Here is a 48,052-nt window from a genome sequence, read left to right as displayed (position 1 = left end):
CTCATCTTAGCAAAACCTCTCGATATTTGCGGTTGCAAAGGTAATACTTACTTTCTTAACTAACAAAATTTATTTTGATAAATTTTAAAGTTTTTATTTCAATAAGTCAATTCTTACTTTCACTCTCAAACTCCTTTCGGAATCGGATGGCAAAGGTAATACTTATTTCCAAACTCGCAAATTTATTTTTAAATAAATTTTAGCGATATATAAGTTCCTATGTCAACTACAATACTACTCGTCTTTCGTATTGAGGTTGCAAATATACGTACCCTTTTTCCGCTTTTCCAAACATACTTTACATTTATTTTACATTCTTTCCTTAAGTCACTGGTACAATGGAAAATATTTTTTGAAATGTTTAGATATGAGAACTGAGATATTAGATTTTTGACGAGAAAAGCTCTTTTTATAGCACAAAATTATAACGAGATAGATTTCTCGACAAGCTCGAAAGGACAGGAAAATTAAACTTGTTAATTACTCAAGAATACCTTTTAAACTCATAAAATGATTAGACGTTTTGCTTTTCTTTTGTTCAAGAAAAGCAAAATGGATACTTTTGAAGGAACTATTCGGGAGGAATTGTCTCAAAGCGAAAATGGTTTATTCAAAAAAATAAATAAATTTTTAATTTTGTTTAACATGTAAAATAGATTTACATTCATACTATATATAATATGCGCGATGATTTCGAAAGAAAAAGAATATTTTGAGATAATAAATAACATTTACCTAAAAGTAATTGAAGAAGAGAATTTGGGAGAAACAGCTAACTATATACCTGAATTATCTAAAATAGACGGTGAGAAATTTGGAGTTTCTTTATTGTTTACGGATCAACTTCAGTTTGGATTTGGTGATTGTGAAGAAAAATTCTCGATTCAAAGTATTTCAAAAGTGTTGCTTTTGGCTTTAGTTTATAGAGAAATTGGCGAGAAAATTTGGGAGAGAGTTGATTTAGAACCTTCGGGAACGCCTTTTAATTCATTGTTGCAATTAGAAACTGACAAAGGAATTCCTAGAAATCCATTTATTAATTCGGGCGCTTTAGTGGTTTGCGACATCTTAATTGATATTTGCGATAATCCGAAAGCATATTTTTTAAATTTTATCAAAAAGGTTTCTGGTAATTATTCTATTCAATATTCTGATAAAATTGCAAAAAGTGAGTTTTCTACCGCTTATCGTAATACAGCTTTGACAAATTTTATAAAATCGTTGGGCAACATTCATAATTCTCCAGAAGATGTTCTGGATTTGTATGTTTATATCTGCTCGATTGAAATGTCGTGTATGGAGTTGAGTAAAACTTTTTCTTTTTTGGCTAATAAAGGAAAAAACTTATTTGATGATTATCAAGTTTTAAACATTAGTCAAACAAAACGAATCAACGCTATTATGCAAACTTGCGGTTTCTATGATGAATCTGGTGAATTTGCTTTTCGTGTTGGATTACCTGGAAAAAGTGGTGTTGGCGGAGGAATTGTTGCAATTATGCCCAAATATTACATTGTTTCAGTTTGGAGTCCTAAATTAAACTTAAAAGGAAACTCCTACCGAGGAATGAAATTTCTGGAAGAATTTACAACCGCAACAGAGGATTCTATTTTTTAGAATTGATAATCTCCATCACTTTATTCACCGTTTCTTCTAAATTCATGTTCGAATTATCAACTTCTATTGCATCATCTGCTTTACGAAGTGGTGAATATTCGCGATGAGAATCGATATAATCTCTTTCGTTCACATTTTTTAGAACCTCATCTAATGGAATATTTTTCCCTTGTTGTTGATATTCTAAAAAGCGACGTTGCGCACGAACTTCTGGTGAAGCTGTAACAAAAATTTTGATATCTGCATTTGGAAAAACTGTTGTCCCAATATCGCGACCATCCATCACAATACCTCCTTTTTCTCCCATTTGCTGTTGAAGCGCTACACAATAATCGCGAACAGCAGGAATCTCAGAAATTGGACTAACCATTTTAGAAACTTCCATCGTACGAATATCAGCTTCTACATTTTCACCATTCAAAAAGGTAAGATTCTTTTGAGTTATAAGATCTTGTTTAAATTCTATCTTAATGTCAGATAAATTGATTATTAATGCTTGCTCATCAATTTTATTATCGACAATATACTGATGTTGAAATGCATACAAAGTCACAGCGCGATACATTGCGCCACTGTCAATATGTGTATAACCAAGATTTCTTGCAATAATTTTTGACATCGAACTTTTTCCTGTAGAAGAATATCCGTCGATTGCAATAATTAAATTTTCTTTCATCTATATAGAATTGAAGACAAAGATAAGATTTTATAGTTGTTTGAAAAGTTTTTATAACCAAGGATTACTTCTCCAATAATCTCGACCTTGAATAATTCGGTCTAAATTGAGAATCAAACCAAAGTGATTAGAACCTCCAGATTTGTGGTAATTCGCATGACTAAACTCGAATCGAAAAGCATTTATACGGATTCCAAAACCATACGTTAAACCAGATAAAGAGCGAATTCCTTCGGCTGCTAATTCATTTCCACGTTTGAAATTATAACCTAAACGCATATTAAAATCTGATTCTGGAAATAATTCTGCTCCAACCGAAAGGTGATCAATCATTTTTCTTCCAGCAGAAACTTCTTGTCCGTTTTTATTATAAGGTTGGGAAATATCAAACTTCTGTAAATCGTGCAAAGAAAACGTAAATTCTAACGGAACATGTTCTAATCGATGAGAAATTCCCAAATTAACTTGCGTTGGCATGTCTTCTTTTTTGCCATTATACGTTTGAATTTGTTGACCGATATTGCGCACAACCAACGAAACATTGATATTTTTATCGAAATCGTGGTACGAAAGACCTATATCTCCAGCAATTGCCGAGGATTTATATGATTCTATTGTAGAATTAATGTATTTTAAATTTGCTCCTACTGTCCAATAATCGCCCAAAACACGTGCATAACCAACTGTAATTGCGGCATCATTTGCTTTGAAATTCCCTGTCACATTTCCATTTTCGTCAGTTCCAATTAATTTTCCGTAATCAACATATTGACCATGAACAGAAACAAAATTTTCTTGATCGATTTCATAAACCGTCGAAAATGTTCCGAAATCTACATCCGCAATATAATTGACGTAATTGATTCCAAATTGACCATGCATTTCTCGGTTCATCAAGGCCGGATTCCATAAAGCAGAATTGGGGTCAGCATCCCAAGAAGTTGCTGCATTTCCTCCCAAAGCCGCTTGACGTGGAGAAGTTGTAATGTTCAAAAACTCGTAAACACGCGTTCCATCTTGCGCAAAAATCGAAGTCGATAGCGCGATAAACAATAATGTACTTAGCTTTTTAAACATTTAGCAAAAATAAAGATTTTGTAGAATAACGAAAACAGAATGATTTTGGTATATGCAAAACAAAATTTTAGGCTTTCTGAAAAAAAGCTTAACTTCAATTTACCTAAAAAACACTTTATGGAATTTTTAATTGCCATTATTATATTCGTATTGATTGTTATTTTGTTTAATAAAGTTTCGAAACTAAAAAAACAAATTGATTATCAAGAAACTAAGCTAAAGCATTTGCAAGAGCAATTGGATGCAAAAGAAATTAAAACTGAATCAAAACCAATTATTGAGCAACCTAAAATAGTTGAAGAGAAAAAAATTGAACCTCAACCAGAAGTTGTTTCCTATCATAAAATCGAAACGCCAAAACGTATTTTTGACGAAATTCCACCAAGACAAACAACTGAAAGCAGTTTTGATAAAAATCTCAACAATGCAATTGCATTTATCAAAGACAATTTCTTGACGATTTTCGGAATTGTAACCTTAGTTCTGGGAATTGCTTATTTCGTAAAATATGCAATTGATCAAAATTGGATCAACGAAACTTTCCGAGTAATGATTGGAATTGGAGTTGGTTTAGGAATTATTGGAATTGCTCATTTTATTCGGAAAAATTTTGAAATCTTTTCTTCCATCTTAATCGGTGGCGGATTAACCGTTTTATATTTCACCTTAACCATCGCCTTCCGAGAATATCATTTACTTTCTCAGAATACCACTTTTGGATTATTAACAATTGTAACGATTTTCTCTATCGTGATGGCAATGTTATATAATCGACAAGTTTTAGCCATTTTTTCGATTATTGGTGGTTTTACCGCTCCATTGATGATTAGTACAGGCGAAAGCAATTTTGTATTTCTGTTTGGTTATTTAACGATTCTAAACTTGAGTATGCTGTACATGGCTTGGCGAAAAGATTGGCAAGTTATTTCGTTTATCGCATTTGGCTTTACCTTTATATATAGTATCGCTTGGATCGACAATTCTAAAACCTCAACGCAATATCTTTTCTTTGGCTTGCTTTACGTTATTTTCACTATTACAAGTTTAATTAACTACATCAAAAAAGGAGAATTTTCGGTTTGGAATTGCCTTTTACTAATTTTCAATACCATTTTATCAACCATCTTAATTTCTTCGGTTTATTATTTTATTGTTGGAAATAACAATGGTTTAATAGCATTCTTATTTGGATTAGCAAACGCTTTCGGTGCATTTTACATCTACAAAACATCTAAAAATAATTTATTACAAAATACCTTAATCGGTTTGAGCATTACGCTTATCACAACTGCAATTGCATTACAATTTAAAGCAAATGTCGTTTCGATTTGTTTCGCGATTGAATCAACCTTGTTACTGTTTCTTTGGAAAAAAAGTAAAGAAAACATTTTAAAAATCTTTTTCATCGCCATGTTTCCATTTTTATTGATTGCTTTATGCGTCAATTGGTTTGATTATATTGATACTAAAAAACATTTAGTGGTAATTTTCAATCACGTTTTCATTACAAGTTTTATTGCATTAATTTGTTCTGTTGTCAATATTTATTTGATGAAAGATTTCGAAACCGAAGAACAATTTTTAGGTTTCAAGCTCAATCATTCCAAATTTATTTTCATCTCAATATCTCTTTTATTGATGTACACAGGAATTTTATTCGAATTAATTAACCAAATCGAACCGTATTTCAACTTTATGATGATTATAAGTTATGTATTGATTTATACATTATTCTTTATTGCTTTTATTTTAACGCTACGCGAAAAACTAAATTTAGGAAATACCTTGCAACTTGTTTTACAAATTTCAGCAACTTTCTGCATTGTATTTTTACCAATGATTGCCGAAATTCCATTATTACTAAACAAAACAAATTATAACATCGGTAGTTATTTTCTTTATTTGAGTTATCTCATTCCGACAGCTTACATTATTTATTTTGTTGTAAAAAGTAGCGATTTCCAAAGCTCCAAAGCAAAACAAATCATCAGTATGCTTGTCTTAGTTTATGTGATTAGTTTCGAGAAATACAATGGTTTTATGTTGATAACACTTGACGAAAACTCTTCTAATTTCTCACATCAAGCCGATATTTTCCGAATGATATTATTACCAATTATTTGGGCAGTTTTAGGATTTGTATTGATTTATTTCGGATTAAGAAAGCAACTGAAAGGTTTTCCTATTGTTGGAATTATATTATTTGGATTGATTATTCTAAAATTATATTTCGTGGATGTTTGGGAAATGAGCAATATTTTCAGAATAATATCTTTTATTGTTTTAGGAATTTTAATCTTATTAACTTCTTTTATGTATCAAAAACTAAAAAATTTGATGGTTAATTTGATGGAAAAACCGAGCGAAAACAAAGAAGCTGAACAGTAATGTTCAACTTCTTTGTTAATTATTTCTTCTCAATGCTTCAGCAATGACACGCATATCATCCGAAGAAGGTAACTCGAAAATTTCTAAATGGAAATATGGAACAACCGCAATAATATGATCGAAAATATCAGCCATAATCACTTCATATTCGTTCCAAACCGTTGTATTTGTAAACATAAATAACTCAATTGGCAAACCGTGTTCGGTTGGTTGAAGTTGTCGAACCTCGAACATCAAATCTGTTCTAATTTTTGGACTATTATAGGTATATGTCTTGATATATTGTCGAAAAAGACCAATATTTGTCATTCGTCTTCCATTCGCCAAAATCGTTGGATCAACTTTATTCGATACATTATATTGATTGATTTCATTCGTTCTATCCACAATAAAATCGTGTAACATGCGGATTTTTTTTAATTCTTCAATTTCTTCTTCTGTCAAAAATCGAATCGAATTCATTTTAATATTTATCGAACGTTTAATGCGGCGTCCACCAGCATTTTGCATACCGCGATAATTACGAAACGAATCTGAAACCAAGGCATACGTCGGAATTGTTGTAATTGTTTTATCAAAATTCTGAACTTTTACCGTTCCTAAATTAATCTCGGTAACATTTCCGTCTGCGCCATATTTTGTCATTTCAATCCAATCTCCAACGCGCACCATATCATTCATCGAAACCTGAATACTCGCCACAAAACCTAATATTGAATCTTTAAAAACCAACATCAAAACCGCCGAAGCCGCTCCCAAAGAAACCAAAAATGTAATAGGCGATTTTCCTGTCGCAATCGAAAAAATTAGAATTCCGCAAACAAAGAAAACTAAAATATTCATCACTTGCAGATAACTATCAATTGGTTTATCCGAAAAAGATTTATTACCTCGAAGAAAATCCCTGAACGTTTTAAAAATTGCATTAAACAACAATCCAACAGCAATTACCAATGCAATATCTGTAATTTGCATCGCAATTTTGATCCAATTAGGAAATCCTTTGAAGATAAGTGGGATCGCTTCTTTGGCGACAATTACAGGAACAATATGTGTTGCGAATTGTAAAACCCTGTTCTTGATTAATAAATCGTCAATCTTTGTTTTACTTTTTGCAATAAAGTTTGTTAAAACAAGTAATAGCACTTTTCGCAATAAAAAATCGATCGCATACAATATAATAACTAACAAAATTGATAGAACAATTGTTGTCATTATTGTGGTAGAATAACTCGAAAGTCCCAATTTGGCAATCATTTCGAGCATTGAGCGATACACATCGCTTTGAATATTTTCGTCTAAAAGTTCCATCTGAATAAAAACTAATACAACAAAAATAAGTTTATCCTTTTCATAATTTACAACAACTGATAAATTACATTGAAATTTGTTGGTTTCTTAATTTATCTTGGTTCAAAACAATGAAAAGATTATATTTGTTAGATTAATCTAACTTAATTATTAAAATTAATGTTTTCAAATCCGTTAATATTTGCTTTTAGTTTAACCTTTCTTGCCGGAATTAGCACTGGAATAGGAAGTATTTTATGTTTATTATACAAAAAATTCAATCCAAAATTCTTAGGCGTAATGTTGGGAATTTCTGCTGGTGTAATGCTTTATGTCTCTTTTGTAGAAATTTTAACAAAAGCTAAATTATCATTATCAAGTGTTTTTGGAGAAAAATTAGGTTACACTTATACATTATTGGGATTTTTTGCAGGAATTTTAATCATTATTTTAATCGATAAAATATTGCCTCATCATCATTGCGATGAAAATAAAACAGAGACAAACGATCAGAAATTATTGCGTTTGGGTTTGTTTTCTGCTTTAGCTTTATCAATTCATAATTTCCCTGAAGGATTAGCAACTTTTTTGTCAGCATTAGAAAATCCAACTTACGGAATTTCTATAGCTTCAGCTATTGCTATTCATAATATTCCAGAAGGAATCGCCGTTGCTATACCAATCTATTACGCTACAAAGAATAGAAAAAAAGCATTTCTATATTCCTTTTTATCAGGATTAACAGAACCTATTGGCGCATTAATTGGCTATTTTGTATTGTTACAATTTTTTGATGAATCAATTTTCGGAGCAATCTTCGCAAGTGTCGCAGGTATGATGGTTTATATTTCGATTAATGAATTAATTCCGACCGCAAACGAATACGCTGGAAAAAAATTATCAACTTACGGAATTGTAATCGGAATGTTTGTAATGGCTGTTAGTCTTTTACTTTTTATGTAAAAACAAAAAAACTTCCCAATGAGAGAAGTTTTTGTATGAATTAATATTTAAAATTTTAAGTTGCCTGAGGTAATTCTCTCGTTAACCAACCACTTCTTCCTGCTGTTACAATGGCATAAGGCGTAATCCAAAAAAGCGTGAACATATAGAAAATACTGTAAACGTATGCTAATAAAGCTTCTTTAAAATTGTATTTTTTTGCATAAAAAATCATCTGAATACTTGAAAAAACTAAAACGCCAGACAATGTACTTGTGATGAATAAAATTGGATGTGTTGCGACAAAAAAGATTAAAATTAAAAATAATGGAATTGCCATGATTAATTTTATCCATTGCATCATCAGAATTATACGAGTTCCTACTGTAGAACCTTCTCTAAAGTTGGTGAAAGCAAATTTTGTCATCATAATATTCTCACGAACATTACTTCTCTCCCAACGAATAAACATTTTGTATAAATTCTTATAACGCTCTGGAGTATTGGTATAAACCATTGCATTTTTCTGAAAATAGACATGTTTACCTTGTTTCAAAATCATATTTGTCAAAGCTCTATCCTCCCCGATTGTACTTGGTTGCCCTAAAAAAGATTGATTTATCCATTCTTCCAAACAATTATGTACAACATCTTTTCTGTAAGCTGCTAAAGCTCCAGGTGTACAAAACACAGAACCTAACACACTTTGAGCAGATCGCACAAACTCGAAACTAAATGTAAAACTAACACTCAACATTTTTGGAATCAAACCTTTTTCTTTATTCAATACACGAACATTGCCAGCGACAGCACCACAATTTTCATTCACTACAAAAGGGCTTAACAAGTTTCTAAGCGTAGATTCATCTACAATAGAATCACTATCAACCGTCACAAAAACTTCCCCTTTTCCAATTTTGAATCCTTTATATAATGCATGACGTTTTCCCATATTTTTTGGCTGTTGAAAAAGTGTAACGCGATCTCCTAATACTTTCTTCGCTTCAAGAAGCCATTTCCATGTATCATCTTTACTCCCATCGTCAACGGCTAAGATCTGTAATTTTTCGGATGGATAATTACTATCAGCTAAACTTAACAAAGTATCATATACTAATTTTCCTTCATTATACGCCGGAACAATAATGGTACAAGTTGGTAAATCTACATCAGCAACATTTTTGACCGGTTTATATTTTATGAATAAATAGCCTAAATAAAAAAGAAAAGAAGTTTTAAGAATAAGAAGTGCCAATCCAAGGCTATAAATAATAACACCCCACCAGGTAGATAATTTAGTGCTATGCCATTGTAGAAATTCACTTTTATAAATAAACAAAAAAAGAATAGAAGTTAGCATAATCACAAAAGTTGTAGCAATTACTAGATAATCTTTCTTTGTAAGACAGTTTTTAGAAATTCTCTCTATGAATTTATTTCTTAAAGACTTTTTTTCATGTTCATCCGATCGAATAACCTTTAACACTGTTTTAGGCTCCGTGGTGGATAACAAAATCGTGTTTGCCAGATTTTTTTTTGAATCTATATTAGTCATCTGAGTAATTTTAAGTTTTAATTAAAAAGTGAATAAAATGACAACTACTATGCCACCTAACGTTAATATAAAACTCAAGAAGTTAAATCTTTATTAAAAATAAAACACTTATAAACGACTGATTATTAATAAAATTTCAATATGTATTATACTTAAAAATTAGGCGTATAGTACGTTACATTTTAATCTGATTTCTTAATAAAAACAAAAAAACTTCCCGAAAAGAGAAGTAATTTTGAGAAATGATATAAATTAACACATGAGGATTTTGTTACTGCAAATGTATGCAGCAAATTAAATTCAAAGCTTAACAGAATATCAATAGATTGTTAAGCGAAGATTAAATAAAAAGATGATGAAAAATATACTTTTACTTTTTTGCTTTACTATTATTTATAGTTGTTCCTCATCTTCAGATTTTCATAATATAAATGATCACATTGAAGATGGAAAATATTGCGCAAATGTCAAGGTTAAAACGAATAAGTCAACAAAGACATATCGAGTAACTATAACAACGAAAAATAATTATCTGCATAAAATTGATTGGCCAAATGGTGGTTGGCTGGATAATACGCATTACAAACTTCCTGAATTTTATGAAAACGAAGTTACTTTTATAGATGATAGAGCCCGAAAATTTGAAGTAAAAATTATACAAAAAGGAGAATGTAAATAAAAAAAGCTCGAAACTAATGTTTCGAGCTTTTGCTTAGTACTCGGAGTGGGAATCGAACCCACACTCTCACCCATTAATCTAAGTATTTCGACAAACATTCTAAAAACTTAAAAAATTCACGATTAATAGACACTTTCAAAGGTTTTAAACCTTCTTTACAAATATAATAAAGTACAATGAAATACAATAATATTTAAAAACGGTTGTCAAACGGTTGTCAAAAATAGTAAAATGACATATATTTGAATTGTTCAATTTTAATATTAAAGGTATGGCTACGTTAAAATTTGTTTTGCTAAATAAAACAGACAACGCACAGATATATTTAAGGTTTTCAGTAAACCGACAAATCAACTTAAGAAGAAAAGTAGGTTTATCAATAAATGCGAAAGACTGGAGTACTACAACCAATCTACCTAAACCAAATAACGAAACGAATAAACTTTTAAAAAACAAACTCGAAAAACTTTCATTATTTGTTAACGATCAATTCAATGAAGATAGCACAAAGGGTACTGTAATAAATAACAACTGGCTAACCTCTGTTATTGATAAATGTTTTAATAGAGTTGAGAAAACGGATCTCTCAATATTCGCAAACTATATTCAGCACATTATAGACAATGCAGCAACAAGAGAACAGCGTAACGGTAAAATTGGAATATCAGTAGGTACTGTAAAAAATTACAGAATGTTTAAAAACATTATTACTGAATATGAAAAGACAATTAAAAAGACAATTCTATTTAGTGATTTAGAAAAGTCATTTACAGATCGTTTTAAAATATGGTTATTGAATGAAAAGAAATACACTATAAATTATACTGGAAAACAATTCGAGCACATCAAAAGTGTATGCGTATCAGCGTCAAAAGACAATATAACAGTTACTAATAATTCAATTACTTTAAAAGGATTTAGACAGAACGACAAAGAGAGATATATTCATACCTTATCATTTGATGATTTAGATAAAATTTACAAGACTGAAATGCCGACACCTCATCTGAAAGAGGTAAAAAAATGGTTGTTAATTGGTTGTTACATTGGTCAACGTGGAGGCGATTTATTAAACCTAACATCAAACAATATTAGATTAAAAGATAATGCAGTATATATCGATTTAGTTCAACAGAAAACAGAAAAGTTTGTTACTATTCCAGTACTAAAAGATTATGTAATAGATATTGTATTAAATGATTTTCCTAAAAAAATATCTTTAAATAAAATCAATACTCATATTCAAAAAGTTTGTGAATTAGCCGAAATAGATGAGGTTGTAAAAGGTTACATAAGTGATGAGAACAATAGAAAAAAACTTCTCACATCTTTGCCGAAACATAAATTCATTACTTCTCATTCTTTTAGAAGATCCTTTGCAACAAATTTTTATAGAAAAATGCCTACACCAGTTTTAATTGGTATTACTGGACATAGCGAAGAAAAAATGTTTTTAAAGTATATTAATCAAAAAGCAGATAAAGATGCGAATGCAGATGCCTTTGCTATGTATTACGCTCAAATGATGAAAAAGGAAGAGCCAGTATTAAGAGTTATTAAATCGAATAATCAATAGTATTGCTACACCCTTGTAAACTTTACAACACACCCGTAAACAAAAACAGAAATTTCACTCAAAAAACACGTTTTTTTATTAGAATTACTTTTTTTAATAAAACCTCAAACATACATTTGAGTAATAAATATTAAAAAAGGGTAACAAATTAGAAAATTCATCACCCCAAAAACAAATAATTATGTCGACTGTCGCCAAACAAAAACGACATAATTAAAGTAAAATTAACTATATGTTCATTAATTGCAAAACATTTGATTGTGTTTGTGAATATTTTAGGTTTTGAATTCTTCTAATTAGTTACTCATAATTATTCAAAATTATGAGTGCAGAAACTAAGAAAAACAATTTAAGCACGATTGGTGCAGAGTCATTCGAACAGCTAAAAACTACTTTAATAGCTGAGATTATCCCCCATTTAGAAAACATTAAACCTAATAACGATTTAGGCTTATTAACACGTGATGATGTATTGAATATTTTTAAAATCAATAAATCAACTTTAATTAGATGGCAAAGAGAAAAAACACTTCCTTTTATTAAGATTGGAGGGCGTGTATATTTTAAACGCGCTGAAATAGAAACAATGTTAAATATTAAATCTAATTAATATGAAACAAGAGTTTTTTATTTTGACAAAAGAACAATTGCAAGAAGAAATTCAAAACGGATTAAAGGCGCAATTAGCTGATTTTGCAAAGAACTTTCAACCGAAAGAACCTAATCAATATATGACAAGGTCGGAGGTTATCGATATGCTACAAATAACATACGGGACATTAAATAACTGGTGTAAGAATGGTAAGCTAAAACCATTGGGAATAGGCGGGCGTATTTACTTCCTACGTGCTGAGGTCGAGCAAAGTTTAAAACCAATAACGCTTTGATTTATAAACAAAAAAAAGAGGCTCGATAAAACGCGCCTCAATTGTTCAATTTAAAATATTGCAGGAATGCAAATATTTTAATCAAAGTTAATGATTATGGTTGACTTATTAAAACTAAGAACCTCGAATCATCAAATAATCAATAGTTTATTATTACACCCCGATTTTTTAGAATGTAAACCGATCAACAATTATTATACATCACTCAGGCAAATAGAAGGTTTTAAAATTGGCTTACATTTTAGAAAAACAATCGAGAAAGGTTTTAAAATCGGGTACGGCTATGTAGATATTTTAGTGAGTCCACATTATCACAAAAATAACTATTTACATAACGGAGATGATTTTACGCCTTTGGAATGCATTAAATCTATCAATGAAATATTAGATTATTTACAGATTAAAGAAATAAATCGAAATGATTTACAAGTAGTAAACATTGAGTTTGGTTTAAATATTATTCCTAACTCAGATGCTCGATTGATCTTTGATGGTTTGTTCCTTTATAAGCGTTCAAAGTTCAGTATTAAGTATGAAGATATTGAGACGTTTAAATTATCCGAAGCAACTAAATACAAAGAGATCAAAGCTTATTTGAAAGGAATACAATTTTTAAACTTTCCCTCTTATAATATTGATCTAAATACTATTCGATTTGAAGTTAGAAGCAAAAAAAGAGAATTTATAAAAACGTTAGGAATTTACACCGTTTGCGATTTGATGGAAATTAAGACATACGAGAATCTATTTAAAGAATTATTAACCGAATGGGACTTAGTGTTGTTAGTTAACCAGCAATATGATAAAACTCAAATTAAAGCAAAGGATTTAGCATTTTTAGAAGATTGTAATATTCTTGAATATTGGATTGATTTAATAGCTTCAAAACATCGAAATACATTTCTAAAAACTAAAATTAAATACTATAAAATCTTAACAGCAAAAAACAACTTGCACACCGAAATTAAGGCTAAAATAATCGACAAAATCGACATTTTTTTTAGTGTGCAAATTGTCCACAGAAAACCCGCATAAAAAGGGGATTTTAAAAAAAGTTCCATTGATAAAGGGACAATATGCACACCAAACCATTAAAAAAAAGAAAAAAAGTAGTGTTAAAAATGAGAAGATAGAAGATAATAAAATACACCCGAAAAAATATGTTTTAATGACAAAATAAAGAACAATCAAAATCAACCAATTTTAAATAAAAATAATCATGGAAAAAAATACAACAGAAAGATTTGAATTAATTAAAATCAATCAATCAGAAAACGGGAATAAAACAGTATTAGCAAGCGAGCTGTACAATCTTCTACAACCAAAGACAAAGTTTATAGATTGGATTAAAAGAATGCTAAACTATGGATTTGTTGAAAATGTAGATTATTCGATAATTGCCAGTGATAATATTTTGCTTCTCAAAAATGAGAAGCAAACAAGAACAGAATCTTTGCACGTCAAAAAAGACGAGCAAACACAACGAACAAAAGTTAGAAAAAGTTCAAGAGGTGGTCACAATATGAAAGATTATCTTCTAACAATTGAAAGCGCTAAATCTATTGCAATGGTTCAGCGTTCCGAAATGGGCAAACGTATTCGTAATTACTTTATCGAAGTAGAAAAGCATTATCAAGAGATTGCAACACCTAAGCAAATCGCAGAATTAAACAATCGCCTTAAATCGGTAGAAGAAAAGCAAATTAATTTTATCAATGATTGGTCGGTAGATAGATTTTTGAGAGCAAACGGAGTATTTAAAAAGCATACAATAATCGAAAGGCAACAGCTTGGTAAATTATGCACAAAGGAATATAAAAAAATAACTGGTAATCCACCAAAGAAAGTACAGCACCCCTCTTATGTAAACGGTCAAAACGTTTATCCTTATGAGTTGATCAGCAAAGTGTATTCGTCAAAATTCTAAACTAACACTATGACAAAGCAAGAAATCAAACAATACATTTCAGAATTAAACGAAACCGAGAAACTGGACTTATACAATTCAATTGCGTGTCGTTTTGGTTCGGCTGATGACATAATCTTTATTCACGATTCAAAATTTTACGAAACCCAGTTTTTAAATTCATTAGATGCCGAACAATCAAAAGTCGATAACACGATTAACGAGTCGGATAAATACGTCAAGATGTTGGAGTACAAAAAACTTGAAACATCAAACGACATTCTGGAGTTAATGGAGGTTGAAATCCTAATCAATTTAATTTTTGATAATCTGGATGAGGTTGTCGAAATGGGATTAATTGAAAATAAGACGATTTAACGAACTTAAATTATAAATCTATATAAATATACCAAACTATGAGTGAAAGTTTAAAAAGTGTCGATACGCGAAGTTTAAAACGAAAGTTTGAAGGCAAAGGAGAAATGAAAGATTTTACATTTACTCAAATTGCAAGAAATGATTTTGCGGTAATTTATGAGAAAGTTTATAAAAACCATATCAAGAAAACTTATGAAGTGTTTGAAATAAAAATCAATTCGAGATTTAATTTAGAATCCTATCCAACATCTAAGGCGTTCGGGATTTGGGCGTGGGATATTGAAACACTTGAAAAGGCAGTTATTAAGTTTCAAGAAATATCTAAGAAAGTAAAAGAGAGAAAAGGGAACGAGGCGAGCAATACGCATGCGCGCGCGAGGGAAAAGTAAAACAATACGCCCGCGGGCGTGTAGGCGTTATATAGGTCGATAAAAAACCCTACTATGATGTAGGATTTTTTATTAAATCTTGATCGTTCCAATTGGAATATATGAACCGTCTTTAAAAATATAAAGTGTTTCTTGCTCTCCAGGTTCTTTAGTTGAATTAAATAACTCTTTGATGTCAACATCTAAAACCTCAGCAATTTTTAATAGATTTTCTGGTTTAGGAAATGTACTTCCTTTAACGATATTTGATATTGTCATTTCAGAAACGTCAATTTTTTCAGCAAGTTCTTTACCGGTTAATCCTTTTTCTTTTAGAACTTCTTTTATTCTTAATATACTCATAAACCTTATTTACTTGTAAAAGTAACAAATATAAACGTTACATATATAATAATCGAATAAATATACTTAAAAGTTTGTTTATATAAATCTAATACATATATTTGCAGTCGAAAAATATATGTATCAATTATACTTTAATAAAAAAAACACATGAATACATCAACAAAAACAGATTGGGAAGTGATTCAAGATATGGATCAATACGAGAAAAACTTATTCATTGATAAGATTATTAGTTTGTTTACTAATAATCATATGTTAGAACATACTAGAGGAGGTTTTGCAGAGTTATTTAGTGTTTACATTCAAAGTCCAGAGTTTAAAAGATTGGACGACGATAGAAAAACAGATTTCCTGCAAGTTCAATTCGAGATTTACGATATGTTTAATTTCATTGAATATACTTCAATGAATTACAGCATCGGTAAATATTCTAAACCTTAACTAATACAAATCTTATGGCTCAAAGTAAAATATCAGATGATGAAATCTTAAACGAAATGAATAGCGAGATTAGAAATGATTTTATTCATCATTCATTTCATTTATTTAATTCAATGGATTTAATTGATCGTGCTAATGGAAACATTGTTGAAGTGTTAAACGTCTTTATTCTTAGCGATAACTTTAAGAATATGAATAATTCAGAGCAGACTACTTTTTTATATGCTCAACATGATTTAATAAACTTACTCAAATTGTTTGATGAGTTTCAGTTTAAAAATAAATTATTTGAATATAATTATCTCAACAACAAGTAATATTTTCGGATAAAACAACAAACCTCATCTAACAGATGAGGTTTTGTTTATTTTACTAATAATTCAGTTGAATTCTTAAGTATATCTTCACACTCAAAAGTTAATTCAAGTGATTTTAATAAACATACCAGCTGTTCAAATTTTTTAAAATTATTAAATTCTAAATTTTCTAAAAGTGTCTTTTTGTTATCATCTTTTTCAAGTTCGATTTCTTTTTTGTCAACTTTTGGTAATGTAATTTCAAAAAAACAATGTTCTTTATTTATTCCTACAAAAAATGTATTATTTCTAATCGGAAAGTGATCTAAAACAATATAAGGAGCATTCTTTTTTAAGAATAATTGAAAGTTTTCATACTTAATACCATTGTGAGTTAAATTATAATCTTTAACAATTAAGGGGCCTAAACCTAAATTGCTAATAACAAATTTGTATGAATAATTATTATAGTCAATTTTACGAGTAGATATACCTAATGGTTTAATAGAGTCGATTTTGTTTTGTTTATTTCGTTTATCATCTAAATGATTAATTGAGTATGCAACTTTAATTAAAAAATAAAGGTTTGCAGCACTAAAAATCAAAGTACCATAACCACCTATAAAACTTCCAAATTCAGACCAGTTTGTGGACTTAAAAGAAAAACCATTTTCACCAAAGTTTAAAAGATAAAATATAATCGGAATTGAAATAAATATTATAATCCAAGTTGAATATATGTTTAATTTTTTTTTATGTTTCTTTTTCATTTAAGGGTATTTGTATTTATTCAAATGTAAACAAATTAACAAAACAATACCTCATCTTTTTGATGAGGTATTTATTATTATAGTGGAACAATTTCCTTAATTACTTTAGTCCATAGGCGCGCACGTACGCGTATTTTTATAGTTCGTTAATTTTACATTTGGCAAAAATTGGCATATTTTGGCGCTAAATTTATACTACAATATAGTACAGTAATAAGAATTTTTTCAGTCCTAAAAAGACATTAAAAACCGTATGCACGTCCCGCATTATCTATTCTGTTAATTAATTTTTCTAAAAGTGGTAAAACACTTCTCGTGTTGTAGTCTATGTTGGCCAATCTATCCAAACTATTTAGGAGTATTTTGTTCGAATCAATATTAATGGTTACAAGTTCCTTTTGAAGAATACGAATAGCGTTAAATTGACCTAATAAAGCATTGCCTGTTTCTTCCGACATCCCTTTTATCGCTCCAGCCATTGCTGTTTCGTTTGGATCAATAATATCCTTAAACAAGTCGGAATACTGATCTAACATTCCTGTAAAGTTTTGGGATATTTCTTTGATTTTATCCTTGAACGCCTGCTGTTCTTCTGGAGATAATCCATTGAAATTAAAAGTACCATCTTTAGAACCTCCCATATCTTCATATAGCTTGTCGAGCGCGGCTTGTAATTGTTTTTCAAGGAATTGTTTTTTAAGTTGATTTAAAACAGCATTCTTTAAAACATTGTTTGCAACCTCAGCGAATGCCTTTGCCGCATCTTCACCTTTTCCAAATGCTTCGACAAGAGCATCACCTAATTCAGTGGCTAAATCCTTTGCATTTGTTTGTACAACATCTTCTGCGATTTCCTCAAGTAAATCTTGAATAGTTTTTTTAGAATCTCGTAGAGCATCTTCCCATTCTTTGATTTTTCCGTTATCCTTTTTCTTTTTACCTTTTTCAAGCTCAATCATTTTCTGATATTCAATCTGCTGTTGTTTCAGATTTTCAATCATTTGTTTTTGACCTGAATAAACATCGGAACCAAGTGCTCGTTTAGCAGCGTCTTCTAAATCTTTATAAGAATTAGTTAAATCATCAACTGCTTTTTGGTGATTTTTAATTTGTTTTTCTTTCTTCTTATCTTTTGAGAAGATGTTTGAAAGAAATCTTGCGATAGCTTGTGCGGCTTGAAGTGCAGCAGATATAATTGCAAGAATTACTGACGCTTTTTCAAGTGCTGAAATCCCTTCTTTTGCAGATTTGACAGTCGCTTTAATTGCAAGAGCAGAAGATATTGTTGTTGTTACAGCCTGCAAACCTGCTTTAGCAGTTTCACCTAAGCCATCTTTTAAAACTCCTGTAGATTTTAAAGCGTCATCAATGAATTCAAAACTTCCATCCAACGCTTTTTGAACTCTATCCCATTTTTGAACAATACTATCAGTATTGTCTTCAGTACCTTCTTCTGCTTTTGTAAATAAATCAGCAAAACCTTTAGCTAATTCGCCAAATGGATTTTTTTCGATTAATATTTTTCGTGCTTGTCGGAGTTGTTTTAAAATTGCGTTTAGATCAATAGGATTAAACTTACCTTTCAATTGATTAAATTTAGTCTCGATTTCTTTAATTAAATTATCAATCTGAACAACAGACATTTCATCCATATTAGAAAATAACATTGCCCATTCTTCTGAATTCATCAATTGATCTTTCAGAATATTTGAAATCTCATCATTTGCTTGTTTATTAATCTGAGAGATGCGTGCTGTATCGTTATTTTTTTGAGCTGTAGCTATGTCTTTTTGAAGCTTATCTTCAATCGCTTTGATTTTATCACTATAAGATTGATACTCAGAAATTAGTTTATTGTAATCTACATCATTAGTGACGTTCTTAGTTTCAATTGTTCTTTTGTTTTCGTTAAAATCAATTATATTTTGAGTGTCAAGAATTTCTTTTTTAAGTTTTAAAATTCGCTCTTCAATCTTAATTCTTTCGTCAGTACCTTCTGTAGAAGAATTTGCTGAAATAGTTAGTTTTCCAATCTCTGCATTCGCATCATTGATTTTCTTTTTAAGCAAGAATAATTGTTCATCAAACTTTTTATTGATTGTATCCAAAGGCGTGTATTCCTCTGTCAGAGTCTTAATTAAATCTTTTACAGCATCATCTGCCTTTTTGATATTCTCAATCTCCTTTTCATCAAGAAACTTTAATTTATCGATACTTATCTGATCAGTATTTCCTTGTAGTTTTAATTTTTCTTCTTGTATTTTACCAAGAACCTCTAAAAGATTTTCAGATTCAGAAATAGAGTTTTCAATCCCTTCTTTGAATTTATCAAATGCATTGTAATCTATTGTTTTTAATAATTCATCATTTATAAATTGAAGTTGTTTGACTTGCAATGCAGATTTGTTTGAAGTCTCTACAAGTTGTTTTTGTAATCTTCTTAAAAACTCCTCGTAAGTTGCTCCACTTTTAGAAAGTGATTCATATTGAATTTTACCAGAATTTTTTAAAACTAAATCATCTGAATTCATATAATCGACAAAACGCTCATAATCTTCCTTTACAGATTGAATATGTTTCTTGTACATCTCAAATGGATCATCGGATTTTTTGGCTGAGGTTTTGTTTTTATTTTCACCCGAAATAGTTTGATCAATCTCAGTAACGACATTTTCAATATCTGCCTGACTTTTAATTAATTCTTTTTCAAAATCCATTAACTGAGCGTCGTATTGAGAAATTTCAATATGTTTTTTTTCAAGTCCAAAACCTATATATAAATCTTTAGCTCTTTGCTGTATCTTATCTTTTGTTTTTAAATATTTTCCCTCTTTTTTCTCTACATAACTCAAAACATCTGCATAATTTTTCAAACCTTTTATCTCGTCGTAATTATACTTAATTTTAAGTGCTGTTGATTCAGCCCAATTCAAATAATCATCAGCCGTTTTATTTGAAGTTTCAATTCTCTTATTTACAATCTCATCATATTTCGCCTGGAAAGCCTTAGCCTTTGCATTCTTTAATAATGCAGTAGAATATGCATCTACTGCCTTTACAGCTAACTGAGTATTAATGTTCTCTAAATTTAGATTACCTAAATACTGAGGAGATATTTCGTTTATTTTTTTTATTGCTCTTAAACGCGCCTCTTTTGAAAGAGTTTCATCTTTAGCAATTGCAATTAATCGATTTACCTCATCTTGTTCAGATTTAACTGACTTAGTAGCGTTTTCGGTTGCCTCACTAATATTGTTTTGCATCTTTTCAGCGTGACTAAGCTCAGAATTCAAATTATACAATACAGCAATTAAACCCGCAAGAGCTGCTGCAGCAATCGCATAAGGATTTGCAGATACAGCCATATTGAAAAGTAATTGAGCATCTTTCGCACTTCGAATAGAAGTTGCTAATTGCAAAAACGCCTGTACGTTTCCAAGAATAACTTGCGCTCTTTGTAATGCGATTGTAGCAATCAAGGCAGTCTTGTATGCACCATAGGTAGCAATTAAAATACCTAAAACCTTTCCTATTTCTTGATAATGTTCAACAACGTAAGACGCACCACTTATAACATCTGTTATAAATTCTTGCGAATCAGTTCCGATTTTGTTAAACATTTGTTCGATCTCATCTTGAAGTTTAGCAATTTGACCAGATATAGTTTTGGATTTGTTTTCCATCATGTTGTAAAATAATCCTCCTTGATCCGTTAAATCTTTAAGAACTTTCTCAACATCTTTGAAACCTACTTTTCCCTCAGAAACCATGTCAGCAACAGCAGATTGAGCTACTCCCATATTTTTAGCAATCATAGCAATCATTGGAACTCCCGCCTCAGTAAATTGACGCAAATCGTCACCCATTAATTTACCTTTAGCCTTTACTTGTCCATAAACTAAAATCAAACGCGACAAAGGAACATCAAGACCACTCGAAATATCTCCAAGCATCGAAAGAGTTTCTGTAAGTTTTTCAGCCTCGACTTGGTACGCTAAAAGTTGTTTTGCACCTTTTGAAACTTCACTAAATTGTAAGGGCGTGTTCTTTGCGAGTTCAATCATTTCTTGCATCAATGCATTTCCTTTATCAGCTGATTGTAACATTGTATTGAAAGAAATTTCTGTTTGCTCGAACTCTCCTCTAATTTTTACCATTTGCGTGATAAAATTTTTTGCTGCATCAACAGAAAGAAACGCACCTACACCAATAGCAAGATTATTTACTGATACAGACGACTGATTGAAATTATTTCTAAGATTGAGGTTAAATTCTGAAACCGCTCGATTTGATTCACGAATTGCATTTAAAAAAGGAGCATTATTTAGCTCAAGGGTAAATCCTAATCTTCCATTACTTATATCCATTAATTAATTTTAAAATAACATTTCAAAATTATTAACCGATATACCATTAATAGACTAAAAACAAAGAAGATAAAAACGAGTTACATCTTATATTTTTCGTAAATTTATAGTCAAATTCACATAATAGAATTGTCAATTTTAATAAAGGAAAAACATATAAATGAACGAATTTTTATACTTAAACAAATACAAAATTAATGTAAGCGCATATACTTTTAATGCTGATTCAAAGAATGATTTTTTTGATATATATAACATTAAACTCCAAAATGAAGATTTTAAAGAAAAAGATAATAGATTTTTTGCTCTTTCATTTCCAAATAAAAACTATTTTAAGGAACTGGGTTCAATTCATAAACCTAATATTAAAAGACTAATTCTTAATAATCTAACAAAATTTAGTAAAGACAGATTTATAAATCTATTTAAAACTGAAAATGATAATTTGTACTACGGATCAATTAGAATAAACCAAACAAACAAAAAACAAAAGTCATTAGTATTACTTCAATACTATAAAAAAACAAACGAAATGATTTTGATTGTTATCGAAGATTTCTTTCCAGAAGTAAAGTCAAATATATGTAAAGAAGTTTTTGAGATAAATAACTCTATAATAGAACGAATAGACGATTTACTTAACTATTAACAAGGAAATGGTCGAGCGATACGCACGCACGAGGTTGATTGAAGTTAATAATTTACAGTTCTCGGAGTCTATAAAAAAGGAAGGTTTTTCTGAGGTCATTACACGTATGCGTGAAGCAAGATTTTGAACTAAAGATTTTTCTACAGTCATTACACGTGTGCGTGATATAATTTCCAGAATTTTTGGAGTCCATACGTACAGGTAAAGAAAGAAAGTTTATAATTTCTTAAGTCTATAAAAAAGAAAGATTTTTCCGTTGTCATTACGCGTACGCGAAATGATTTTCCAGAATTTTCCGAGTCCTTACATACGTACATGAAAAAGGAAATTGGATAAGATTTTAAATTTAAAACTACTTTTTTGCAAATCGTTGTCAATCGGTTGTCAAAAATTAATAAAAAAAACCTCAACTAATTGAAGTTGAGGTTTTTCAGTACTCGGAGTGGGAATCGAACCCACACTCCAAAGGAACACGAGTTTGAGTCGTGCGCGTCTACCAATTCCGCCATCCGAGCCTTTATGGACTGCAAATATAATGTTAGTTTATTTATTTTTCCAACTATTTTTTAAACTTTTTACAGAATTATTTCTAACGTATCGTAAGCCAAATGTTTACCTTCTGGTAATTTTTCCTCTACTTCATCATGAAATCCCAAATGATGCGAAATATGTGTAAAATATGTCTGCTTTGCACCTATCAAATCCGAGTATCGTATGGCTTCATCTAATAATATATGCGAAAAATGTTCTTGTTCTACTCGTAGCGCACTAATGATTAAAACTTCTACTCCACGTAATTTCTCAAGCGATTCTGTCGGAATTGTTTTTACATCTGTCAAATAAGCAATTTTATCATCAATCAAATAACCCAAAATAGGCAAAGGTCCATGCAAAACTTTTATTGGTTCAATCGTAAATCCAACAACCAAAAATTTTTCATCTTCCACAACATTCTCTATCACCGTTGGCACTCCAGGATATTTATGTTCAGCAAACATATATGGAAATCGATTATGTAATTCATCCAACACTCGTTTCAAACCATAGACATTCATATCTTCTCCAGATTTGAAAACCAACGGGCGAATATCATCCAATCCTAAAACATGGTCATTATGCTCGTGTGTATACAGGATTCCGTCCAATCTATGCGCATTATAACGTAACATTTGTTGTCTAAAATCTGGTCCACTATCTATCGTAATAATCTTTCCATCCTTTTCTAACAACAAAGAAGAACGCAAACGTTTATCTTTTTGATTTGTTGACAAACATACCGGATGATCGCTACCAATAATCGGAATTCCTTGTGAAGTCCCTGTTCCTAAAAAATGTATTTTTATATTTGATTTAGCCATAATGATTTGGTAAATTTACCACAAACTATTTGAAATTAAAATATGGCATTAGAACAAGTTCTTACTCCTAAACAAAAAGCTTTAGAGATCAATTTGAATCCGAAAATATACGGTTCTTTTGCAGAAATTGGAGCAGGTCAAGAAACCGTTCGTTTTTTTTATCGCGCAGGTGCTGCTTCGGGTACTGTTGCAAAAGCGATGAGTGCTTATGACAAAGAAATGTCCGATTCTATATATGGTGTAGAAGAAAATCGTCGTTATGTGACACAAGCTCGCCTTAAAAAAATGTTGGATCATGAGATGGAATTGATGAAAGAGCGTCTAGTCCACGATCACTACAAAGAAAAAGCATTTTTCACCTACGCAAATACGGTAACAACAATTGATTATTCAAAGAAAAATGAAGGTCAAGGTTGGATAGGTTTACGTTTCAAGTTAAATGCAGAAGATGAAAAAGCAAACGAGATTATTTTTCATGTAAAATTCAAAGAAAATACGGCTCAATTGCAACAAGAAACTTTAGGTGTTTTGGGTGTTAATTTGATTTATGGCGCTTATTATTACTACGATAATCCCCGAAAATTAATAAAATCTTTATACGATACGTTGGATAAAGATCAATTAGAAATTGACATGATTAATTTCCGTGGACCACAATTCAAATATGTTGATAATCGTTTGATGTCGCTTCAATTGGTTAAAAATGGAATGACTGATGTTGCGGTTTTCAATCCACAAGGAAAAAATATTTTACCTGCCGATTTATTATACAAGAAAAATATCTTCGCTGTTCGTGGCTCTTTCCGTCCTTTTATGAATGTAAATATGGATATGTTCAAAGGTGGTTTAGAAATTTTCAAACAAGAAGATGATGTTAGAACAGATAATACCGAAATTTTATTTGAGATTACGCTTTCTAACTTGATTGCTTCTGGTTTTGAAGGCGAATTGAATGAACGAGATTTTTTAGATCGCGCTGATATTATTGGTAGTTTAGGTTACAATGTTATCATTTCTAACTTTTCTGAATATTATAAATTAGTTGATTATTTCTCGAAATTTACTCGAAATCAAACCAAAGTTGGTTTAGCGATGGGTGTTAATAATTTGGTCGAAATTTTCAATGAGCAATATTATGCCGATTTACCTGGCGGAATCATGGAAGCTTTCGGAAAATTATTCAAGAAAAATGTAAAAGTTTATTTGTATCCATATTTAGACAAAGAAAAAGATATTTTGTTGACGTCGAAAAATCTACAAGTAAGTGATAGCGTACACGAATTGTACAAATATTTCTTGTATAATGGAAGAATTCAAGATATTTTGAATTACAACAGAGGTTATTTAGATTCTTATTCGCGTCGAATTTTAGAAAAAATTGCAAATGCTGAGCAAGATTGGGAAAATGAATGTCCAGAAGGTGTTGCTGACATGATCAAAGATCGTGGAATGTTTGGCTATAAATTGAAATATATTTTAGAATAAATTATTCGTATATCAATCTGAATTCGTTTCACATTCTCATCATAAACAATATTCGATTTTGAAATAAATTCAACATGACAAAACAAAACCCACGAAAGGAAAAGTAATTTCGATATCAGAATTTGATAAAGTAGAAGAAGAATATTATCAAAAAATACAAGAAAAAAACAGGAGTTGATAAAGATAATTAACAAAAAAAACGGTTCAAAATTGAGCCGTTTTTTTGTTATTTTACTACTGCATTTACATTCTTCGCATTCCGCCTTCTCTTGGTCGGTCTCCGTCTCCACCTTTTGTAGATTTTCCACCAAACTGATTTAAGTTGAATGTTAACGAGAACATCACAAAACGAGTCAGAATATTATTGCGTTGATCGATTGTTGATTCCGCTGTAATTGTACGCGTATAACTGTTATTTTGATTCAATAAATCGTAAACTTTAACACCAGCCTCCAATTTATCATCGAAGAAACGATACATCAAACTTGTATTCCACAAAAAGAAATCACGCTTGAAACCTGCTGCCATTCTCGAGTTATAATTGTAACTGAAATCATTTGTCCAAGTCAAATTTTTAGGAAAAGTAGAAATAGTTTTAATTCCGAAATTGTGCGTAATATTATTTTGATTATCAATTGAGTAATTGACATATTTAGAATTTGTGAAGTTCAAACGATAAGAAGGTGAAATCGTTAAATAATCACCATAATCCCAGTTTAATCTCAATGTAGGTGATAAAGTTGTATTGTATTGCTCATATTTCACCGCATCTCTAAAACCTTGCGTTAAAGCATAACTCGCCGACATTCCTACATTTACTCTAAATTTATTGATCCCTTTTTGATATTGTTTATTAAAGAAAAAGTTACCATTCAGACGATAATTTCCTTTTACATTTTCATATGTTGTTGTTCGTTTATAAATCGAATAATCCATTTCTGTGTAATTCACAATATTTGATTCGTTGTACGTATAACCTAAGTTAGCATTAAATCCTTGACGAGTTTTACGATCGAAATTGCTAAACATCAAATTGATTCGATGTGCTTTATTGGGATCAAGATCTGGATTACCTTTGAAAACATCTAACGGATCAGTTTCGTCTAAAATTGGTAAAACTTGTGATGTCGAAGCCAAACTTGTCTGATAATTATACATTAAGGAAAGTGAGTTGTTTCCGTTTTGATAACGAATATTTCCCGAAATATCTGGTAAAGTTTTGTTCTGAGTTGAGCTGTAATCATCTGCTTTAAACGTTCCAAAATTTTGTTGATTGTAGATGTTTGCTCCAAAACGAACTGTTGCCGAAATTTTATTTTTGTTCAATAATAATTGAGCATACGGATTAAATTCATTCAATTTGGTTGAATAAAAACGCGTCAAATCATTGTTCAAATTGTCATATTCTCCCGTTACATCATTATAATTCCACGTTCTATTATTGGTTTCAGAATCGGTTAAATTATAAGCAGAACCAACGGCGATTTTCAAAGAATCTGTAATTGGATACGTATATTTTACATCAAAATTGTATTGATTATTTTTCGAAATATTTTTCTCATTGATGTTTCTATAAATATCCGCAATAGTATCATTTGTATATAAAGTTGTCGAATTGATGAACGAATTTCGATCTGTTTTACCAATCGAAATACTTGAATTAAAGTCTAAATAAGATTTATTTTTGAATTTCTGATTAAGTGATAATAATGTATTAAATGTATTCGAGCTTGATTTTCCATTTGAAGTTTGATTCATTTGATTTCTCAAATCACCCAAATCTGAATATGTTTTACTATCCGAAATTGATGAATTTGTAGACGAAGAATTACTAAACGATGGATAAAAATAAATTTTTGTATTGTTTTTCGTCCATTCTAAATTTGTTCCAAAATTATGACCATACGTTTCACTTTTAGTTTTAGAATTCGCATCAGAAGTATAAATATTTTTTGGAGCAAAATTTTCGATGTGTTTATATTGATCATTTTTTGAAAACGAATGATTTAAACGATAATCAGCTCCAATTTTCAAATTATCAGTTAATTGATCGTTATAATTCAATCCAATTGAAGTATTTGTTATTACACCATCAGAACCTCTTCTTCCCATTCCACCACGACCACGCGAACCTTCACCGCTTGTCATTCCAGAAGCTGCAATATCTGTCGAAGAACCAATCAAACTAATTTTCTTTTTATCTTTAAAATAGTTCGCCATCAAATTGCCTTCGTAATGATTATCCGTTCCATAACCCGCCGTGGCTTTGAGCATATAACCTTTTTTTTTATCTTCTTTCAAGGTAATATTTAGCGAAGACTTATTCGATTTCGAACGTTCCCCAGAGAATTTTTCATTTTTCGTTTTATAATCCGAAACCTGAATTTTTTTGATAATATCTACAGGTAAATTTTCTAACGCAACTTTTCCGTCCGTTCCAAAAAATGGTTCACCATCAATCAAAATCTCATTAACATCTTTTCCATTTACCGTAATATTTCCGCTGTCATCCATCTCAAAACCTGGTAATTCTCTCAACAAAGCTTCCAAATTTGCATTCGGTTTTACTTTGTAAGAATCAGCATTATACTCGATTGTATCTTGTTTTACAACAATAGGTTCCACATTTGTTACCACAACCTCATCTAAATCATAAATCATCGGATTAATGATAATTATTCCAAGATCAATATTGTTTTTGATGGATTCGAAACTTTGTTTGAAAACGCCTTCTAAAGGATCATCAATGATTAAATAAACAGGTTTATCTTGTAGATTAACTTCAATTTTGAACGTACCATCATCATTTGTAGATGTAGTAGAAATTTGTGCAGAATCGACTTTGTTGCCTAAAATAACTTCAGAATCAGTTAAAGGAAAATTAAGCACATCCGTTACTTTTCCCGTAATTGTGACTTTTTCTTGTCCAAAAGAAAAAATCGTAATCAAACTAAAAAGAAATGATAGAATATATTTTGTCATGAGATGAATTGGTTTCTTCATCTGTTAGACATCAAATTTTGAGCAAAGTTTAATTTTGATTAAAGTTTTTTCCAACTTTTATCCGAAATTTTATTTAGATCAATTTCAGAAGTTGTGATAAAAAGAGGTGTAATTTCTACAATTCGCTTTACCTGAGTTGTTTTTAGGTTAGATTCTGGACAAAAAGTTTCGATTAAAACAATTTTTTCTGAATCAGAAGAATTGGATTTATAAAGCGTTTTTTGAATTTTTTTATCAATTTTCCAATTTGTACAACTTCCAATACTATAATATTCGAAGGTTAGAAGTGGAAGAAATCCGAAGATAATTCCAAAGATAAACTTCATCACATTCATAAAACTCCATCCGTCTTTCTTTTTGATAGAAAGTAGAAAAAGCACATAAATACTAACTGCGGCAGCAAATGTTAAAAGCTTTGGAAATAGTTTCGCAAAGTCATGATTCGCAAATTCTAAACTGATAAAATCTCCAATCAGAAAGTATCCAATAAACCATATAATAAAAATTGTACAGATGATTAAGATAATATTTCGAAGAGTTTTATTCATTTCGCTTTAAGGTTTGTGTGGTATAAATATAAAAATATTCCTGTCAATAGACAGGAATACTCATACTAAAATAGATTTATTTATAAGATTTCAATAAATTCTCTAAAATTTCGCAGGCACATTCCGCCAAGTTTGTTCCTGGACCAAAGATTGCATCTGCACCATTTTGATAAAGATAATCATAATCTTGACGCGGAATAACACCTCCGACTACGATATAAACATCATCTCTACCTAATTCTTTCAATTGTTTTACAACTTCCGGAACCAACGTTTTGTGTCCTGCAGCCAAAGAAGAAATTCCTAAAATATGAACATCATTCTCTACAGCTTGTTTCGCAACTTCTGCTGGCGTCTGGAACAATGGAGAAATATCCACATCAAATCCCATATCCGCAAAAGATGTTGCAACGACTTTCGCACCACGATCGTGACCATCTTGTCCCATTTTTGCCACCATAATACGAGGACGGCGTCCGTCTTCTTCAGCAAACTCGTCAGCTAAATTACGAGCTTCCTCAAATTTATTCATTTTACCTGCTTCCATAGCATAAACTCCTTGAATTCCTCTTGTAATTGCTTTATGACGACCAAAAACAGCTTCTAATGCATCAGAAATTTCACCTAAAGTAACACGACGACGAGCCGCTTCGATAGATAATTCTAATAAATTTCCTTCGCCTGTTTCAGCAGCTTTTGTTAATTGTGCTAAAATATCTTTTACAGCTTCGCTGTTACGCTCCGCTTTAATTTGATTTAATCGATCAATTTGTTTTTGACGAACGGCAGTGTTGTCAACTTCTAAAATTTCGAACTCTTGTTGTTCTAATTTCGAGCGGTAAGCATTTACACCAACAATTGCGACTTCACCAGAGTCAATTTTGGCTTGTTTTTTTGCAGCAGCTTCTTCAATACGCATTTTTGGAATTCCAGCTTCTATGGCTTGCGTCATTCCACCTAATTCGCGAACTTCTTGAATATATTCCCACGCTTGATTTGCCATTTCATTTGTCAAAGATTCAATCATAAAACTTCCTCCAAAAGGATCAGCCGTTCTACAAATTTGAGTTTCTTCTTGTAAAATGATTTGTGTATTACGCGCAATACGAGCCGAGAAATCTGTTGGCAAAGCAATTGCTTCGTCCAACGCATTGGTATGCAAAGACTGCGTTCCTCCTAAAGCAGCAGCTAACGCTTCTATCGCTGTACGACCAATATTGTTATAAGGTTCTTGCTCTGTTAAACTCCAACCAGAAGTCTGACAGTGCGTTCTCAACATTAATGATTTTTTATTTTGAGGCTCAAATTCTTGCATCAATTTTGCCCATAACATACGAGCAGCTCTCATTTTTGCAATTTCTTGAGGGAAATTCATTCCAATCGCCCAGAAAAATGATAAACGAGGAGCAAAATCATCAACTTTCAATCCTGCTTCCAAACCAGTTTTTACATATTCGTAACCATCTGCAAGAGTATAAGCCATTTCCAAAACAGGCGTAGCTCCAGCTTCTTGCATGTGATAACCCGAAATAGAAATCGAATTGAAGCGAGGAATTTTTTGAGAAGTATATTCGAAAATATCTGCAATAATTTTCATTGAAGGAGTTGGCGGATAAATGTATGTATTACGCACCATGAACTCTTTCAAAATATCATTCTGAATTGTACCAGAAAGTTGATCTTGCGAAACACCTTGCTCTTCTGCAGCTACAATGTAAAAAGCTAAAATAGGAAGAACAGCTCCGTTCATTGTCATCGAAACCGAAATTTTATCCAATGGAATTTCATTGAACAAAATCTTCATATCTTCTACAGAATCTATCGCAACGCCAGCTTTACCTACATCTCCTACAACACGTTCATGATCTGAGTCGTAACCGCGGTGAGTAGCCAAATCAAAGGCAACAGAAAGCCCTTTCTGACCAGCAGCTAAATTTCTTTTATAAAAAGCATTCGATTCTTCTGCAGTAGAAAAACCTGCATATTGGCGAATTGTCCAAGGTTGACGAACATACATTGTCGTATAAGGACCGCGTAAATATGGGGCAACTCCGGGTAAAAAGTTAATCTGTTTCAGATTTTTTACATCATCGTAATTGTAATCACTTTTGACTTGTAAACTATCTAATTCAAATGACTCTATATGTGATGGATTAGAATTTAGATTTCGTTTAAATCTTAAATTCGAAAAATCTGTTTTGTGATTCATCTTGCTAAGATAAATAATTATCCATTAAATTTTATAAAATTACCAATTTTTGAAACTGCTTTTTTCAACTTTTTGTCAACAAAAGTTGAAAAAACATTTTAATCGAGTTTTTTGGTAAAATTATTGATTTAATTTGATTATCAGTAAATTAAAAACACACAAAAGTAATTATTATGAAGTTAGATTTTAACAATAAAAACATTCCAGAGATTTTAAGTGAATTTCAGGATAAAAATACCTTTCAATGGCAAAATGATATTTTTGATTTGATGAAAAAGATCGATTCAAAAGAAGAAAAAGTTAATTTTCATTATTCGAGAGAAGATAATGTTTATGTATCGAATTTTGATCCTCGATTTGTAAATGAAACGTTTCATTCGTTAAATAATTTTTTAGGATTGAAAAAAGGAGATTCTACACTTTTAAGTTCATCGGTTTTAGAAAATGAAGGAGAAATTTCATTGGTTCAAGCCATAGAAGGAGGTTTTGATTTGTATTGTCATGAAGATTCGGATAAAGTGAAGATTCCATTAACAGACGAAAGTCAAGACGAAATAGGATACGCATTAAATTATGCTTATTTGACAAAGAAACAGATTGAAAATTCTTTTGAAGATTTGGCTAGAATCGAAAAAATTGCAATCGAAAGTGATGATTTGTCAAATGATTTGAAAAGTAAATTGAATGATCAAACGAAAACCAGTTTTTATCAAGTTTTTACCGCGAATGGATTTCCAATTGCAGTAAAAAAAATAGATGAAACAGATTATACAGTTTTAGATAAAATAGAACTTTCGGAAGATGAAAAAGGTAATTTAGTCTTGAATTCGCCTTACGAAAAAGAATCACTAAATTTATATAGACAGGCTGTTGTTTCGGATGATCAGAAAAAGTTTAGATGGATTTCTGGAAATGAATGTAAGTTGAATAGGAAAGATGTGGTGAATTTAGAATTGATTGAAGAAAAATTAAAACCATATATCGATTATAACTTTATTGTGATTGCTTTTCCGAAAAAAGGATCTACAGAAGATGTAATTTCTTTGGTAATAGAAAGTCGATTTGCAGAACATGTTGATATTCCAAAAAGTGAATTAGAACCTTATGAAGTTCCGCAACAAACATTTTTTATCGGAGATTTTCCGAAAAGTAATGATAAAGCTGCTATACGTGCAGAGTTAATTAGATTGCTGAAAGAATCCAATAAAAATAATTAATTAAAAAAGGGATACGACATCGTCGTATCCCTTTTTTAATTTAAGCAATAAACAATTTTTAGTATTGAATATCAATTAAAGATTTTAACGGAATCAAAACTCCATTCTTAATTTGTAGAAATTTATCCGTAACAGACCAAACAGTTGTCTCAATTTTTTTAGGACCTTGATCTGTTTGAAATGTAATATATGCTTTCGATTTGAATTCGTTTCCTAATCTTACTGCGCCATTCAATTTGTTTGCCTCTACCGTTACTTCGTCTTTTGGCGCGTCTAAAAATTTATAGTTTCTTACTTCTTCTTTTTCGATAAGTTCTGCTTTCATCATTTTTTTAAATTTTGGTTAATTTAATCTTCCATAACACATGTATGAAATTAATCATATTTTTCAATAAACCATAACTTTCGTCATATTTTTTTGAACTTAATTAGAATTATTCAAAATACAGACCAAAATCAATTTTATGAAATTAAAATTTCATTAGAATATTAATCTTTTCTTCAACATATTAATCTGAAATAATATTATAAAAATCACTAAATTTGTAGAATGTCAGACGAAAAGAAATTTAAATCCGGTTTTGTAAATATCATAGGAAATCCAAATGTTGGAAAATCTACTTTGATGAATATGTTGATGAAAGAGCGTTTGGTTATCGCAACACACAAAGCGCAAACTACACGTCATCGTATCAAAGGTATTTTAACGGGAGAAGATTATCAGATTGTATTTTCGGATACGCCTGGTGTTTTGGATCCTGCTTATGAACTGCAAACAAAAATGATGGATGCAGTAAATGAATCGTTGGTGGATGCTGATGTGATTCTTTATGTTGTAGAAATTGGAGAAAAACGATTGAAAAATGAACAAGTTTTCGAACGTCTGCAAAAAACATCTACACCAATTATTTTATTATTGAATAAAATTGATACAGCTACGCCAGATCGATTAAATGAAGCAGTAGAATATTGGCACGAATTATTACCAAAAGCAGAGATTTTACCTATTTCGGCAAAAGAAAACGTGAATGTAGATTTGTTGATTAATAAGATCAAAGCAATTATTCCAGAAGGGCCACAATATTATCCAGAAGATCAATTAACAGACCGTTCGGAGCGTTTTATTGTAAACGAAGTAATTCGCGAAAAGATTTTATTAAACTATCAAAAAGAGATTCCTTATTCTGTTGAGGTAGTAACAGAGCGTTTCAAAGAAGATTTGAATTTAATTTCTATCGAAGCTGAAATTTTTGTAGAACGCGATTCTCAGAAAGGAATTATTATTGGACATAAAGGAGAGTCTTTATCGAAAGTAGGAAAAGAAGCAAGAGAAGAGTTAGAAAAATTCTTTGATAAAAAAGTATTCTTGAAACTTTTCGTGAAAGTGCGAAAAGATTGGAGAAGCAAAGAGAATGATTTGCGTCGTTTTGGTTATTAAAAACGGTTAAAAAATAGATAAGTCTTGAGAAATCAAGACTTTTTTTGTGGCTTTACCTAAATTTTAGTTGTAAATTTATAGAACAAAATCTATTCTAGAATTTAATTATTATGGCTAAAATATTATTTCCAACCGATTTTTCGGAAACAGCGAACAATGCTTTTTTGTATGCGTTAAACCTTGCAAAAGTTCTTAAAACAGATATTAAGTTAGTTTCGGTACAATCAAATCTTAAAAATTATCTTGAAGTTACAGAAGAAAACTTCGAAAATTATATCAATAAACTTAAAAATATTGCAAAAGAAAATAACCTTGAACACGTTAAAATAGAGAGTTCTTTGGTTGTTGGAGATTTATTGTTGATGATTTTGGATATTATCAACAAAGACGATATACAATACGTGGTGATGGGAACGAATGGGCAAAATAGTTTAGGCAAAAAGTTTTTTGGTTCTAATACCGTAAACGTCATTAACAATTCGCCTGCGCCTGTGTTGGTTGTTCCAAATAATGTAAAATTTAAAGAAGAAAGAAATTTTGCATATGCTACATTGTTTAATCAAAAAGAAGCAAAAGCTTTGGCGCAAATGGAAGAAGTGACAAAACGTTACGATAAATTGTTAAACATTGTACATGTTGATGATAAATCGATTACTCCACAAATGTTAAGCGTTAAAAAAGAATGGGAAGAAGAATATCCTGAAGCGATAATTACAATTGAACCGAGCAAAGATGTAGAAGGTGGTTTAATCAATTATTGTACAAAAAACAATATCGATGTATTAGGCGTTGTTCACCGTGAATTATCATCTTTCGAAAGATTATTTACAATCAATCATAGCCAACGATTATTGTCGAGTGCAAATGTAGCGTTATTGGTTTTTCAGGAAAGTAAATAAATTAAAAACATAAAACTTAAAGCGGAGAATTCTCCGCTTTTTTGATTGGCTAAATTTTTGCAACAAATTTCTCAAAACACTTTTATGACGGAACTTCAGAAAATACAAAACCTCAAAAAACATAAAGCAATTGCAACAGGATTATTCATTTTGATGGCTTTTATTTACTTTTTGATGGTTTATCTAAGTCAGCATTCATCTGCGAAATGGATTGGATATGTGGAAGCATTTGCCGAAGCAGCAATGGTTGGTGCACTTGCCGATTGGTTTGCGGTTACGGCTTTGTTCAAATATCCGCTTGGACTTAAAATTCCGCATACAAATTTGATCGAAAATAGTAAAAATGCGATTGGAGATAATTTGGGACAGTTTGTAACTGAGAATTTTTTGACACCATCTACAATTCGTCCATATATCGAGAAATTAGAAGTTGTAAAATACGCAGCAGATTGGTTGAATAAAGCTACGAATCAAGAAATGTTGCAAGAAGAATTGATTAATTTCTCCAAGAAAATTGTCAAAGATTTAGATGATAAAGATGTCGTTGATTTTATAACCTTGAAAGGTGATGAGATTTTGAAACAATTTGATTTACCTGAATTAGTTTCGTCAAGTTTAGAATATATTTTAGAAAAGGAAAAACACGACGAAATTTTAGAAGCAATCATTCCAAAAGCGAAAGAGTATATCTTAGAAAGTGATTTGATTATTAAAGATAAATTAAATGAAAAACATCCTGTGATTTCATTTTTTGCTGGTAAAAAAATATCGAAAGGAGTAGTGGAAGGTGTGGTGAGTTTTTTGGATGAGGTTGAAGCGGACAAAGAGCATCCAATTCGTCATAATATCGAACGAATTATCCGAGAAAATATTCAGAATATAAAAGAATCTCCTGATTGGAAATTTAGGTTAGAATCGCTTCGAGATGATTTTATCACAAAAGAACGATTGAATGATTATGCTTTGGATTTGTGGTTGGCGATTAAACAAAATTTGACCGAAAGTTTTGATGATGAAAATTCTGCAATGCAAGTTTACATTAAGAAAAATATAAAAAAATTGACCGAAAATTTGAACGATAACCAAGAAATGATTGATAAGATTAATGGTTGGGTGCGTCATTTTATTTACCGTATGATTTTACGAAATGTCAAAGAAATGGAAAGCTTGATTAGTAATACGGTTGATAAATGGGAAGGAAAAGAATTGAGCGAAAAGCTAGAATTGGAAGTTGGAAAAGATTTGCAATTTATTCGGATTAACGGGACGCTGGTTGGTGGACTTGTTGGTTTGGTTATTTACACGATTACGCAATTGGTATTTCATTAAAATATAAAAGCTCGAGAATTTCTCGAGCTTTTTCAATTAACAACTATAAATATTACTTAACTATGTTAAGTTTTTCATCTGCTTTCCAAATTCTATATTCTAAAGTATAGCCTTTTGGTACGTAAACTACGATTGGTAATTTGCTATTGTAACGCGTCTGCAAAGATTGAGCATGTACAATTTTTTCGACAGATTTATTGTCAAAACATCCCATTAAAGTTCCTGCTATATTTCCATCAGTTTCGAAATTAAAATAATCATAACCCCAACCATCAACAGTTTTTTGATCAAAATTTCCACTTAAGAAAAATTGATTACAAGAATCAACCTTTGTTTTTTTCCCAGCAAATATTTCAACTAAATAGTTTTCTTCATTGGCTTGTGGTTTTAAAGTGATAATTTTCTGTTCATATCCATCTTTTGCTTTTGGATACATTGAATAATCTATTTTCATATTTTTTTGTGCGAATGTTACCATAACCATTAATAATGCTAAAACGCTAAATACTTTTCTAAATTTCATACTAATCTGATTTTATTTGTTTTTCTATTAGTAAGATGCAAAAGTTAGGTGAATGGTTGTGTGAGGAAATGTTAAATATTTGTGAAATAAAAAAAGACAATCAAATTGATTGTCTTTTTTGCTCCTCCTCTTGGGCTCGAACCAAGGACCCTCTGATTAACAGTCAGATGCTCTAACCAACTGAGCTAAGGAGGAGTATCGTTATCGATATTGTGTTGCAAATATAGAGCAAATTTTATTACTTCCAAATCTTAAAAGTATTTTTTTTCGTTCTACAAGTCGCATTAATAGGCAACTCTTTGAAAATGAATTAGAAATAATTTAAAAAAATTTATTCATAATGACGAAAAATTCCTTGTTGTGTTGCCGTCCACAATGATCCTTCTTTATTTGCTGCTTTTAACGCGCTTGCAGCCCACGTATTACACGTAAAAAATAAGCTATAACTTCTTTTTGCTTCGTAAAACGAATCACTATCTCCATAAACAGCATCTGTTTTTATTAATTCGACTTTGTTATTTTGATCCAAATCAAATGATTGCTTGATGTAAACAATTAATTTTTGATACTCTTCTACACTCAAATCAACTCTTTTACAATCGTCATCTATCGTCATATTATCATAAAAAGTAGTATGCATCGCCGAATCTCCTAACCAAAATGCAGCGTTGAAAGCTGTAGAAAATTTAAGATCTTTCCATTCTGGTGTATCCAAATAAAAGCCTTTATCTCCCCAACCAAAGGCAATATATTTGTATTCTTTTTTCGATTTTGTATGCGAAAAAGGCACAAAAGTAGACCAATCAATCGTTTCAGATTTTACTGGAACCACAATATCCGTATGTACGCCATTTGTCAAAATATACGCTGTGATTTGATCATTAGACTTCTCTTTTTGTTTGTTTACTGGAATTAATGGCAGCAAAACTACTGCAAGTAAATACACCACAATTAGTAAAACTAAAGCTTCTAAAGTTTTGAGAAGAATTCGGAATATTTTTTTCATAGTATTTTGTTGTGTAACGAATATAAAACAAAAAACCTCGCAATTGCGAGGTTTTTCTTAATTTGATTCGTTGTAAAGTGTATTATGATCTTTGTCCAAGAAATTAAATTGTAAGTATTTGTACGCATCTCTTGGTACAATCTTAATCCACTTTTTATGCTTAAAAAACCATTTCATCTGAATGCTTGGCAATCCATGTTGTAAATAAGCAGCTACGAAAGGATGCACGTGCAACGACATTTTTCGTAAATCCTTATCTTTTCTATCAAGGATATTCAAGAGCACTTGTTCAATTTTATCAATTGTAACAATAGGTGCTTCAACTTCATTCGATTCTTGGTTCGGATTTTCTTCAGTTGTTATAAAGTTCACTTCTGGGCGAACACGTTGTCTTGTTATCTGAATCAATCCAAATTTACTTGGTGGCAAAATCTTATGTTTTGCTTTATCTTTCGCCATTTCAGCTCGCAAATGCTCAAACAATTCTTTTTTATGTTCTGCATCTGTCATGTCAATAAAATCGACCACAACAATTCCTCCCATATCACGTAAACGCAACTGACGTGCAATCTCAGAAGCAGCAATTTTGTTAACCGCAAAAGCTGAATCTTCTTGATTTTTAGAATTTCGCGAAATATTCCCCGAATTCACATCAATTACATGTAACGCTTCTGTATGTTCAATCACAAGGTAAGCGCCTTTAGATTGTGGAATAGTTACCGTTTTACCAAAAGCTTGTTTTATTTGTCTTTCGACATTAAACTTTTCAAAAATCGGAACAAATGGATCGTCATATTCTTTTACCAAATTAATTTTATCTGGTGCAATAACTTCCAAATACTCACGCATTTCATCTGCTAATTGGTCATCATCAACAGAGATTTTAACAAAATCATTGTTAAAATTATCTCTCAAAATAGAAGAAGCTCTGTCCATCTCGCTAAGTATTTTAGCTGGGGCTTTCTTTTTCTGAAGATTCTTGAAGATTTGCGTCCATTTATTCAATAAATAAGCTAAATCTGCTTGTAATTCTTCAGCATTTTTGTCTTCTGCTACAGTTCTGATGATTACACCAAAGCCTTCTGGTGTTAATCCATCTAAAATTTTAATTAAACGATCGCGTTCTGGTTTTTGTTTGATTTTTTGAGAAATCGAAACTCGCTCCGAAAACGGAACTAAAACTAAATAACGACCTGCAATTGAAATTTCGGATGTAATTCTTGGTCCTTTCGTATGGATTGGCTCTTTTGTTATCTGAACCAACACAGAATCACCAGGTGCAAAAATATCAGTAATCTGACCATCTTTATCAATTGGTGCTTCCATACGGAAGTTTTTCAATTTTTCGGTTTTGTACGTTCCGTTCGCTACAATTTTATTGTAAGAGTTAGAAGAACGTATTTGTGGACCTAAGTCATGATAATGTAAAAATGCATCTTTCGAATAACCAATGTCAACAAAGGTTGCATTTAAACTAGGAGCTAATTTTTTGATTTTTCCCAAGTAAATATCGCCAACTGCAAACCCATCATTTGCAGTATCTTGATGAAATTCCATCAATCGGCCTTCATCTAAAACTGCGATGCGTACTTGATCAGCTAAGGCTGAAATTACTAATTCTTTACTCATCAAAAAATTATGTTTTTAAAAATGATAAAAGCACTTTCCAAAATTTCCATTGAAAAGTGCTATCTTGTAAAAAGACTAAATTATTAATAGCTTAGCTACTAATTATTTTTTCTTTTTGTGTCTGTTAAGACGACGACGTTTTTTGCGTTTGTGCGTCGCTACCTTATGTCTTTTACGTTTTTTTCCGCTTGGCATGATACAATTATTTTATTGTTATTTGATTACGTTTGCTTCGCTAGTCTTTACATCTTCGATGAAAGTTTTAGCTGGTTTAAATGTAGGAACGTTGTGTGCTGGGATAATGATAGAAGTACCTTTTGTAATGTTTCTACCTGTTTTTTCAGCTCTAGTTTTAATAGTAAAAGAACCAAATCCTCTTAAGTATACATTTTCTCCTTCTACTAATGATTTAATCACCTCCTCCATAAACGATTCTACCACCCTTTGAGTATCGCTCTTTTCAAGTCCTAATTTACCTGAAATGTTATTTACTATTTCTGCCTTTGTCATAATTCCTCTTATTATTCTTAAATTTGAAAGCGGGTGCAAATATAACGATAGTATCCCAACAAAAAAAGATTTTTTCAGTTTTTATGAACTTCAACTATCTGATTTTGTCATATTTTGACAAAAATAAACGAGATTTACCTTGGCGTCATACAAAAGACCCATTTCACATTTGGTTGTCGGAAATTATTCTCCAACAAACAAGGGTTGACCAAGGTATGAAATTTTACAATAATTTCATACAAGAATTTGAGACTATTTTCGATTTGGCAAACGCCGACGAACAAAAAGTCCTAAAACTCTGGCAAGGACTGGGTTATTATTCCCGTGCCAGAAATTTACACTTCACGGCAAAGACGATTGCTGATGAGTTAAATGGACAATTTCCGAATAATTTCAAAGATTTAAAAAAGCTAAAAGGCGTAGGAGATTACACTGCAGCTGCAATTGCATCTATTGTATATAATGAAAATGTACCTGCTGTAGACGGAAATATGTTTCGAGTTTTTGCGCGATATTTTAATATTACAGATGATATAAGTTCGCCAAAAACAAAGAAGATTTTCTGGGATTTGGGTTTAGAAATCATTGATAAAAAACGTCCAGGTGATTTTAATCAGGCGGTAATGGATTTGGGTGCAACAATTTGTACACCAAAACAGCCAAAGTGTGAAATTTGTCCACTTAATGAGTCTTGTGAAGCGCTTCGATTAAATAAAGTCAACGAATTGCCTATAAAATTGAAAAAGACAAAAGTTTCGAATCGTTTTTTACATTTTATTCTCATCGAAAATGAAGATAAAATTGCCTTGTCTAAACGAATTGGAAATGATGTTTGGAAAAATTTATTCACTTTTCCAAAAATAGAAACCGAAACTGACTTGTTGGATAAAGGTTGGATTTTAGATCAAAATCTTGAAAATAATCTAACTTTTATCGAAGAGGAGAAACATATTTTGTCGCATCAAAATTTATTTATAAAATATTGGAAATTAAATGTATCTTTAATAGATATAACAAATTTGAAAGCCGAAAATGATTTTGAAATGATTGCTTTAAATGATCTCGAACATTATCCGCTGCCAAAACCAATAGAAAAATTTATAAATAAACATTATTTGGATTAACTTTGTAAGTAACAAGCCACTAAAAACCTATTACAACTATGAATGGAACAACGAATAAAGTACTTTTGATCGGAAATTTGGGTGATGATGTAAAATTGCATCATTTCGATGAACAAAATTGTATTGGACGATTTCCTATTGCAACGACAGAATCTTACATTTCGAGAACAGGAGAACGAATTACAGAAACAGAATGGCACAATATTGTGACACGCAATAAATTGGCAGAATTATGTGATCGTTATCTGAAAAAAGGAGATAAAGTTTTTGTTGAAGGACGCATCAAAACACGCAAATGGGACGATAACGGACAAACGCGTTATACAACAGAGATCGTAGCAAATTCAATCGAGTTTTTGACACCAAAAATTGACAATGAACAACGTCAAGCCATGCAAAATGATCAGAACAAAGTTCAGCAAAGTCAACAAAACACAACAGTTGTCGAGCCACCTTTTATAGATGAAGGAGAAGACGATTTGCCTTTTTAGAAATTAAAAAATTAAATGAATTTTACAAAATTTAACGTTTTACGTTATACAATGAATTTTAAAACTATAATAGCATTATGTAGTAGTGCTATTTTTTTTGTGTCGTGCAATAAAAGCGAGGAAGTTGCCAAACCTTTAGGACAAGTTCGCCTCGAATATCCGCAACAAACTTATCTGTCTTTCAAAGAAAATGTACCTTATACTTTCCAATATTCAAACTTTGGAAAGGTCGTAGTGGGCAAAAAACCAAACTCTTTCAATATTGTTTATCCACGAATGAAAGCGACAATTTACCTGACATATTTTCCAGTTCAGTCTCCACAAGATTTAATCGTTCAAATAAAAGAAAGTGAGAGTTTTGTGCAAGAACAGACGGTTAAAGCCAGTTTTATCTCGCCACAAGAATTTTCTTTTCCAGAAAAAAAGGTTTTTGGTACTATGTATGAATTAGGAGGAGAATCAGCGATTAATATTCAGTTTCATGCGACGGATAGTGTAAAGAATTTTTTAGCAGGTTCGGTTTATTTCAAAACTCAACCAAAACCCGATTCTTTAGCTCCAGCAGTTGATTACATCAAAAAAGATGTAAAAAAATTGTTAGAAACCTTAGAATGGAAAAAATAAACCGCTTTGATAAATAAATTCGATTAATTTTGTAATCGTTTAATAAAATTAGAACATAAATAAATTTAAAACAATATGTTAATACAGATAGCTACCTTAATGCTTAGTTTGATGCTTTTAGTAATGTTGCACGAACTAGGACATTATGTAACAGCGCGATGGTTTGGCGTTCGTGTTGAACGTTTCTTTTGTTTTTTCGATGTGAAATTTGCCATTTGGAAAAAGAAAATTGGTGATACTGTTTACGGTATCGGTTGGTTGCCTCTTGGAGGATACGTAAAACTTTCGGGAATGATTGACGAAAGCATGGATTTGGAACAAATGAAACAAGAGCCAAAACCGTGGGAATTCCGTGTAAAACCAGCTTGGCAACGATTAATCATCATGTTAGGAGGTATTATTGTAAATATCATTTTAGCGATGATTATTTATACTATTTTATTCATTTCTCAAGGAAAAAGCTTTGTTGATGTAAACAAAATGCAATATGGAATCGAAGCGAATGCAACGCAAACTAAATTCGGCTTGCAAAAAGGTGATATTCCAGTTGGTGTAAATGGTGTTAAATATCAAGCATTAAATGAAATAGGAAAAGAAGCCTTGTTGGGTGGTGAAACTTTAGATGTAAAACGTCAAGGAAAAGAAGTTTCTTTACCAATTACAGAAGATTTCAGAACTGAAATTTTAAACGCTAAAGGCGCTTTCTTTATTCCTCAAATGCCAACCGTTGTGGATTCTGTTGTTGAGAATAGTGCAGCACAAAAAGCAGGTTTATTAAAAGATGATAAAGTAATTGCTATTGATGGTTTCACAACACCTCTATTTTCAGATTTAACAAATAAATTAAAAGAATACAAAGGAAAAACAGTTTCTTTAAGTGTTGAAAGAAAAGGCGAGCCTGTAGAGTTGATGGTAAATGTAGATAAAGATGGAAGCATTGGATTCCTAAGATCAACAGCATATTTAGATTCATTAATTTCTAAGGAAGATTATACAATTGGTGAAGGAATCGCAAAAGGAATTGTAGAGCCATTTGAAGCGATTGCAACGCAAGTTCGTGGAATTGGGACATTGTTCCAAGTAAAAGACGGTCGTAAGCAAGTTGCTGGACCAATTGGAATGGTAAAACAAATGCCAAAAGAATGGAACTGGTTATTTTTCTGGTCATTTACGGCAATGATTTCTGCTTGGTTAGCATTTATTAACTTATTACCAATTCCAGGTTTGGACGGTGGACATGCTGTTTTTGCCATCTATGAAATGATCACAGGTAAAAAACCAAGTGAAAAAGTTTTAGAAAAAGCACAAATGGTTGGCGTTGTAATTATCTTAGGATTAATGGTATTCATCTTCGGAAACGATATTGTGAATATGATTTTTAAATAAAATTTAAAATATTTTTTGTGGGTGTAAAAAATACTTCTATATTTGCACCCACAATTAAGCAACATTCCTCCTTAGCTCAGTTGGTTAGAGCATCTGACTGTTAATCAGAGGGTCCTTGGTTCGAGCCCAAGAGGAGGAGCTTTTTTAGTGAAATGTCAAACAAAGACTTAAAAATAAAATTTTAAAATATCGGATTTTCCTCCTTAGCTCAGTTGGTTAGAGCATCTGACTGTTAATCAGAGGGTCCTTGGTTCGAGCCCAAGAGGAGGAGCAAAAAAGATAATCAATTTGATTGTCTTTTTTTATTATTAAAAGTTTTACTATTTAAATAATAAATATGAATATTCTGAACTCGTTTCAGATTCTCATCATAAACAGTATACAATGTTGAAATAAATTCAACATGACAAACCACTTCTACAGAAGTGTTTTTTTTATTATAAATACTTAAAAACGTTTAATTAATATCATTTTTCATATTATTGCCAATCAAAAAAATAACTTATGAAAAAACTATTATTATTTGCTACACTTTCAGCGACTACATTTTTCGCATCTTGTAATAACGATGATGATTCTAATGTAGAATCGCATGAAGAATTATTAATTGGTAAATGGCAGATTAAAAACTCTGGATATTATTTGAATGGAAAAGAAATAATTGAAGAATACAATGAATGTGATTCTAAAACAAGTATAACTTTTAATAAAAATTTTACTTATTATAATGATTTTTATGAAGGAGGAGGAAATGACCCTTGTTATCATAGCCCGTCTGAAGGAAAATGGAGTTTAAAAAACAAACGAATTACCTTAACAGAAAATAACACTAATGATACTGAAATAGAAAATATCGAAATATTAACAAAAAATAGTTTAAGAATTTCATTTGGAGATGAGGACGCCTTTTTTATTAATTATACAAAATAACAAAAAAACCTCTCAAAATTGAGAGGTTTTTATCATTATATAAAAATTCTTTCGAATTAATCTTCAGCAAATAATTCTGCTTCGTCAGCTGGATTATCAACTGATGGTTTTCCATCTACTGGCTCACCTTTGATTAATGCGACAATTTTAGCTTCAATTTCTTCTGCCAATTCAGGATTATCTTTCAATACTTCTTTTACAGCATCGCGACCTTGTCCTAATTTGCTATCGTTGTATGAATACCAAGAACCAGATTTGTTTACAATTCCTTTCTCAACACCCATATCCAAAATTTCTCCAACTTTAGAAATTCCTTCACCGTACATAATATCAAATTCTGCTTGACGGAATGGAGGAGCAACTTTATTTTTAACCACTTTTACTTTCGAGTGATTTCCGATTACCTCATCTCCATTTTTGATTTGAGTAGAACGACGGATATCCAAACGTACAGATGCATAGAATTTTAAGGCATTACCACCAGTTGTTGTTTCTGGATTACCAAACATAACACCAATTTTTTCACGTAATTGGTTAATGAAAATCGCTGTACATTTCGTTTTATTAATTGTTCCTGTCAATTTACGTAAAGCTTGAGACATCAAACGCGCTTGTAATCCCATACGAGAATCTCCCATTTCACCTTCAATCTCCGCTTTTGGAGTAAGTGCCGCAACAGAGTCAATTACGATAATATCTATCGCTCCCGAACGAATTAAGTTATCTGCAATTTCTAATGCTTGCTCACCATTATCTGGTTGAGAAATAATTAAGTTTTCTACATCAACACCCAATTTCGCTGCATAATAACGGTCAAAAGCATGCTCAGCATCAATAAAAGCAGCGATACCACCAGCTTTTTGCGCTTCAGCAATAGCGTGTAATGTCAATGTTGTTTTACCAGAAGATTCTGGCCCATAGATTTCGATAACACGTCCGCGAGGATAACCTCCTACTCCTAACGCTAAATCTAATCCCAAAGATCCAGAAGGAATTACTTCTATTTTATCATCAACAGCCGAATCTCCCATACGCATTACAGTTCCTTTTCCGTAAGCTTTGTCCATCTTATCTAAGATTAGCTGTAACGCTTTCTTTTTATTGTCTAAATCGCTCATTATATTATTTTTTATTTTTCTAAAATTTGTTTTGCGTGTTCTTTTGTTTTCACTTTTTCAATTACATCCGTAATCATTCCTTTTTCATCAATAATGAACGTTGTACGATGAATTCCATCAAATTCGCGTCCCATAAATTTCTTTGGTCCCCAAACACCGAAAGCATTCAGAATTTCATGATTTTCATCTGCAAGCAAAGGAAAACGTAAATTGTTTTTCTCAGCAAAATTCTTTTGTCTTTTCACAGAATCTGCACTTACTCCAACCAAATGATAACCTTGCGCCTTCAACGCATTTTCGTTATCGCGTAAATCACATACTTCGGCTGTACAACCTGGTGTACTTGCTTTTGGATAAAAGAAAACGACTAATTTTTTTCCTGCAAAATCTTGGTACGAAACTTCGTTTCCATCTTGATCAATTCCTTTAAAATCTGGAACTTTATCTCCTATTTTTAACATCTTGATTTGTCTTTAGAACTTCTCGTAAAAATAATGATTAAATCTTGAATCGTAACTGATTTAACTAATTAATCTTTTATTTATACTACAAATGTAATGTTATACAACGCCAAAATAAGTCGCTAAATATTTACTTTTATTTTTTTGTAAGAAAGCTTGTGGCTGATTATTTAAAGCATAATTAAAGATGTTTCATTATTTTTACACAAAAAGTTTCAGAACTTATGATGTTAAAGAAAGAGCGTATCCAATTTGTGATTGATGAATTGGAAAAATTATATCCAGTTCCACCAATTCCATTAGACCATCAAGATGCTTTTACATTATTGATCGCCGTTTTATTATCTGCCCAAACAACAGATAAAAAAGTGAATCAAGTAACACCCGAATTATTTGCGAAAGCTGCTAACGCAAAAGCAATGTCGTTATTAGAAGTAGATGAAATAAAATATTATATCCGCGAAATTGGTTTATCAAACACAAAAGCCAAAAATATCAAACGGTTGTCCGAAATTTTAATCGAGAAATACGATGGCGAAGTTCCAGAAGGTTTTGAAGAATTAGAAGAATTACCTGGCGTTGGACACAAAACCGCTTCGGTAGTGATGTCTCAATGGTTTGGTCATCCTGCTTTTCCTGTCGACACACATATTCATCGTTTGATGAAATTATGGAAATTGACAAAAGGTAAAAATGTTGAGGAAACAGAAAAAGATGCGAAGAAAATCTTTCCAAAAGAGTTGTGGAACAAATTACATATTCAAATCATTTATTATGGACGTGAATATTCTCCTGCACGCGCTTGGAGTTTAGACAAAGATTTTATTACACGAAAAATGTTCGAATAAAAAATACCTTCCAAGATGGAAGGTATTTTTCTTTATTATTTTACAATTTCAAAAACTTGCAAACGAAGCTTTATCGTATCTATTTTACTCAACGTATCTTGCAAAATCAAATATTTTGGATCTAACTGCTTCACATAATAATTGTACGTTGTATCTTTTGTTTCCATTGTCAACAAACGTTTTGTTTTAGACGTATTATACACATACGTTCCTATCGTTTGTTCTTGTACACAATTTCCTTTTTCGGTCTTATACATGTTAGAATTATAATTCGTAACATCCGAAAAATCTAATGTAGATTGTCGTTCACAAGCCAACAACTTGTCTGTTTCCGTTATATTCCCTTTCGTTTTTCTAATTTCTTTCAATTGCCATTTTCCAGATCGCAACAATTGATCTTGCGATATTGCCAACGAATCGTCTTCTTTGCACGAAAAAGCTGAAAGCAATAAAATTGATGCTAAAAATAGGCTGAATATATTTTTCATTCGGTTCAATAATTATGTGGTAAAAATAAAGATTTTGAATGACGTAAAGTGAATATAAAAAATAAACCTGAAAACTTATTTTCTTTATTTATTGTTTACGTAAAATATCATAACTGATTGTATTTGCTATTTTCTCGAATTCCTTATCAGAATCTACAATTTTTTTATCAATATATGTTTCAAAAGTTATCGTTTTATCTTGATTAATTTTCACAATTCTATCCTCAAAAATATAATCATCAATGTAAAATTGAATTCTATTATCAACAATTCGCCACAATGTTAATCGAGGCTCACTAGGAAAACAATTGCCATTACTTCCTTCTACATAGTTATAAATAGCATATCCATTATCCCAAATTGTATAATTTCTCATTAACCGACAATCATCAAATTCTTTAGACACTTTTTTGCCATTTTCATAAAAGCCTGATTCTTGTAACTTCCAAAAACCAATCACATTATCAGGTTTTAATTGTTGAGAAAACATTTTTGAAGAGAATAAGATTAATAGAATTAAAATAATTTTTTTCATAAGATTGATTTACCTTGTAAAGGTATATTTTTTACCTTATCAAATAAAAAGAATGAAAAAATTCATACTAGAAACTTCCGACAAATATCCAATTGCCATAACCTCTTTTGGCGAAAACAATGCAACCAAAAAAATCATTGTCATTTCGTCTGCAATTGGTGTTAAACAAACTTTTTATGCCAAATATGCAACGTATTTAGCTAATAAGGGATATTTGGTTTTTACGTATGATTATCGCGGAATCGGCGATTCTAAACCCAAAAAATTAAAAGATTTTAAAGCGCATTTTACAGATTGGGCCGACAAAGATTTTTTAAGTTTAACACAATATATCGAAGAATTTTATCCCAATCACGAAAAATTCTTAATTGGTCATAGTATCGGTGGAATTATGATTGGTTTGACACGCGCTTACAAAGTTTATGATAAAATTGTAACGATTGGTTCTCAATATGGCTATATCAAAAATTTTCATCAAAAAGATAAAACTAAAGTGAATTTCTTTTTTCGCATTGCGATTCCTGTTTTATCTGCTTTTTACGGTTTTTTTCCTTCTCAAAAAGTTGGAATGGGCGAACCAATTCCAATCGGGATCGCAAAAGATTGGCGAAAACTAATTCTGAATGAAACTTCAATTCTAGGTTACGCTGATGAAACGCAAAATT

At 31.1% G+C, this 48,052-nt stretch carries 46 protein-coding genes and 4 tRNA genes (1 of these 50 cut by a window edge); 28 read left to right on the top strand and 22 right to left on the bottom strand.

Annotated elements, in window-relative coordinates; all coding sequences use genetic code 11:
- Positions 1-687 precede the first annotated feature (687 nt).
- Complete coding sequence (locus tag B3578_RS00990; RefSeq protein WP_291046393.1) at positions 688-1,617, top strand: glutaminase; 930 nt, start codon at positions 688-690, stop codon at positions 1,615-1,617.
- Here the strand turns inward: B3578_RS00990 and cmk are convergent.
- Together cmk and porQ are read right to left on the bottom strand one after the other, a co-directional pair.
- Positions 1,607-2,293, bottom strand: a complete 687-nt coding sequence (cmk, locus tag B3578_RS00985; protein ID WP_125350732.1) for a (d)CMP kinase — start codon at positions 2,291-2,293, stop codon at positions 1,607-1,609. The two genes, B3578_RS00990 and cmk, sit on opposite strands and share 11 nt — an antisense overlap.
- 51 nt (positions 2,294-2,344) lie before the next feature.
- On the bottom strand, positions 2,345-3,370 hold the full coding sequence (gene porQ, locus B3578_RS00980) for a type IX secretion system protein PorQ (RefSeq protein WP_291046386.1): 1,026 nt from the start codon (positions 3,368-3,370) through the stop codon (positions 2,345-2,347).
- Between the two features lie 117 nt (positions 3,371-3,487).
- Between porQ and B3578_RS00975 the strand changes: the two genes are divergently transcribed.
- On the top strand, positions 3,488-5,758 hold the full coding sequence (locus tag B3578_RS00975) for a DUF2339 domain-containing protein (RefSeq protein WP_291046383.1): 2,271 nt from the start codon (positions 3,488-3,490) through the stop codon (positions 5,756-5,758).
- Between the two features lie 15 nt (positions 5,759-5,773).
- Here the strand turns inward: B3578_RS00975 and B3578_RS00970 are convergent, their stop codons facing one another.
- Positions 5,774-7,069, bottom strand: a complete 1,296-nt coding sequence (locus B3578_RS00970; RefSeq protein ID WP_291046380.1) for a mechanosensitive ion channel family protein — start codon at positions 7,067-7,069, stop codon at positions 5,774-5,776.
- 159 nt (positions 7,070-7,228) lie between these two features.
- Here B3578_RS00970 and zupT point away from each other — a divergent pair, with 159 nt between their 5' ends.
- Positions 7,229-8,011: a zinc transporter ZupT gene (zupT, locus tag B3578_RS00965; protein ID WP_221856744.1), complete on the top strand. Its 783-nt coding sequence runs from the start codon at positions 7,229-7,231 to the stop codon at positions 8,009-8,011.
- Between the two features lie 55 nt (positions 8,012-8,066).
- Here the strand turns inward: zupT and B3578_RS00960 are convergent, their stop codons facing one another.
- On the bottom strand, positions 8,067-9,545 hold the full coding sequence (locus B3578_RS00960; protein ID WP_286496152.1) for a glycosyltransferase: 1,479 nt from the start codon (positions 9,543-9,545) through the stop codon (positions 8,067-8,069).
- A gap of 355 nt (positions 9,546-9,900) precedes the next feature.
- Between B3578_RS00960 and B3578_RS00955 the strand changes: the two genes are divergently transcribed.
- From B3578_RS00955 to B3578_RS00920, 8 genes are all read left to right on the top strand, one after another.
- The gene (locus B3578_RS00955) at positions 9,901-10,224 is read left to right on the top strand and encodes a hypothetical protein (RefSeq protein ID WP_219034235.1); all 324 of its coding nucleotides are present in this window, start codon (positions 9,901-9,903) and stop codon (positions 10,222-10,224) included.
- Positions 10,225-10,495: 271 nt separating this feature from the next.
- Positions 10,496-11,800 carry a tyrosine-type recombinase/integrase gene (locus B3578_RS00950; protein WP_291046374.1) on the top strand — a complete coding sequence of 435 codons (1,305 nt, stop codon included), beginning with the start codon at positions 10,496-10,498 and terminating at the stop codon, positions 11,798-11,800.
- Between the two features lie 322 nt (positions 11,801-12,122).
- Positions 12,123-12,410: a helix-turn-helix domain-containing protein gene (locus B3578_RS00945; protein WP_291046371.1), complete on the top strand. Its 288-nt coding sequence runs from the start codon at positions 12,123-12,125 to the stop codon at positions 12,408-12,410.
- Position 12,411: 1 nt separating this feature from the next.
- Positions 12,412-12,687 (top strand): helix-turn-helix domain-containing protein, encoded by a 276-nt coding sequence (locus B3578_RS00940; protein WP_291046368.1) that lies wholly within the window; start codon positions 12,412-12,414, stop codon positions 12,685-12,687.
- Between the two features lie 96 nt (positions 12,688-12,783).
- Positions 12,784-13,722: a hypothetical protein gene (locus tag B3578_RS00935; RefSeq protein ID WP_291046366.1), complete on the top strand. Its 939-nt coding sequence runs from the start codon at positions 12,784-12,786 to the stop codon at positions 13,720-13,722.
- A gap of 184 nt (positions 13,723-13,906) precedes the next feature.
- The gene (locus B3578_RS00930; protein ID WP_291046364.1) at positions 13,907-14,614 is read left to right on the top strand and encodes an antA/AntB antirepressor family protein; all 708 of its coding nucleotides are present in this window, start codon (positions 13,907-13,909) and stop codon (positions 14,612-14,614) included.
- Between the two features lie 9 nt (positions 14,615-14,623).
- Positions 14,624-14,971 (top strand): hypothetical protein, encoded by a 348-nt coding sequence (locus B3578_RS00925; protein ID WP_291046361.1) that lies wholly within the window; start codon positions 14,624-14,626, stop codon positions 14,969-14,971.
- 38 nt (positions 14,972-15,009) lie between these two features.
- Positions 15,010-15,360: a hypothetical protein gene (locus B3578_RS00920; RefSeq protein ID WP_291046360.1), complete on the top strand. Its 351-nt coding sequence runs from the start codon at positions 15,010-15,012 to the stop codon at positions 15,358-15,360.
- Positions 15,361-15,432: 72 nt separating this feature from the next.
- Here the strand turns inward: B3578_RS00920 and B3578_RS00915 are convergent, their stop codons facing one another.
- Positions 15,433-15,702, bottom strand: coding sequence for a helix-turn-helix domain-containing protein (locus B3578_RS00915; RefSeq protein ID WP_291046358.1), 270 nt, complete (start codon positions 15,700-15,702; stop codon positions 15,433-15,435).
- Between the two features lie 150 nt (positions 15,703-15,852).
- Here B3578_RS00915 and B3578_RS00910 point away from each other — a divergent pair, with 150 nt between their 5' ends.
- Together B3578_RS00910 and B3578_RS00905 are read left to right on the top strand one after the other, a co-directional pair.
- Positions 15,853-16,146, top strand: a complete 294-nt coding sequence (locus B3578_RS00910) for a hypothetical protein (protein WP_291046356.1) — start codon at positions 15,853-15,855, stop codon at positions 16,144-16,146.
- 14 nt (positions 16,147-16,160) lie between these two features.
- Positions 16,161-16,463: a hypothetical protein gene (locus B3578_RS00905; protein ID WP_291046354.1), complete on the top strand. Its 303-nt coding sequence runs from the start codon at positions 16,161-16,163 to the stop codon at positions 16,461-16,463.
- A gap of 47 nt (positions 16,464-16,510) precedes the next feature.
- On the opposite strand, the gene B3578_RS00900 is transcribed toward B3578_RS00905, so the two are convergent.
- Both B3578_RS00900 and B3578_RS00895 read right to left on the bottom strand, forming a co-directional pair.
- Positions 16,511-17,212, bottom strand: coding sequence for a hypothetical protein (locus B3578_RS00900; RefSeq protein ID WP_291046352.1), 702 nt, complete (start codon positions 17,210-17,212; stop codon positions 16,511-16,513).
- A 242-nt stretch (positions 17,213-17,454) separates the two neighbouring features.
- Complete coding sequence (locus B3578_RS00895; protein ID WP_291046351.1) at positions 17,455-21,579, bottom strand: tape measure protein; 4,125 nt, start codon at positions 21,577-21,579, stop codon at positions 17,455-17,457.
- Positions 21,580-21,739: 160 nt separating this feature from the next.
- On the opposite strand from B3578_RS00895, the gene B3578_RS00890 reads away from it, so the two are divergent.
- Positions 21,740-22,228 carry a hypothetical protein gene (locus B3578_RS00890; protein WP_291046349.1) on the top strand — a complete coding sequence of 163 codons (489 nt, stop codon included), beginning with the start codon at positions 21,740-21,742 and terminating at the stop codon, positions 22,226-22,228.
- Positions 22,229-22,662: 434 nt separating this feature from the next.
- Here B3578_RS00890 and B3578_RS00885 read toward each other — a convergent pair.
- Together B3578_RS00885 and B3578_RS00880 are read right to left on the bottom strand one after the other, a co-directional pair.
- Positions 22,663-22,743, bottom strand: a tRNA-Leu gene (locus B3578_RS00885).
- A gap of 60 nt (positions 22,744-22,803) precedes the next feature.
- A complete protein-coding gene (locus B3578_RS00880; RefSeq protein ID WP_291046347.1) occupies positions 22,804-23,586 on the bottom strand; it encodes an MBL fold metallo-hydrolase in 783 nt (260 codons plus the stop codon).
- 42 nt (positions 23,587-23,628) lie between these two features.
- Between B3578_RS00880 and B3578_RS00875 the strand changes: the two genes are divergently transcribed.
- Positions 23,629-25,071: a TonB-dependent receptor gene (locus tag B3578_RS00875; protein WP_219034246.1), complete on the top strand. Its 1,443-nt coding sequence runs from the start codon at positions 23,629-23,631 to the stop codon at positions 25,069-25,071.
- Positions 25,072-25,314: 243 nt separating this feature from the next.
- Here the strand turns inward: B3578_RS00875 and B3578_RS00870 are convergent, their stop codons facing one another.
- The 3 genes from B3578_RS00870 to scpA all read right to left on the bottom strand — a co-directional run bounded on the left by B3578_RS00870 (position 25,315) and on the right by scpA (position 30,831).
- The gene (locus B3578_RS00870; protein ID WP_291046345.1) at positions 25,315-28,074 is read right to left on the bottom strand and encodes an outer membrane beta-barrel protein; all 2,760 of its coding nucleotides are present in this window, start codon (positions 28,072-28,074) and stop codon (positions 25,315-25,317) included.
- 38 nt (positions 28,075-28,112) lie between these two features.
- Positions 28,113-28,622, bottom strand: coding sequence for a hypothetical protein (locus B3578_RS00865; protein ID WP_038334805.1), 510 nt, complete (start codon positions 28,620-28,622; stop codon positions 28,113-28,115).
- A 76-nt stretch (positions 28,623-28,698) separates the two neighbouring features.
- Positions 28,699-30,831, bottom strand: a complete 2,133-nt coding sequence (gene scpA / locus B3578_RS00860; protein ID WP_125350662.1) for a methylmalonyl-CoA mutase — start codon at positions 30,829-30,831, stop codon at positions 28,699-28,701.
- 173 nt (positions 30,832-31,004) lie between these two features.
- On the opposite strand from scpA, the gene B3578_RS00855 reads away from it, so the two are divergent.
- Positions 31,005-32,048 carry a hypothetical protein gene (locus B3578_RS00855; RefSeq protein WP_219034248.1) on the top strand — a complete coding sequence of 348 codons (1,044 nt, stop codon included), beginning with the start codon at positions 31,005-31,007 and terminating at the stop codon, positions 32,046-32,048.
- Positions 32,049-32,106: 58 nt separating this feature from the next.
- Here the strand turns inward: B3578_RS00855 and B3578_RS00850 are convergent, their stop codons facing one another.
- Positions 32,107-32,376 (bottom strand): hypothetical protein, encoded by a 270-nt coding sequence (locus tag B3578_RS00850; RefSeq protein WP_038334819.1) that lies wholly within the window; start codon positions 32,374-32,376, stop codon positions 32,107-32,109.
- Positions 32,377-32,598: 222 nt separating this feature from the next.
- On the opposite strand from B3578_RS00850, the gene era reads away from it, so the two are divergent.
- The 3 genes from era (at position 32,599) to B3578_RS00835 (ending at position 35,714) form a co-directional block, all read left to right on the top strand.
- Positions 32,599-33,486, top strand: coding sequence for a GTPase Era (gene era / locus B3578_RS00845; protein ID WP_038334822.1), 888 nt, complete (start codon positions 32,599-32,601; stop codon positions 33,484-33,486).
- Between the two features lie 110 nt (positions 33,487-33,596).
- Positions 33,597-34,385: a universal stress protein gene (locus B3578_RS00840; protein ID WP_286501683.1), complete on the top strand. Its 789-nt coding sequence runs from the start codon at positions 33,597-33,599 to the stop codon at positions 34,383-34,385.
- An 84-nt stretch (positions 34,386-34,469) separates the two neighbouring features.
- Positions 34,470-35,714 carry a DUF445 domain-containing protein gene (locus B3578_RS00835; protein ID WP_291046334.1) on the top strand — a complete coding sequence of 415 codons (1,245 nt, stop codon included), beginning with the start codon at positions 34,470-34,472 and terminating at the stop codon, positions 35,712-35,714.
- A 52-nt stretch (positions 35,715-35,766) separates the two neighbouring features.
- Here the strand turns inward: B3578_RS00835 and B3578_RS00830 are convergent, their stop codons facing one another.
- From B3578_RS00830 to B3578_RS00810, 5 genes are all read right to left on the bottom strand, one after another.
- The gene (locus B3578_RS00830) at positions 35,767-36,237 is read right to left on the bottom strand and encodes an ecotin family protein (RefSeq protein WP_280045405.1); all 471 of its coding nucleotides are present in this window, start codon (positions 36,235-36,237) and stop codon (positions 35,767-35,769) included.
- Between the two features lie 121 nt (positions 36,238-36,358).
- Positions 36,359-36,432: transfer RNA gene (locus B3578_RS00825), tRNA-Asn, on the bottom strand.
- Positions 36,433-36,568: 136 nt separating this feature from the next.
- Entirely contained in the window at positions 36,569-37,243 is a 675-nt protein-coding gene (locus tag B3578_RS00820; protein ID WP_286496157.1) for a TIGR02117 family protein, read from the bottom strand.
- Between the two features lie 57 nt (positions 37,244-37,300).
- On the bottom strand, positions 37,301-38,872 hold the full coding sequence (locus B3578_RS00815) for an Rne/Rng family ribonuclease (RefSeq protein ID WP_221854427.1): 1,572 nt from the start codon (positions 38,870-38,872) through the stop codon (positions 37,301-37,303).
- Positions 38,873-39,085: 213 nt separating this feature from the next.
- Positions 39,086-39,382, bottom strand: coding sequence for an HU family DNA-binding protein (locus tag B3578_RS00810; protein ID WP_019975652.1), 297 nt, complete (start codon positions 39,380-39,382; stop codon positions 39,086-39,088).
- 104 nt (positions 39,383-39,486) lie between these two features.
- On the opposite strand from B3578_RS00810, the gene mutY reads away from it, so the two are divergent.
- From mutY to B3578_RS00775, 7 genes are all read left to right on the top strand, one after another.
- Entirely contained in the window at positions 39,487-40,506 is a 1,020-nt protein-coding gene (gene mutY, locus B3578_RS00805) for an A/G-specific adenine glycosylase (protein WP_291046325.1), read from the top strand.
- 38 nt (positions 40,507-40,544) lie between these two features.
- Complete coding sequence (locus B3578_RS00800; RefSeq protein ID WP_038334855.1) at positions 40,545-40,997, top strand: single-stranded DNA-binding protein; 453 nt, start codon at positions 40,545-40,547, stop codon at positions 40,995-40,997.
- Positions 40,998-41,012: 15 nt separating this feature from the next.
- Positions 41,013-41,621: a gliding motility lipoprotein GldD gene (locus tag B3578_RS00795; protein ID WP_260391997.1), complete on the top strand. Its 609-nt coding sequence runs from the start codon at positions 41,013-41,015 to the stop codon at positions 41,619-41,621.
- Between the two features lie 75 nt (positions 41,622-41,696).
- The gene (gene rseP, locus B3578_RS00790) at positions 41,697-43,007 is read left to right on the top strand and encodes an RIP metalloprotease RseP (RefSeq protein WP_221854425.1); all 1,311 of its coding nucleotides are present in this window, start codon (positions 41,697-41,699) and stop codon (positions 43,005-43,007) included.
- Positions 43,008-43,072: 65 nt separating this feature from the next.
- Positions 43,073-43,146 (top strand) — tRNA-Asn (locus B3578_RS00785).
- Positions 43,147-43,204: 58 nt separating this feature from the next.
- Positions 43,205-43,278, top strand: a tRNA-Asn gene (locus B3578_RS00780).
- A 233-nt stretch (positions 43,279-43,511) separates the two neighbouring features.
- Positions 43,512-43,937 carry a lipocalin family protein gene (locus tag B3578_RS00775; RefSeq protein ID WP_286496160.1) on the top strand — a complete coding sequence of 142 codons (426 nt, stop codon included), beginning with the start codon at positions 43,512-43,514 and terminating at the stop codon, positions 43,935-43,937.
- 56 nt (positions 43,938-43,993) lie between these two features.
- Here the strand turns inward: B3578_RS00775 and recA are convergent, their stop codons facing one another.
- Both recA and bcp read right to left on the bottom strand, forming a co-directional pair.
- A complete protein-coding gene (recA, locus tag B3578_RS00770; protein WP_038333157.1) occupies positions 43,994-45,055 on the bottom strand; it encodes a recombinase RecA in 1,062 nt (353 codons plus the stop codon).
- Between the two features lie 11 nt (positions 45,056-45,066).
- The gene (gene bcp / locus B3578_RS00765; protein ID WP_291046400.1) at positions 45,067-45,522 is read right to left on the bottom strand and encodes a thioredoxin-dependent thiol peroxidase; all 456 of its coding nucleotides are present in this window, start codon (positions 45,520-45,522) and stop codon (positions 45,067-45,069) included.
- A 221-nt stretch (positions 45,523-45,743) separates the two neighbouring features.
- On the opposite strand from bcp, the gene nth reads away from it, so the two are divergent.
- Positions 45,744-46,364, top strand: coding sequence for an endonuclease III (gene nth, locus B3578_RS00760; RefSeq protein WP_038333161.1), 621 nt, complete (start codon positions 45,744-45,746; stop codon positions 46,362-46,364).
- A 35-nt stretch (positions 46,365-46,399) separates the two neighbouring features.
- Here nth and B3578_RS00755 read toward each other — a convergent pair whose 3' ends face one another.
- Together B3578_RS00755 and B3578_RS00750 are read right to left on the bottom strand one after the other, a co-directional pair.
- Positions 46,400-46,852, bottom strand: a complete 453-nt coding sequence (locus B3578_RS00755; RefSeq protein ID WP_291046313.1) for a lipocalin family protein — start codon at positions 46,850-46,852, stop codon at positions 46,400-46,402.
- 88 nt (positions 46,853-46,940) lie between these two features.
- Positions 46,941-47,387, bottom strand: coding sequence for a lipocalin family protein (locus B3578_RS00750; RefSeq protein ID WP_291046310.1), 447 nt, complete (start codon positions 47,385-47,387; stop codon positions 46,941-46,943).
- A gap of 52 nt (positions 47,388-47,439) precedes the next feature.
- Here B3578_RS00750 and B3578_RS00745 point away from each other — a divergent pair, with 52 nt between their 5' ends.
- Positions 47,440-48,052, top strand: the 5' portion of a protein-coding gene (locus tag B3578_RS00745; RefSeq protein WP_291046307.1) for an alpha/beta fold hydrolase. 233 nt of this gene lie beyond the right edge of the window; the window shows 613 of its 846 coding nt (coding positions 1-613); the start codon lies at positions 47,440-47,442; the stop codon falls past the right edge of the window.

This window comes from Empedobacter sp. UBA1574 (genome assembly GCF_002322895.1).
GTDB classification, from domain to species: domain Bacteria; phylum Bacteroidota; class Bacteroidia; order Flavobacteriales; family Weeksellaceae; genus Empedobacter; species Empedobacter falsenii_B.
The sequence above is the reverse complement of the archived record's forward strand: the minus strand, read 5'-3'. Positions and strand labels throughout refer to the sequence as shown.

Coding starts and splice junctions, on each gene's coding strand:
- B3578_RS00945 (WP_291046371.1), top strand. CDS start 12,123: ATGAGTGCAGAAACTAAGAAAAACAATTTAAGCACGATTGGTGCAGAG.
- B3578_RS00920 (WP_291046360.1), top strand. CDS start 15,010: ATGAGTGAAAGTTTAAAAAGTGTCGATACGCGAAGTTTAAAACGAAAG.
- B3578_RS00755 (WP_291046313.1), bottom strand. CDS start 46,852: ATGAAAAATATATTCAGCCTATTTTTAGCATCAATTTTATTGCTTTCA.
- B3578_RS00890 (WP_291046349.1), top strand. CDS start 21,740: ATGAACGAATTTTTATACTTAAACAAATACAAAATTAATGTAAGCGCA.
- porQ (WP_291046386.1), bottom strand. CDS start 3,370: ATGTTTAAAAAGCTAAGTACATTATTGTTTATCGCGCTATCGACTTCG.
- B3578_RS00975 (WP_291046383.1), top strand. CDS start 3,488: ATGGAATTTTTAATTGCCATTATTATATTCGTATTGATTGTTATTTTG.
- B3578_RS00905 (WP_291046354.1), top strand. CDS start 16,161: ATGGCTCAAAGTAAAATATCAGATGATGAAATCTTAAACGAAATGAAT.
- nth (WP_038333161.1), top strand. CDS start 45,744: ATGTTAAAGAAAGAGCGTATCCAATTTGTGATTGATGAATTGGAAAAA.
- B3578_RS00850 (WP_038334819.1), bottom strand. CDS start 32,376: ATGATGAAAGCAGAACTTATCGAAAAAGAAGAAGTAAGAAACTATAAA.
- cmk (WP_125350732.1), bottom strand. CDS start 2,293: ATGAAAGAAAATTTAATTATTGCAATCGACGGATATTCTTCTACAGGA.
- B3578_RS00855 (WP_219034248.1), top strand. CDS start 31,005: ATGAAGTTAGATTTTAACAATAAAAACATTCCAGAGATTTTAAGTGAA.
- B3578_RS00795 (WP_260391997.1), top strand. CDS start 41,013: ATGAATTTTACAAAATTTAACGTTTTACGTTATACAATGAATTTTAAA.
- B3578_RS00935 (WP_291046366.1), top strand. CDS start 12,784: ATGGTTGACTTATTAAAACTAAGAACCTCGAATCATCAAATAATCAAT.
- B3578_RS00930 (WP_291046364.1), top strand. CDS start 13,907: ATGGAAAAAAATACAACAGAAAGATTTGAATTAATTAAAATCAATCAA.
- B3578_RS00820 (WP_286496157.1), bottom strand. CDS start 37,243: ATGAAAAAAATATTCCGAATTCTTCTCAAAACTTTAGAAGCTTTAGTT.
- B3578_RS00940 (WP_291046368.1), top strand. CDS start 12,412: ATGAAACAAGAGTTTTTTATTTTGACAAAAGAACAATTGCAAGAAGAA.
- B3578_RS00960 (WP_286496152.1), bottom strand. CDS start 9,545: ATGACTAATATAGATTCAAAAAAAAATCTGGCAAACACGATTTTGTTA.
- B3578_RS00840 (WP_286501683.1), top strand. CDS start 33,597: ATGGCTAAAATATTATTTCCAACCGATTTTTCGGAAACAGCGAACAAT.
- B3578_RS00875 (WP_219034246.1), top strand. CDS start 23,629: ATGGCATTAGAACAAGTTCTTACTCCTAAACAAAAAGCTTTAGAGATC.
- B3578_RS00900 (WP_291046352.1), bottom strand. CDS start 17,212: ATGAAAAAGAAACATAAAAAAAAATTAAACATATATTCAACTTGGATT.
- B3578_RS00775 (WP_286496160.1), top strand. CDS start 43,512: ATGAAAAAACTATTATTATTTGCTACACTTTCAGCGACTACATTTTTC.
- recA (WP_038333157.1), bottom strand. CDS start 45,055: ATGAGCGATTTAGACAATAAAAAGAAAGCGTTACAGCTAATCTTAGAT.
- rseP (WP_221854425.1), top strand. CDS start 41,697: ATGTTAATACAGATAGCTACCTTAATGCTTAGTTTGATGCTTTTAGTA.
- era (WP_038334822.1), top strand. CDS start 32,599: ATGTCAGACGAAAAGAAATTTAAATCCGGTTTTGTAAATATCATAGGA.
- scpA (WP_125350662.1), bottom strand. CDS start 30,831: ATGAATCACAAAACAGATTTTTCGAATTTAAGATTTAAACGAAATCTA.
- B3578_RS00970 (WP_291046380.1), bottom strand. CDS start 7,069: ATGGAACTTTTAGACGAAAATATTCAAAGCGATGTGTATCGCTCAATG.
- B3578_RS00880 (WP_291046347.1), bottom strand. CDS start 23,586: ATGGCTAAATCAAATATAAAAATACATTTTTTAGGAACAGGGACTTCA.
- B3578_RS00990 (WP_291046393.1), top strand. CDS start 688: ATGATTTCGAAAGAAAAAGAATATTTTGAGATAATAAATAACATTTAC.
- B3578_RS00810 (WP_019975652.1), bottom strand. CDS start 39,382: ATGACAAAGGCAGAAATAGTAAATAACATTTCAGGTAAATTAGGACTT.
- B3578_RS00895 (WP_291046351.1), bottom strand. CDS start 21,579: ATGGATATAAGTAATGGAAGATTAGGATTTACCCTTGAGCTAAATAAT.
- B3578_RS00955 (WP_219034235.1), top strand. CDS start 9,901: ATGAAAAATATACTTTTACTTTTTTGCTTTACTATTATTTATAGTTGT.
- B3578_RS00915 (WP_291046358.1), bottom strand. CDS start 15,702: ATGAGTATATTAAGAATAAAAGAAGTTCTAAAAGAAAAAGGATTAACC.
- B3578_RS00835 (WP_291046334.1), top strand. CDS start 34,470: ATGACGGAACTTCAGAAAATACAAAACCTCAAAAAACATAAAGCAATT.
- B3578_RS00870 (WP_291046345.1), bottom strand. CDS start 28,074: ATGAAGAAACCAATTCATCTCATGACAAAATATATTCTATCATTTCTT.
- B3578_RS00830 (WP_280045405.1), bottom strand. CDS start 36,237: ATGAAATTTAGAAAAGTATTTAGCGTTTTAGCATTATTAATGGTTATG.
- B3578_RS00950 (WP_291046374.1), top strand. CDS start 10,496: ATGGCTACGTTAAAATTTGTTTTGCTAAATAAAACAGACAACGCACAG.
- B3578_RS00910 (WP_291046356.1), top strand. CDS start 15,853: ATGAATACATCAACAAAAACAGATTGGGAAGTGATTCAAGATATGGAT.
- B3578_RS00800 (WP_038334855.1), top strand. CDS start 40,545: ATGAATGGAACAACGAATAAAGTACTTTTGATCGGAAATTTGGGTGAT.
- B3578_RS00815 (WP_221854427.1), bottom strand. CDS start 38,872: ATGAGTAAAGAATTAGTAATTTCAGCCTTAGCTGATCAAGTACGCATC.
- B3578_RS00925 (WP_291046361.1), top strand. CDS start 14,624: ATGACAAAGCAAGAAATCAAACAATACATTTCAGAATTAAACGAAACC.
- B3578_RS00865 (WP_038334805.1), bottom strand. CDS start 28,622: ATGAATAAAACTCTTCGAAATATTATCTTAATCATCTGTACAATTTTT.
- zupT (WP_221856744.1), top strand. CDS start 7,229: ATGTTTTCAAATCCGTTAATATTTGCTTTTAGTTTAACCTTTCTTGCC.
- B3578_RS00750 (WP_291046310.1), bottom strand. CDS start 47,387: ATGAAAAAAATTATTTTAATTCTATTAATCTTATTCTCTTCAAAAATG.